54 protein-coding genes and 1 pseudogene (1 of these 55 running past the window's edge) are annotated in these 55,415 nt (G+C 69.0%); 34 read left to right on the plus strand and 21 right to left on the minus strand.

The genetic code is table 11. The annotated features are described in order from the left end of the window. Window positions 1-99: 99 nt before the first annotated feature. The 10 genes from ABZV91_RS10815 to ABZV91_RS10860 form a co-directional block, all read right to left on the minus strand. Complete coding sequence (locus tag ABZV91_RS10815; RefSeq protein WP_355238959.1) at window positions 100-1,017, minus strand: alpha/beta hydrolase family protein; 918 nt, start codon at window positions 1,015-1,017, stop codon at window positions 100-102. Between the two features lie 219 nt (window positions 1,018-1,236). Then, window positions 1,237-2,085 (minus strand): mycofactocin-coupled SDR family oxidoreductase, encoded by an 849-nt coding sequence (locus ABZV91_RS10820; protein ID WP_355238707.1) that lies wholly within the window; start codon window positions 2,083-2,085, stop codon window positions 1,237-1,239. Beyond that, window positions 2,060-3,682 carry a class I adenylate-forming enzyme family protein gene (locus ABZV91_RS10825; protein WP_355238710.1) on the minus strand — a complete coding sequence of 541 codons (1,623 nt, stop codon included), beginning with the start codon at window positions 3,680-3,682 and terminating at the stop codon, window positions 2,060-2,062. Before ABZV91_RS10825 ends, ABZV91_RS10820 begins: the two co-directional genes overlap by 26 nt. After that, window positions 3,682-4,383: an ATP-binding cassette domain-containing protein gene (locus tag ABZV91_RS10830; protein ID WP_355238713.1), complete on the minus strand. Its 702-nt coding sequence runs from the start codon at window positions 4,381-4,383 to the stop codon at window positions 3,682-3,684. Before ABZV91_RS10830 ends, ABZV91_RS10825 begins: the two co-directional genes overlap by 1 nt. Next, entirely contained in the window at window positions 4,380-5,165 is a 786-nt protein-coding gene (locus tag ABZV91_RS10835) for an ATP-binding cassette domain-containing protein (protein ID WP_355238716.1), read from the minus strand. Before ABZV91_RS10835 ends, ABZV91_RS10830 begins: the two co-directional genes overlap by 4 nt. A 5-nt stretch (window positions 5,166-5,170) precedes the next feature. Beyond that, window positions 5,171-6,163, minus strand: coding sequence for a branched-chain amino acid ABC transporter permease (locus ABZV91_RS10840; protein ID WP_355238719.1), 993 nt, complete (start codon window positions 6,161-6,163; stop codon window positions 5,171-5,173). After that, a complete protein-coding gene (locus ABZV91_RS10845) occupies window positions 6,163-7,038 on the minus strand; it encodes a branched-chain amino acid ABC transporter permease (protein ID WP_355238722.1) in 876 nt (291 codons plus the stop codon). The genes ABZV91_RS10840 and ABZV91_RS10845 overlap by 1 nt, the downstream gene beginning before the upstream one ends. Then, complete coding sequence (locus ABZV91_RS10850) at window positions 7,035-8,237, minus strand: ABC transporter substrate-binding protein (RefSeq protein WP_355238725.1); 1,203 nt, start codon at window positions 8,235-8,237, stop codon at window positions 7,035-7,037. The genes ABZV91_RS10845 and ABZV91_RS10850 overlap by 4 nt, the downstream gene beginning before the upstream one ends. Window positions 8,238-8,353: 116 nt before the next feature. Next, window positions 8,354-9,037, minus strand: a complete 684-nt coding sequence (locus tag ABZV91_RS10855) for a helix-turn-helix domain-containing protein (RefSeq protein ID WP_355238728.1) — start codon at window positions 9,035-9,037, stop codon at window positions 8,354-8,356. 130 nt (window positions 9,038-9,167) lie between these two features. Next, window positions 9,168-10,307, minus strand: a complete 1,140-nt coding sequence (locus ABZV91_RS10860; protein WP_355238731.1) for an XdhC/CoxI family protein — start codon at window positions 10,305-10,307, stop codon at window positions 9,168-9,170. A gap of 222 nt (window positions 10,308-10,529) precedes the next feature. Between ABZV91_RS10860 and ABZV91_RS10865 the strand changes: the two genes are divergently transcribed. From ABZV91_RS10865 to ABZV91_RS10960, 20 genes are all read left to right on the plus strand, one after another. After that, a complete protein-coding gene (locus tag ABZV91_RS10865; RefSeq protein WP_355238734.1) occupies window positions 10,530-11,072 on the plus strand; it encodes a MarR family transcriptional regulator in 543 nt (180 codons plus the stop codon). A gap of 306 nt (window positions 11,073-11,378) precedes the next feature. After that, window positions 11,379-12,350: an ABC transporter substrate-binding protein gene (locus tag ABZV91_RS10870; RefSeq protein ID WP_355238736.1), complete on the plus strand. Its 972-nt coding sequence runs from the start codon at window positions 11,379-11,381 to the stop codon at window positions 12,348-12,350. Between the two features lies 1 nt (window position 12,351). Continuing rightward, the gene (locus ABZV91_RS10875; protein ID WP_355238739.1) at window positions 12,352-12,951 is read left to right on the plus strand and encodes a (2Fe-2S)-binding protein; all 600 of its coding nucleotides are present in this window, start codon (window positions 12,352-12,354) and stop codon (window positions 12,949-12,951) included. Continuing rightward, window positions 12,948-15,365 (plus strand): xanthine dehydrogenase family protein molybdopterin-binding subunit, encoded by a 2,418-nt coding sequence (locus tag ABZV91_RS10880; protein WP_355238742.1) that lies wholly within the window; start codon window positions 12,948-12,950, stop codon window positions 15,363-15,365. Before ABZV91_RS10875 ends, ABZV91_RS10880 begins: the two co-directional genes overlap by 4 nt. A 199-nt stretch (window positions 15,366-15,564) precedes the next feature. Further along, complete coding sequence (locus tag ABZV91_RS10885; protein ID WP_355238745.1) at window positions 15,565-16,407, plus strand: aspartate dehydrogenase domain-containing protein; 843 nt, start codon at window positions 15,565-15,567, stop codon at window positions 16,405-16,407. Between the two features lie 180 nt (window positions 16,408-16,587). Next, a complete protein-coding gene (locus ABZV91_RS10890) occupies window positions 16,588-18,186 on the plus strand; it encodes an aldehyde dehydrogenase (protein ID WP_355238749.1) in 1,599 nt (532 codons plus the stop codon). 12 nt (window positions 18,187-18,198) lie between these two features. Further along, on the plus strand, window positions 18,199-18,540 hold the full coding sequence (locus ABZV91_RS10895) for a RidA family protein (protein ID WP_039829140.1): 342 nt from the start codon (window positions 18,199-18,201) through the stop codon (window positions 18,538-18,540). A 44-nt stretch (window positions 18,541-18,584) separates the two neighbouring features. Continuing rightward, window positions 18,585-19,103: a cupin domain-containing protein gene (locus ABZV91_RS10900; protein WP_355238752.1), complete on the plus strand. Its 519-nt coding sequence runs from the start codon at window positions 18,585-18,587 to the stop codon at window positions 19,101-19,103. A gap of 32 nt (window positions 19,104-19,135) precedes the next feature. Then, entirely contained in the window at window positions 19,136-20,089 is a 954-nt protein-coding gene (locus tag ABZV91_RS10905; RefSeq protein WP_355238755.1) for a PDR/VanB family oxidoreductase, read from the plus strand. 28 nt (window positions 20,090-20,117) lie between these two features. Then, a complete protein-coding gene (locus tag ABZV91_RS10910; RefSeq protein ID WP_355238758.1) occupies window positions 20,118-21,080 on the plus strand; it encodes a VOC family protein in 963 nt (320 codons plus the stop codon). Between the two features lie 16 nt (window positions 21,081-21,096). After that, on the plus strand, window positions 21,097-21,924 hold the full coding sequence (locus ABZV91_RS10915; RefSeq protein ID WP_355238761.1) for an alpha/beta hydrolase: 828 nt from the start codon (window positions 21,097-21,099) through the stop codon (window positions 21,922-21,924). After that, entirely contained in the window at window positions 21,921-22,661 is a 741-nt protein-coding gene (locus tag ABZV91_RS10920; protein WP_355238764.1) for an SDR family oxidoreductase, read from the plus strand. The genes ABZV91_RS10915 and ABZV91_RS10920 overlap by 4 nt, the downstream gene beginning before the upstream one ends. A 52-nt stretch (window positions 22,662-22,713) precedes the next feature. Further along, a complete protein-coding gene (locus ABZV91_RS10925) occupies window positions 22,714-23,502 on the plus strand; it encodes an SDR family oxidoreductase (RefSeq protein WP_355238767.1) in 789 nt (262 codons plus the stop codon). A gap of 56 nt (window positions 23,503-23,558) precedes the next feature. After that, complete coding sequence (locus ABZV91_RS10930) at window positions 23,559-25,235, plus strand: thiamine pyrophosphate-binding protein (protein ID WP_355238770.1); 1,677 nt, start codon at window positions 23,559-23,561, stop codon at window positions 25,233-25,235. Window positions 25,236-25,239: 4 nt separating this feature from the next. Then, entirely contained in the window at window positions 25,240-25,830 is a 591-nt protein-coding gene (locus ABZV91_RS10935; RefSeq protein ID WP_355238773.1) for a hypothetical protein, read from the plus strand. Continuing rightward, window positions 25,823-26,050: a recombinase-like helix-turn-helix domain-containing protein gene (locus tag ABZV91_RS10940; protein ID WP_355238776.1), complete on the plus strand. Its 228-nt coding sequence runs from the start codon at window positions 25,823-25,825 to the stop codon at window positions 26,048-26,050. Before ABZV91_RS10935 ends, ABZV91_RS10940 begins: the two co-directional genes overlap by 8 nt. 1 nt (window position 26,051) lies before the next feature. Continuing rightward, the gene (locus ABZV91_RS10945; RefSeq protein WP_355238779.1) at window positions 26,052-27,137 is read left to right on the plus strand and encodes a Rieske 2Fe-2S domain-containing protein; all 1,086 of its coding nucleotides are present in this window, start codon (window positions 26,052-26,054) and stop codon (window positions 27,135-27,137) included. Beyond that, a complete protein-coding gene (locus ABZV91_RS10950; RefSeq protein WP_355238782.1) occupies window positions 27,134-27,475 on the plus strand; it encodes a hypothetical protein in 342 nt (113 codons plus the stop codon). Before ABZV91_RS10945 ends, ABZV91_RS10950 begins: the two co-directional genes overlap by 4 nt. Then, a complete protein-coding gene (locus tag ABZV91_RS10955) occupies window positions 27,472-27,912 on the plus strand; it encodes a RidA family protein (protein ID WP_355238785.1) in 441 nt (146 codons plus the stop codon). Before ABZV91_RS10950 ends, ABZV91_RS10955 begins: the two co-directional genes overlap by 4 nt. A gap of 10 nt (window positions 27,913-27,922) precedes the next feature. Beyond that, complete coding sequence (locus ABZV91_RS10960) at window positions 27,923-29,050, plus strand: FAD-dependent monooxygenase (protein ID WP_355238788.1); 1,128 nt, start codon at window positions 27,923-27,925, stop codon at window positions 29,048-29,050. 102 nt (window positions 29,051-29,152) lie between these two features. Here the strand turns inward: ABZV91_RS10960 and ABZV91_RS10965 are convergent, their stop codons facing one another. After that, window positions 29,153-29,947 (minus strand): helix-turn-helix transcriptional regulator, encoded by a 795-nt coding sequence (locus tag ABZV91_RS10965; protein WP_355238791.1) that lies wholly within the window; start codon window positions 29,945-29,947, stop codon window positions 29,153-29,155. Between the two features lie 83 nt (window positions 29,948-30,030). Between ABZV91_RS10965 and ilvD the strand changes: the two genes are divergently transcribed. Then, window positions 30,031-31,872: a dihydroxy-acid dehydratase gene (ilvD, locus tag ABZV91_RS10970; RefSeq protein WP_355238794.1), complete on the plus strand. Its 1,842-nt coding sequence runs from the start codon at window positions 30,031-30,033 to the stop codon at window positions 31,870-31,872. 61 nt (window positions 31,873-31,933) lie between these two features. Here ilvD and ABZV91_RS10975 read toward each other — a convergent pair whose 3' ends face one another. Continuing rightward, on the minus strand, window positions 31,934-32,581 hold the full coding sequence (locus tag ABZV91_RS10975) for a helix-turn-helix domain-containing protein (RefSeq protein ID WP_355238797.1): 648 nt from the start codon (window positions 32,579-32,581) through the stop codon (window positions 31,934-31,936). 71 nt (window positions 32,582-32,652) lie between these two features. Here ABZV91_RS10975 and ABZV91_RS10980 point away from each other — a divergent pair, with 71 nt between their 5' ends. Together ABZV91_RS10980 and ABZV91_RS10985 are read left to right on the plus strand one after the other, a co-directional pair. Then, window positions 32,653-33,120: a nitroreductase/quinone reductase family protein gene (locus ABZV91_RS10980; RefSeq protein WP_355238800.1), complete on the plus strand. Its 468-nt coding sequence runs from the start codon at window positions 32,653-32,655 to the stop codon at window positions 33,118-33,120. Window positions 33,121-33,378: 258 nt separating this feature from the next. Next, window positions 33,379-34,296, plus strand: coding sequence for a tyrosine-protein phosphatase (locus ABZV91_RS10985; protein ID WP_355238803.1), 918 nt, complete (start codon window positions 33,379-33,381; stop codon window positions 34,294-34,296). Window positions 34,297-34,360: 64 nt separating this feature from the next. Here ABZV91_RS10985 and ABZV91_RS10990 read toward each other — a convergent pair whose 3' ends face one another. Genes ABZV91_RS10990 through ABZV91_RS11000 form a run of 3 tightly spaced genes read right to left on the minus strand, consistent with a single transcriptional unit; the run spans window position 34,361 to window position 37,580 of the window. Continuing rightward, window positions 34,361-35,233, minus strand: coding sequence for a sugar phosphate isomerase/epimerase family protein (locus tag ABZV91_RS10990; RefSeq protein ID WP_355238806.1), 873 nt, complete (start codon window positions 35,231-35,233; stop codon window positions 34,361-34,363). After that, complete coding sequence (locus tag ABZV91_RS10995; protein ID WP_355238808.1) at window positions 35,230-36,420, minus strand: dihydrodipicolinate synthase family protein; 1,191 nt, start codon at window positions 36,418-36,420, stop codon at window positions 35,230-35,232. Before ABZV91_RS10995 ends, ABZV91_RS10990 begins: the two co-directional genes overlap by 4 nt. Continuing rightward, the gene (locus tag ABZV91_RS11000; RefSeq protein ID WP_355238810.1) at window positions 36,417-37,580 is read right to left on the minus strand and encodes a Gfo/Idh/MocA family oxidoreductase; all 1,164 of its coding nucleotides are present in this window, start codon (window positions 37,578-37,580) and stop codon (window positions 36,417-36,419) included. The genes ABZV91_RS10995 and ABZV91_RS11000 overlap by 4 nt, the downstream gene beginning before the upstream one ends. Before the next feature lie 175 nt (window positions 37,581-37,755). Between ABZV91_RS11000 and ABZV91_RS11005 the strand changes: the two genes are divergently transcribed. The 5 genes from ABZV91_RS11005 (at window position 37,756) to ABZV91_RS11025 (ending at window position 42,888) form a co-directional block, all read left to right on the plus strand. Next, window positions 37,756-38,796, plus strand: a complete 1,041-nt coding sequence (locus ABZV91_RS11005) for a LacI family DNA-binding transcriptional regulator (protein ID WP_355238813.1) — start codon at window positions 37,756-37,758, stop codon at window positions 38,794-38,796. A 126-nt stretch (window positions 38,797-38,922) separates the two neighbouring features. Then, a complete protein-coding gene (locus ABZV91_RS11010) occupies window positions 38,923-39,795 on the plus strand; it encodes an ABC transporter permease (RefSeq protein WP_355238816.1) in 873 nt (290 codons plus the stop codon). 43 nt (window positions 39,796-39,838) lie between these two features. After that, window positions 39,839-40,879: an ABC transporter substrate-binding protein gene (locus ABZV91_RS11015; RefSeq protein WP_355238819.1), complete on the plus strand. Its 1,041-nt coding sequence runs from the start codon at window positions 39,839-39,841 to the stop codon at window positions 40,877-40,879. Window positions 40,880-40,896: 17 nt separating this feature from the next. Then, a complete protein-coding gene (locus tag ABZV91_RS11020; protein ID WP_355238822.1) occupies window positions 40,897-41,700 on the plus strand; it encodes an ABC transporter ATP-binding protein in 804 nt (267 codons plus the stop codon). A 39-nt stretch (window positions 41,701-41,739) separates the two neighbouring features. Then, window positions 41,740-42,888, plus strand: a complete 1,149-nt coding sequence (locus tag ABZV91_RS11025; protein ID WP_355238825.1) for a glycerate kinase — start codon at window positions 41,740-41,742, stop codon at window positions 42,886-42,888. A 98-nt stretch (window positions 42,889-42,986) separates the two neighbouring features. On the opposite strand, the gene ABZV91_RS11030 is transcribed toward ABZV91_RS11025, so the two are convergent. Both ABZV91_RS11030 and ABZV91_RS11035 read right to left on the minus strand, forming a co-directional pair. After that, window positions 42,987-44,927, minus strand: coding sequence for a LuxR C-terminal-related transcriptional regulator (locus tag ABZV91_RS11030; RefSeq protein WP_355238828.1), 1,941 nt, complete (start codon window positions 44,925-44,927; stop codon window positions 42,987-42,989). 119 nt (window positions 44,928-45,046) lie between these two features. Continuing rightward, entirely contained in the window at window positions 45,047-45,553 is a 507-nt protein-coding gene (locus tag ABZV91_RS11035; RefSeq protein ID WP_355238830.1) for an AAA family ATPase, read from the minus strand. A 573-nt stretch (window positions 45,554-46,126) separates the two neighbouring features. On the opposite strand from ABZV91_RS11035, the gene ABZV91_RS11040 reads away from it, so the two are divergent. The 4 genes from ABZV91_RS11040 (at window position 46,127) to ABZV91_RS11055 (ending at window position 50,340) form a co-directional block, all read left to right on the plus strand. After that, a complete protein-coding gene (locus ABZV91_RS11040) occupies window positions 46,127-46,438 on the plus strand; it encodes a hypothetical protein (RefSeq protein ID WP_355238833.1) in 312 nt (103 codons plus the stop codon). A gap of 130 nt (window positions 46,439-46,568) precedes the next feature. After that, a complete protein-coding gene (locus tag ABZV91_RS11045; protein WP_355238836.1) occupies window positions 46,569-47,324 on the plus strand; it encodes a histidine phosphatase family protein in 756 nt (251 codons plus the stop codon). A 248-nt stretch (window positions 47,325-47,572) separates the two neighbouring features. Next, entirely contained in the window at window positions 47,573-47,914 is a 342-nt protein-coding gene (locus ABZV91_RS11050) for a hypothetical protein (RefSeq protein WP_355238839.1), read from the plus strand. 497 nt (window positions 47,915-48,411) lie between these two features. Further along, a complete protein-coding gene (locus tag ABZV91_RS11055) occupies window positions 48,412-50,340 on the plus strand; it encodes a prolyl oligopeptidase family serine peptidase (RefSeq protein ID WP_355238842.1) in 1,929 nt (642 codons plus the stop codon). A gap of 57 nt (window positions 50,341-50,397) precedes the next feature. Here ABZV91_RS11055 and ABZV91_RS11060 read toward each other — a convergent pair whose 3' ends face one another. From ABZV91_RS11060 to ABZV91_RS11070, 3 genes are all read right to left on the minus strand, one after another. After that, window positions 50,398-50,889 carry a hypothetical protein gene (locus tag ABZV91_RS11060; protein WP_355238845.1) on the minus strand — a complete coding sequence of 164 codons (492 nt, stop codon included), beginning with the start codon at window positions 50,887-50,889 and terminating at the stop codon, window positions 50,398-50,400. Between the two features lie 13 nt (window positions 50,890-50,902). After that, complete coding sequence (locus ABZV91_RS11065) at window positions 50,903-51,379, minus strand: GreA/GreB family elongation factor (RefSeq protein WP_355238848.1); 477 nt, start codon at window positions 51,377-51,379, stop codon at window positions 50,903-50,905. A 329-nt stretch (window positions 51,380-51,708) separates the two neighbouring features. After that, on the minus strand, window positions 51,709-53,244 hold the full coding sequence (locus ABZV91_RS11070; RefSeq protein WP_355238851.1) for a helix-turn-helix domain-containing protein: 1,536 nt from the start codon (window positions 53,242-53,244) through the stop codon (window positions 51,709-51,711). Window positions 53,245-53,600: 356 nt separating this feature from the next. Between ABZV91_RS11070 and ABZV91_RS11075 the strand changes: the two genes are divergently transcribed. Next, the gene (locus ABZV91_RS11075) at window positions 53,601-53,783 is read left to right on the plus strand and encodes a hypothetical protein (protein ID WP_355238854.1); all 183 of its coding nucleotides are present in this window, start codon (window positions 53,601-53,603) and stop codon (window positions 53,781-53,783) included. 87 nt (window positions 53,784-53,870) lie between these two features. Further along, window positions 53,871-54,739 (plus strand): annotated as a pseudogene (locus tag ABZV91_RS11080) (ferritin-like domain-containing protein); the annotation flags it as partial. Window positions 54,740-54,760: 21 nt separating this feature from the next. On the opposite strand, the gene ABZV91_RS11085 reads toward ABZV91_RS11080, so the two are convergent. Then, window positions 54,761-55,415 carry the 3' portion of an alpha/beta fold hydrolase gene (locus ABZV91_RS11085; RefSeq protein WP_355238856.1) on the minus strand. Its footprint extends 404 nt past the window's final position, so only the last 655 of its 1,059 coding nucleotides appear in the window; the start codon falls outside the window, past its right edge — the gene reads right to left on this strand; it ends in the stop codon at window positions 54,761-54,763.

The following is a 55,415-nucleotide window of genomic DNA, read 5'->3' on the forward strand; positions in this document are numbered from 1 at the left end:
CGCCCCGCCCGGCGCGCCCGGGGGCGAAGTCGCCCCCGGCCCGGTGCGGCCGTCCGCGGCGAATGCGCGACCGTTCTCGGACGCCTGGGTGAGTAGGCCTCAGTGGGCCCCGAGTGCGTCCAGGATCATCGGGCGCGCGGTGGCCAGTGCCCGGCCCCAATAGGGCCAGGTATGGGTGCCGTCGACGATATCGATACGGGCCGGGATACCCAGTGCCGCGATCCGGTCACGGAAGATCTGGGTGCCGACCGCGGCCGTCGCCTCCAGCCCCATGGCGTTCATCGTGTTGCCGACCCCGAACGGTACATCGGGAGCGCCGGGGCTGCCGTTGCCGGCCGAGACGTACATCGGCAGCCCGCGCAGCAGTTCGGCCTGCACGGTCGGGTCGTTGCGGCTCCAGGCGGGGTCACCGATCGGCCCCCACATATCGTCCACATTGAACCGGCCCTCGTCCCACATCGCGGCGCGGACCGCTTCGTTCCACAGGGGGAAGGTCGGATTCAGGAACCCGGAGAACGATCCGGCGAACTTGAACTGGTCGCGGTGGTACGCGGCCAATGTCAGGGCGGCCCCGCCGCCCATGGAGGCGCCGACGATGGCCTTGTTGGTCCGCGACACCCCGTACCCGGCCAGGAAGTCGGGCAATTCACGGGTGAGGAAGGTTTCCCACTTGTACGTCTCGGCCTGGCCGTTGGTCCCGCTGGGCCGGTACCAGTCGGTGTAGAAACTGGACCGGCCGCCGACCGGGAACACCAGGGTGACATTGTCGCCCGCGAACTGGCGCAGGGCGTCGGTATCACTGGTCCACTGACTGTGATCGGCCGGGGCGCGGAGGCCGTCGAGCACGTAGAGCGCCGCACTGCCACCGCGCGCCGCCCACTGCACCTGGACCTTGATCGGTCCCATACCGGACGGCACGAAGAGCTCTTCGTAGCCTCCGCCCGGGGCCCGTAGCACCGGGGTGCCGATCGGGGACGCGCTGACCACTGCCCCGCCCACCCAGGTGGTCAGGACCATCGACGCAACAACCGCGGCGGCTCTGCGCAGCCGCTTCCGCACCACCCACCGACTCTGCGTTCGCACCCGCTACTCCTCATTGGTCTCGGATACCGGACGGGTGAGCACGCTACCGAAGCAACCCGGATTCGCCCGCGCGCCGCACAGGCGTCTGCCGAATTTTTCCGCTTTCGCCGGAACAGTGCCCTTCCGCGCGTGCGCCTCGCGAACCCGCAGGTCTCATGGCATCCGGGCAGTGCCACCCAACCCCACGTCGATCACCGTTCCGGTGACGTAGCGCCCGCTCTCGCCGACGAGATGGCCGACGGCGTCGGCGACCGCTTCCGGCGGGCACCACGGGATCCGCATGGGGCTCATCCGCGCGTAGCGCTCTTCGATGTCCTGGCGGGAGGGATGGTCGAGATCGGGGGCGAACAGGGAATACAGGGCCGGATTGTGGAGCATCGGGGTGTCCACATTGGTGGGGCATACGACATTCGCCGTGATACCGCTTTCCGCGTATTCGAGGGCCACGGATTTGACGAGCCCGATCACGCCCCATTTCGACGCCGAGTAGTGGGCGAGGTTCGGGGTGCCCTGCCGGCCGCTCATCGAGGAGATGGCCACGATCCGGCCCCAGCCGGTGGCCATATGGGGGAGTACCGCCCGGAGGCAGTGGAAGGTGCCGGTCAGGTTGGTGGCGAGCATATCGGCCCATACGGCATCGGAGAGTTCGGTGACCGGCGCGAAGCCGACGATGCCCGCGGAGGTGACGAGGATGTCGATACTTCCGGTCTCCGCGGCGACGGTCGCGGCGAACGCCGTGACCGCGGCGGAGTCGCGGACATCGAGCACACCGGTGTGACAGGCCCCGCCGTCCGCGTCGATCAGCCGCGCGGTTTCGCTCAGGTCGTCCTCGGTGGCCAGCGGATAGGGGGCGGTATCGCTGGGCGCGCAGAGGTCCGCGAGCCATACCGTGGCACCACGCCGGGCCAGTGCCCGGCCGATCGCCCGGCCCTGCCCCCGTGCGGCCCCGGTGACGATCGCTGTGCGCCCGCCGAGGTCACCGCTGGCTGCGTCGTCCGTCATCGTCGTCTCCCGCACTCGTTACGACCAACTGCTCGACCCGCGCTTTGGCGATCTTCCCGCCCGGCGCCAACGGCATGCTCTCCAGTACGCGCAGCCGTTCCGGCAGATACTCCCGGGTGATGCCCTGGGCGCGCAGCCAGGTGTTGAGATCCGCGAGCGACAGCCGATCGGCCCCAGGAGCCAGTGTCACCGCCGCGCACAGCCGCTCCCCGAACAGCGGGTCGGGGACGCCGACCGCGGCGACCATCTCCACCGCGGGATGCTCGCGGATGAAATCCTCCACCTCCAGCGCGGAGATGTTCTTGCCGCCCCGGATGATCAGGTCCGCCAACCGGCCGACCACGCGCAACCGGTCGGAGTCGTCGACTTCGACGATATCGCCGAGCCGGATCCAGCCGTCGTCGGTGAACAGTTCGGCGTTGGCGGCGTCGTCGTTCCAGTAGCCGGGGGACATGAGTGGCCCGCGGACCGCCGGTTGCCCGCGCCGGACACCCGGACCCGCGGTGCCGTCGTCGAGGACGCGGACGTTCATCGCCTCGATGAGCCGGCCACCGGTGCCGAGCCGGGTTTCGTCGTCGTCGTGGACGGTGGTCGCGCTCGCCGCGCCGGTTTCGTTGGAGCCGTAGAACTGGAGGACCAACGCGCCGGTGGCGTCCTCGAAACGCCGGGCCTCCGCGTAGGGCACGGCCTCACCGCCGGTGAACATGACGCGCAACGTGTCGGCCCGGGATATCGCGCGGTCCGGGGTTTGCAGCATCATCCGGAACTGGGTGCTCACACAGGCGAGGAGGGTGGCGCGGTGCTCGGCCATCAGGTCGATGGCGACCGCCGGGTCGAAGCGGTGCATCACCAGCGCGGGCCGACCGAGGAGCGCGGGCAGGAAATGCGAGGTCCACAGCCCGAATCCGAAGGGGGCGGGCACAAACGCGGCGACGGTCTCCCGGGCGCCCATCTCCGCGTTCCGGCAGGCGATCGCCGCGAACGCACTCCACCGTCGCTGGGTCTGCATGACGAGTTTCGGCCGGCCCGTGGTGCCGGACGTGCTGTTGAGCAGACATACATCGTCCACCGAGAAGTCTCGGACCGGTGCCGGGCGGCCCGCGCGCTCCACGGCGCCCTGGACGCCGACCTGTAGCCCGTCGACGATCACCAGGTGCGCCGGAGCCGCATTGCGGGCCCGTAGTGCTTCCGACAGCTCCGATACGGGGACACCTCGGTTCTCGCGGGCGGTCACGAGCACGGTGGACCCGGAAGCCGACATCAGATGCGCGACTTCCGCCGGGCCGGACCGGGCCCCGACGGCGACCGCGAGGATCCCCGCGCGGTAGGTGCCGACGAGCGTGGCGTGGAATTCCACGGTGTCGGGCAGATACACCGCGACCGCGGGGATCTCGCCGAGCGAGAGCAGTGCCGCGCAGACCCGCTCGGCGAGGCGATCGTAGTCGGCCCAGGTGGTGGTCCCGGCCGGGCTGATGTAGGCGGGTTCGTCCGCGCGGGTGCGGGCCCGATGGCGGACGAGATCGCTCACGGCGTAGTCGGTGTATGCCTCCGGGGCCGCTGTGAATCCGGGGAGATCGGCCAAGGGTACGTGTTCCATCACAGAGCTTCCTCGAGCACACCCATGGCGGCTCGGTAGGCGGTGTCGAGTGCACCGGGGTCGTCCTGCGGCGCGGACAGGGAGCCCCGGACCATGACGTACCCGCGGTCGACGATCCGGGCCACCCGGTGCAGCGCCGGTTCGGCGACCAGTACGGTGATCCCCGAATCCGCCAGGCCGCGTACGTGATCGAGCAGTTCCCCGGCGATCTTGGGGGAGAGTCCGGTGGTCATCTCGTCGAGCAGCAGCGCGCGCGGCCGTACCAACAGGGCCCGGGCGAGCAGCAGCATCTGTTGCTCCCCGCCGGAGAGGACACCGGCGAGCTGTTTCGACCGTGTCCGCAGGATCGGGAAGCGGTCGAACGCGGTATCGAGCACGTCGTTGCGAGCGCCCAGCAGCCGGGCCCCGATCTCCAGGTTCTCCCGAACCGTCAAGCGCGGGAACAGTTGCCGCCCCTGCGGCACGAACGCGATCCCGGCGCGCAGCCTCTTGCGGGCGGGCGCGCCGCTGAGGTCGTTGTCGTCGACGAGGACGGTCCCGGTCGTCGGTGTACTGCCGAACAGCGCGGACAGCAGGCTCGACTTTCCGGCGCCGTTCGGCCCGACCACCGCCGTGACCTCCCCGGACCGTGCCTCGAGCGCCGTCTCCCGGACCGCGACGGCCTTTCCGTAGCGGACGCCGATTCCGCGGGCGGTGATCATCGGGCCTCCTGGGTGGTACCGAAGTACACCGAGCGCATCTCGGTGCTGCGCATACAGTCCTGCGGGGTGCCGGTGAACGCCACGGCACCGTCGGCCAGCAGCACCACCGAGTCGGCGAGTTCGGCGATCAGGTCGACATTGTGATCCACCAGGACCACCGAATGGCCGCCGTCACGCACCTGCCGGACCGCGTGCGAGATCGCCGCGATCCCGTCGGTATCGGACCCGGCGAAGGGTTCGTCCAGCAGCAGTACCCGCGGCCGCGCGGCCATGGCGCGGGCGATTTCGACGAGCCGCTGGGAGCCCAGGCCGAGGCTGCCGGTGGGAACACGTTCGGTGGTGACGCCGTATTCCGCGGCCACGGCGGCCGCGGTGTCCAGTACCGAGCGGGGCGTGCCCGCGAGCCCGCGCAGGAACGCGCGCACCGACGCCCCGTAGGAACCGATCGACCGGCCGACGACGCCGGGCACGATGTTCTCGACCGGAGTCAGTTCCAAAGCCAGTTGCGGGTGCTGGAACGTGCGGGCCAGGCCTGCTCGCGCGCGGGCCGCGGGTCCGGAGGGCAGGGTACGGCCGTCCACGTGCACCGTCCCCGCGTCGGCGGATTGAGTGCCCACGATGCAGTCGACCAGGGTGGTCTTCCCGGCGCCGTTGGGGCCGACCAGTCCGAGGACGCTGCCGGCCGGCAGGTCGAAACTCACCTGGTCCACAGCGGTGACGCCGCCGTAGCGCTTGGTCACACCCCGCACCGACAGCAGGGTCGCGGGGTCCGCGGGTGCCATCACTGTCACCTCCTGTCCTGATTCCGGGACGGTACGAACCGTTCGAAGGCCCGATGGGTCCAGCCGATGACACCGCCGGGGGCGAGCAAGAGGATGACCAGTACGACCACCGACAGGAGCAGCTCGCCCGAACCCTGGTAGCCGGGCATGTTCAGGCTGACGCCGACGACGATCAGCGCCCCCAGCGGAGCGCCCCAGGCCGAACCGCGACCACCGATGATCGGCATGAAGATGGCGAGGAACACCAGGTCCAGGCCGAAGGTCTCCGGGGTCACCGCCTGCACCGACGCGGTGAACAGGGCACCTCCGGTGGAGGCGATCGCCGCGCCGGAGGCCAGCGCCACCACGGTCAGGTGGGTGGGGGAGATACCGGTGGACCGCACCGCCGGCGCGTTCTCGCGCGCGGCGGACAAGGCCAGACCCCAGGCCGAGCGGCGCAGGCGGTCGATGAACACCGCCACCACGCAGACGAACCCGATCGCGGCCACCACCTGGACGTAACGCGGAGGTTCCCAGCCGAACAGGGAGGGCACCGGAATACCGGAGATTCCCGACGCCCCGCCGGTGATCGTGGTGGCGTCGCCCAGCCAGTGTTCGAATGCGATGGCGAACAGCAAGGTCACGGCGGCGAGGTAGAACCCCGACAGCTTCCTGGTCGCGACCGCGAGTACGAGAGCGACCACGGCGGCGATCACCATGCCGGCGAGCCAGCCCCACCACGGCGACCACCCCTGTTTCACCGAGAGGTAGGCCACCGCGTACGCGCCGATGGCCGCATAGGCGCTGTACGCCATGGACAGTGAGCCGGCCAGCACGAAGGGCAGGTACATGCCCAGCGCCACCAGCGCGTAGGTGGCGGCGAGGAAGACGAGGTCCTGCCGGTACAGGCTCGGTCCCATCCACAGCAGCACCACGGCGACGACGGCGAGGCATACGCCGAGTTCCGCGAGGACGGTCCGCGCGGCGGGTTTGGTGGTCGCGATCGCGGAAACGGCCATCACACACGCACCTTTCGTTGGAACAGGCCTTCGGGCCGGAACGCGAAGAACACGAGGGCGACGAGGAAAACGCCGATCGAACTGCCGGTGGCGCCGAAATAGAAACTGCCGAAAACCTGTACCCAGCCCAGTGCCAGCCCGCCGATCAACGGCGCCCACGGTTTCCCGGTGCCGCCGACGACCAGTGCGAGGAAACCCGTCAGCGTCCAGGACAATCCACTGGTGAACTGGGCGCCCGATTTCGCCGCGAAGACCACTCCCGCGATTCCGGCGATCGCGCCGGAGAGCCCGAACGCCCACAACCGGACCCGCGTGACGTGCACGCCGATCATCCGGGCCGCGTCGTGATTGTCACCCACCGCGCGCAGCAACTGCCCGGTGGTAGTGCTGTGTAACCAGAGAACAGTGGCCGACAGGACCATCACGGTGACGACGATGATGGTCGCCGTCGTGCCCTGTACCGAGACCGGGCCCAGGTGGAAATCCGGCAGCGGCAACAGGTTCGGCACCGCGACCGGGGTCCGGCCGAAGACCGTGCCCGCCAGTTGCTGAATGGCGAACAGTGTCGCGGTCACCGCGACCAGGGCCGGGAGTTCGGCGCCGCCGGACCGGCGTTGCACCGGCCGGACCACCACCATCTCGGTCACCAGCGATATTCCCACGGCCGCCACGACTCCCAGTACCGCGCCGGCGAAGATCGGCACACCCCACTGAGCCGACACGTATCCCGCCAGCAGGCCCGCGGCCATCGCGTACGGTCCCGCGGCGAAGTTGAAGAACGACGCGCCCACCACCACCAGGTAGATCGACAAGGCGACGAGTGCGAAGAAGCAACCGATCTCGGCGCCGGCCAGCCACAACTGTGGATCGCTCATCGTTCGGATCCCTTCGGTGCGCACTCCGGCTGGTACTCGGCCCAGGGGCCGGCCGGGGTGTTGTCGGCACCGAATTCGATGAGCACCAGCCCGCAGGCCGAATCCGGGGCGATATGGTCGTCCGGCGCGAACGACAGGGTCAGCGGCGCCTGGCCGAAACTCGCCGGAATGCCGCGGACCTGCTGCATGGCCTGGTTGAGGCGCTGCCGATCGGTATGGGTCCCGGCGAGCTCGATCGCCCGCGCGAGCAGCATCACCGCGTCGTAGGCCTGGGCGTCGTAGGCGGTGAGGGAGTAATTCGGTCCCTTCGCGGTGCGCAGCCAGTTCTGCAGTTCGGTGGTCCGCGGATTGTCGTCGCTCAGGCTGCCCATGTAGACCAGGCCGTCGAGCGAACCGGGCGCGGCGAGCTTCCACGACCGCGGCTGGTTTCCGATCGACGCCAGTGAGAACCGTTGCAGTCCGGGCGCCAGCCGATGCACCGTGTTCTGCGCGAGCAGTTCGAAGTTCCCGCCGACGCTTGCGACGAGGACGACGTCGGGATCACTGTCGAGCAGCCGGCTGACCCCCGCGGTGAGATCGGCCGCGTCGACGGCCGCCTTCTGGGTGCCGACGATATCGATGCACCCGCGCAGCTTGGGATAGAGCGTATCGAGGATGCCCGCGATCGCCGGACTCGAATCGGCCAGCACGCCGAGCCGCTTCCGGCCCTGCGCGGCGAAGGCGCCGCAGTAGACATCGGCGTACTGGGCCAGCGGATTGGGCACCATATAGGCGTACTCGTTACCAGGCGGACCGGCGACCGCGTCGGTGAGCGCGGTGGGCGCGATGGTGACTACCTCGGTGGATTGCGAAATCTGTTTGGCCTGGAGTGCCGATCCGCTCCCGGTCGCCAGGATGACGGCGGACGCGCCCTGGTCGACCAGCTTGCGAATGATGGACGGGGTGTTGGTCGGACTGCTCTCGTCGTTCTCCACCACCAGCCGGACCTCTTTGCCGCCGATCCCACCCCCGGCATTGAGCCGATCGACCGTGGCGCGGACGGTGTCACCGGCGATCGTCGAATACGACGCACCCGGCCCGGTCGAATCCTCGTCCATGCCGATGACGATGTAGTCGTCCACCGGTTCACGGACCTGAGCGCATCCGACCGGCAGCAGCGCCGCGGCCAGCACCCAGGAAAGAATCCGGGTACGTCTCATGAGACCACCACCAATCAAGCACACGCTTGGTCATAGCCAAGCGACTGCTTGAGAGTGTGTCCTGCGCCACTGCTGCTGTCAACGGGTTGCCGCGAAAGCGGTCGAGCGAAACCGGGTTACGGTTCGTCGACCAGGCGTTTCGACAGATCCTCCAGTCGGCGCTCGATGCGGTCCAGTCGATCGGTGATCGCCGCGGCGTCGCCCGCCGGGGCACCGGACGCGCGGGCCTCCGGTGCGGCACCGCCGTCGACAAAGGCGGCCACCACGGTGTCGGTCACCTCGTCGCGCCGCTGCGACAGATGTTCCCGGTGGTAGCGGATCGACCACCACACACCCTCGCGCAGCATCCGCGCGAACTCGACCGGGTCGAGTCCGGCGCGCAGTTCCCCGCAGGTACTGGCCCGGGTCGCGGCGTCGATCCAGAACGTGTGCGCTTCCCGGACCGCGTGCGCGATCTCCGCGGGCGCGCCCGGCCCGTGATATGCCTTTTCGTTCTGATAGATCTCGGTCGCGTACGGATGTGCCTCGGCGATCTCGATCGAGGAATAGACCAGTGCGCGCAACTCCTCCCGCATCCCGTTCACGTGGGGGAGCACGGATCGGTAGCGGGCGTTCAGGTCGGTCAGGAAGTCGTCGAGGATCGCGAACGCGATCGCATCCTTGGACGGGAAGTGGTGGTAGAGGCTCCCGGACAACATCCCGACACCCTCGGCGATATCCCGGACGCTGGTCCCCGCTACTCCGCGCTCGACGAAAAGCCCGGCGGCGACACGTTTGATCTGGTCTCGGCGGCTCACCATTCGCCCATGCTTACCGTCGACGGCGACGCCTGTCGAGCGGCCGCGCACCCGCTTCGTCCGCGGTGCCTCGTTCAGCGCTGCCCGGTCGCCGCACCGGCCTCCCGGAGCTGGGCGCACGGCAGGTCGGGACCTACCGTTGCGGCCGGAGAACCCGGGTGTCCCCCGGGTCCGGCTCCGGTGGGTGGATCGGGCCCGCGATACGTCCGAGCGGCGTTCCGCTGCCGCCGCGGCGCAGGGCGATGACCTCCGCGAGAATGGAGACGGCGGTCTCCTCCGGAGTCGCGGCGCCCAGATCGAGACCGATCGGTGAGGACAGCCGACTCAGCTCGGCTTCGGTCACCCCGGCACCGCGGAGACGTTCCATTCGGTCGGTATGGGTCCGCCTGCTGCCCATGGCGCCCACGTAGCCCGCGTCGGAGCGCAGGGCGATCTCGAGGGCCGGAACATCGAAGCGCGGATCGTGGGTGAGTACGCAGATGGCGGTGGACGGCGTGATCGCCGCCTGCTTCAGATAGTCCTGAGGCCACATCACGACCACTTCGTCGGCATCCGGGAACCGTTCGGGAGTCGCGAAAACCGGCCGGGCGTCGCACAGCGTCACCGAGTATCCCAGAAGTTTCGCCGCCCGGACGAGGGCGTGGGCGAAATCGACCGCGCCGAACACCAGCATGGCCGGCGGCCGCGCGATGGACGAGATCAGCACCGACACTGCGTTTTCGGCGCAGTCTCCGGTCTCGCCCAGCTGTACCGTCGTCGTGGTGCCGGCGTCGAGGTGCCGGGTGGCCCGGGCGAGAACTGCCGTATCCAGCAGGGGATCGCCGCAGCTGCCGGCCCAGGAGGTACCCGAGGTGACGATCGGCCTGCCCAGGAGGGCGCCCTCGGAGACGACGGTCGCCGTCGCGACCGGCCGGCCCGCCGCGACGCTGTCCGCGACCAGGGCGAGGCCGGGGATATCCGTCGGGCCCGCGCGTTGGACGAGCACATCCATCGAGCCGCCACACATCAACGCGACCGATCCGGCGCCGGCATCGTCGACCGCGTACCGGCGTACGGTCGCTTTCCCCGTGGTCATCACCTCGGTGGCGAGATGGAAGACATCGCTTTCGACGCAGCCTCCCGACATGCTGCCGACAACGGTCCCGTCTCGCGCGACGGCCATCACGGTGCCGACGGGCCGCGGAATCGAACCCTCGGATCGGATGATTGTGGCCAGGGCGCAGTCGATTCCGGTTGCCTGCCATCGGGCCACGGTGTTCAGCACCTCGCGCATCCGGACTACCCTCTGCCTTGTCGTGCCGGTCCACGTACCGTCGATCGGTACGCGGTTCGCGGCCGGTGGTCGCTGTCGGCGTTCCTGTCGTCTCCGCGACCGAGTTGTGCCGGCGAGACGATCGCCGGAGTCCCACGCTGGTGGGATGATAGAAAAGATCGTACAGTACCTTTGCGCAAAGGTAAGTCAGCGGGCGACGAGAGATGGGTTGTGGCAGGGGCAGTGACGGAAAACTCGGACGGTGTCGGCGAGATCATCCGGCAATGGGCCCAGTCGCGGCCCGAACTCGATGTCTCCGCATTGGAGATCTTCGGCCGCATGCATCGCAGTTTTCTGCTCTATCGCTCGCGGATCAACGGGGTGTTCGAGCAGTTCGGCACCAATGAGGCGGGGTTCGACGTCCTCGCGTGCCTGCGCCGCGCGGAGCCGGACTTCCGGCGCACGGCGGGTGAGCTGGCGAAGCAGACGCTCGTCACGACCGGGGGCCTGACGCTGCGGGTCAACCGGCTGGAAGAGGCCGGGCTGGTGCTGCGGGAACGAGACCCCGAGGACGCCCGGGTGGTCTATGTGACGCTGTCCGACGCGGGGCGCGATCTCGTGGACCGGGTCGCCGACGCGCACTTCGCCGAACTCGCGCGGATGCTGGTGGGCCTGGATGCCGACCAGAAAACTCAGCTGGCGGGGCTGCTCACGGTGCTGGAGGGGTCACTGCGGACGGCCGAGCTGCCGGTGGGGGAGGGCGACGCGGTCGATCGCTCCGCCTGAGCGCCTGCTCTGCGCGCTCCCGGATCTCACGATCTGGGAGCGTTCGTCGTTTTCGGGGACTTCTTCGGGAAAACTCTCCGGCATTTTTTATGGGGGCCGTCACACCGCGATCCGCGGTGTGACCTGCATCTCTCTGCTCGGGGCGGCAGATTCCGGCGGGGTTAACCGCCTGTTAATCATCGAATTCCCGCCCATTCGGCGTTGACCTCTTAGCGGTAAGGAAGTACAAATCTCTTGCAGCCAAGATGTTCGGCTACCGCGGCGGAATCGGCCCGGTCGCCACCCTCGTCCCGACAGGAGACGTTCATGACGACAATCCGCCTCGCGGCCGCGGCCCTGCTGGCCGGCTCCGCCCTGGTTCTGAGCTCGTGCAGCGGTTCCGGCGAGCGCCCCGCCGCGGCCACCGACGGCACCCTCGAGCAGACCGAGGTCTCGGTGGGCGTCCTGCCGCTGGCCGATTACGCGGCGGTGTACTGGGCGGACGAGAAGGGCTATTTCGAGAAGGAGGGGCTCACGGTGACGCTCGAGCCGATCCAGGGTGGCCCCATCGGCATCCAGAAGGTCGCCTCGGGGGAACTCGACTTCAGCATCGCCAACTCGATCTCCGCGGCGATCGCGCAGTCGCGGAAGACGCCGATCACGACCGTCGCGCATACGGCCTCGCTCGGTGACGGTAGTGGGATCCTGTACGTGAAGCCGGATTCACCGATCCGGTCGCTGGCCGATATCGACGGCAAGACCGTCGGCGTGAACACCACCAACAACATCGGCGATGTCACCATCGGCAACCTCGCGGCCGACCAGGGCGTCGATATCGAACCGCGATACGTCGAGGTGCCGTTCCCCGAGATGTTGCCCGGGGTGCAGGCCGGGTCGATCGACGTCGGGTACGCCCCCGAGCCGTTCTCCTCGGCCGCGCGCGGCGCCGGGATGCGGGAGATCGCGGACCTCACGACGGACACCAACAACGCACTGCCGGCGTCGATCTTCGTCGCGGGCGACGATTTCGTGGACGCCAATCCGGACACCACCGCGGCGTTCGCTCGCGCGATCTACGCCGCCGGCGCCGATATCTCCGCCCACGAGGCCGATTTCCGCAGCTGGCTGCCCGGTGTCGCCAAGGTTCCGGCGGAGGTGGCGCAGTCGATGTCGCTGCCGATCTTCGCGTCGAGTATGGATCCGGCGAAGATGCAGTCCGTCGCCGAGATGCTCGCCGCTCAGGGGCGGATCCCCGAGGGCTTCGACGTCACCCCGCACCTCATCACGCTCGAGGACTGAGATGAATCTCCTCCGTGAGCCGCTCGGCCGGAAGCAGCAGATGACCGACCGCATGTGTGATCCCGATGCCGAGACGAGACCGGCCGGCGCGCAAGCTCCGCCGAGTACGCTCGACACCTCGATAGAGTTCAGCCTCAACGGCGAGAAACAGCACCGCAGAATCGATTCGAGCGCGGTCCTGCTCGATGTGTTGCGCGACGACTTCGGCTGCCGGGGTGTGCGGCGTTCGTGTGAGCGCGGTGTCTGCGGGGCCTGCACGGTACTGGTCGACGATGTACCGGTCGCCTCCTGCTCGACATTCGCGTTCGCGGTCGACGGCGCCGCTGTGGAGACCGTCGAGGGGCTGACGGCCGCGGACGGAACGCTCTCGCCGCAGCAGCGGGCGTTCGCCGAATGCGGTGGTTACCAGTGTGGTTTCTGTACTTCCGGGATGCTGATGCTGACCACCGGTCTGCTGCGCCGGGAGCCCCGGCCCGACCGCGGCACCATTCGCGAATGGATCAGTTCGAACACCTGCCGCTGCACCGGCTACGAAATGATCCTGGAATCCGTCGAACGCGCGGCGGAACTGACGGCCGCGCAGGAGGGGGATCGCGAATGACGGCGGTATCGGATCGGTCGGCGGCCTCCGGCCCGGTGGTCCAGGCCCGCACCCACCTGGTCGAGGACGGGGAAACGGCCGGCGGATACCGGATTTACGAATTGCCCACGGCACCAACGGAACACCGGGTGGTCGGCCGGGACGGCCCGCGCGCGGACGCGACGGCGAAGGTGACCGGGCGGGCCGTGTACGGCGCCGATATCGTGCGCCCGGGCATGCTGCACGCGAAGGTGCTGCGCAGTCCGCACGCGCACGCCCGCATCGTCGCCATCGACACCGCGGCCGCCCGGGCGCTGCCGGGTGTCACCGCCATCGTGACCCAGGACGAGATCGACGGCTTGCAGTGCTACGGGACGATGGTCAAGGACCAGCCGGTGGTCGCCACCGGTGTCGTCCGCTACGTCGGCGACGTGGTGGCCGCGGTCGCCGCCGTCGACGAGCGCACCGCGCTCGCGGCGCTGGACCTCATCCGGGTCGAGTACGAGGTGCTGCCGGCGGTGTTCACCGTGGCCGACGCGCTCGCGGAATCGGCGCCGGTCATCCATCCGGACGAGCCGTTCGGGGTGATCCCGAAGTACGGGCAGGGCGCGTCGGCGTCCTTGCGCAGTGAACCGAATGTGAGCTACGAGTTCCGTTACCGCACCGGCTCGCCCGACGTCTGGGAGGCGTGTGACCACATCTTCGAGGACACTTTCGAGTTCTCGCGGATGAACCATATGCATCTCGAACCGTTCGTGACCGTCGCCGAGGCGAGCGCCGACGAGATCGAGGTATGGACCTCGACGCAGGCGCCGTTCAACCTCCGCAAGGAACTCGCGCGTGTCTTCGGGCTGCCGGAGAACCGGATCCGCGTCCATGTGCCGCTGATCGGTGGTGGTTTCGGCGCGAAGAACGGACCCAAGGCCGATCCGGTCGCGATCCGGCTCTCCCAGCTCAGCGGCGGGCGGCCGGTCCGGTTCTGTATGACCACCGAGGAGGTGTTCCTCACGGTCTCGCAGCACGCGGCGACGCTCATCGTGAAATCGGGTGTGCGCGCCGACGGTACGTTCGTCGCCCGGCAGTCGACGGTGCTGCTCAACGGCGGTGCCTATGCCGAGCACAGTCCGGCGGTCGCGGAGAAGGCCGGTTACCGGATACCCGGCGCCTACCGCTGGCAGCACATCGATTCGGTGTGCAAGGTCGTCACCACCAATACCGTGCCGGCCGGGGCCTACCGGGGTTTCGGTGGTACCCAGGCGACATGGGCCAGTGAGCGGCAGGTGGATCTCATCGCCGATCGCCTCGGACTGGACCCCTACGAACTGCGGGTGCGCAATCTCAAAGCACTCGGTGAGGAGTTCGTGCCGGGGGAATCCGGGATCGACTCCGACCTGGCGGCGGGGTTGCGACTGGTGGCCGACGCGATCGGTTACCACGGGCGTGCTCGCACCGGGAACCGGGGGATGGGCGTATCGGTCGGCGTCAAGGACGGCGGCGGTATCAACAAACCGGCGATGGCCAGGGTCAAGGTCACCACGCGGGGCGATGTCCTGCTCAACTGCGCGCTCACCGAGATGGGGCAGGGTGGGCACTCCGCGATGGCGCAATTGGTCGCCGAGGTGCTGCGCTGCGATCCCGCCCGGGTGGCCTACGCGCGCATCGATACCGACAACACCCCGTTCGACCAGGGGACCAACGCCTCCTCGGGAGTCGCGGTGATGGGGCAGGCGGTGCGGACGGCGGCCGAGAAGCTCCGGGATCAGGTACTCGACTGGGCCGGTACGCAGCTCGCCGTCGATCCCGCGGTGCTCGAGCTCGTGAACTGGCATGTGCACACACCCGACGGGACCGTGCACGACCTGTTCCCGATGATCATGGACGTCTTCGGGAACACCGGATTCGAGTTCTCCGCCGACGGTTTCTACAAGGCGCGCAACGATCACCGCGCGCCGCTCGAGGCACCGTGTGTGTTCTGGGAGATCGGCTGGGCGGCCGCCGAAGTGGAGGTCGACCCCGAGACAGGCCGGATCACCGTGCTGCAACTGGCGGTCAGCGGTGACGCCGGCAAGGTCATCAACAAGATCGCGTGCCGTGGTCAGGACGAAGGGGCCGCGGTGTTCGGACTGGGACAGGCATTGTTCGAAGAACTCCGGTACGACCCGGACGGCGAACTGCTCAATGCCGAGGCGCTGCTCTACCGGGTGCCGCTCGCCGAGGATATTCCCGAACGGTTCGTCTCGATCACACAGGAGCAGGGCCACGGCGCGGGACCGTTCGGCAGCAAGGGCATGGGGGAGGGCGGGATGCTCCCCGTCGCCAGTGCCATCGCCCAGGCCGTCGCCGACGCGGTGGGCGTTCAGCTCACCGAGCTCCCGCTGTCACCGCAGCGGGTCTACGAGGCGATCGCCGCGCGCGGAGCGGAGGGGGTGCGATGAGGCGGGCCCCCTCCGGCGCCGCGGCCTCCGCCGTCCGTGTACAACCGTTTCCGAAGGGGCATGATGAGGCGATACCTCCGCGTACACTGCGGTTTCTGCCGACCGCGGCCGATCGACTCCGAGGGGGTGCGATGAGGCGTTACCTCCGCCCACGCCGCAGCCTCCACCGACCAGAGGTAACTCTTTCCAAGGGGGCGCCATGACTTCGGGATACCACGGCGCGCGCCGGGCCGCTGCGGTGCTCGAAGGCCGGGGGCCGGTGCGGGTATGCGTGCTCGGTTACGGGAGTATCGGCGCGGTCGTGGCCGATCGGCTCGTCCGCGGCGATGTGCCCGGTGCCGAGCTGGTCGGGATCGTCAATCGGTCCCCGATCGGCAATCCCCCGGCGCCCGTGCTCTCGCTCGCGGACGCACTCGAGATCGCGGATGTGGTGGTCGAATGCGCCTCGCAGGAGGCGGTCCGGGAAGTCGGCCGGCAAGTGGTCGACGCGGGGTGTGATCTGCTGGTGTCGTCGGTCGGGGCGCTGTCGGACCCCGCTTTCGCGCAACAGGTCGCGGATAGTGGACCGGGCCGGGTCGTGTGTACACACGGCGCGGTCGGCGGTCTCGACCTGCTCGCCGCCGCACGCGACGCCGCGCCGTTCGACCACGTGCTCGTCCGGTCGACGAAATCGCCGGGATCACTGGTACAACCGTGGATGGACGCAGCGGAGCGGCGCCGGATCGGTACCACGACGACGCGGCTGCGGGTATTCGCGGGTAGTTCGGCCGAGGCGGCGCGGTTGTTCCCGAAATCGCTCAATGTCGCGGCCGCGGTGAGTTTCGCGGTGAGCGACTGGGAGACGGTCTCGGTCGAGTTGTACGCCGATCCGGACGCGGACCTGACCTGTCACGAGATCGAGGCCTCGGGGCCGATCGGCAGGTACTCGATCAAGATCGAGAATCTGCCGAGCGCGGACAATCCGCGGACCAGCGCGGTGGTGCCGTACTCGATCCTGCGGACGCTGGCGCACCTGACCGGCTCCCCGAATCTCATCGCCTGACCGGTCCGCTCGACACGACGTCGAGTGCCCGGAAGCGGCCCGGACCGGGCCCGTTACGACAAATTCACGCAGACATCTTGACGCAAAGTATCTTATAGCTCAGACTCTTTTACCGGAGGGATTCGGAGCGGTGACTGCCCCGGACAAGTGCTGCGACAGAGGGAACGGATGAAGACTCCGATGGACTTACAGAGCAGCACGAGCACCCGTTCGCCGCGTGCGGCGAGCGAGATCTCCGCCTTCGGGCCGGAAGTCGTGCCCGCCGGCACCGCGAACCTCGATCGTTCGTGGGCGGCCGGACCGGTCCCCGACACGGCCGACGAGATCTTCGTGGCCGGCCGGTGGGTGCGCGGCTCGGGCAAGGTCATCGAATCGGTCGATCCGGCCACCGGCCGGATCTTCGCCCGCCTGCACGGTGCCGTCGCAGATGATGTCGACCGGGCCGTCGACGGCGGTCTGCGGGCCGTCGCGAGTTCCGGCTGGGCGCACCTGCTGCCGCACGAGCGCGCGGCCGTCCTGTACCGCATCGGCACCGCGATAGAGGCCAACATCGACCGCATCGCCGCCCTGCAAACCGTCGACACCGGAAAGACGCTGGCCGAGACCAGCGCACTCGCGCGCAGTGCCGCCGGCACCTTCCGGTTCATGGCGTCGGCGCTCGAGACCATGGAGGAGGCGATCACGCCCCGGCGGGGCCCGTTCCTCACCTTCGCGACTCACGAGCCGATGGGCGTCGTCGGCGCCATCACGCCGTGGAACTCGCCGATCGCCTCGGACGCGCAGAAGATCGCCCCGGCTCTCGCCGCGGGAAACGCGGTCGTCGCCAAACCGCCGGTGTGGGCGCCGTGGGTGACCCTGTTGCTGGCTCGGCTGGCGGAGGAGGCAGGACTGCCGCCCGGGCTGCTGTCGGTGCTGCCCGGTCCGGGCCGGACCGTCGGCGACGCGCTCGCCCGGCATCCGGGCATCGGCAAGATCTCGTTCACCGGTGGCACCGCGACCGGTCGTGCGCTGGCACATGTCGCCGCGGAGAAGCTGATGCCGATCACGCTGGAACTCGGCGGCAAATCGCCCACCATCGTCTTCGCCGACGCCGACCTCGATCAGGCGCTCGCCGGCGTGCTGTACGGCATCTTCTCCTCGTCGGGCCAGAGCTGTATCGCCGGTTCGCGGGTCTTCGTCCAGCGCGCGGTCTACGACGAGTTCGTCGACCGCCTCGTCGCGGCGACCACGGCACTGCGGGTGGGACCGGGTACCGATCCGCGTACGCAGGTGGCGCCCATGGTCACCCGCGAACACCGGGACGGGGTCGCGGCGATGGTCGACGACGCGGTGCGCGCGGGCGCGACAGTGCTGTGCGGCGGCGCCGCACCCGCGGATCCCGCACTCGCCGACGGCGCCTACTACCTGCCCACCGTGCTCACCGGTGTGCCGAACAGCGCGACGATCTGCCAGGAGGAGATCTTCGGGCCCGTCGCCGTCGTGCTCCCGTTCGAGGACGAGGCCGACGTCGTCGTCCAGGCCGACGACACGGTGTTCGGCCTGGCCTGCGGGATCTGGACCTCGGATTACCGGCGTGCCTGGCGCACGGCCCGCGCCGTCCAGGCCGGAACGGTGTGGATCAACACCTATAAGCAGTTCAGCATCTCGACCCCCTTCAGCGGGCTGAAGGACAGCGGAATCGGGACCGAGAAGGGCCGCGACGGAATCCGGTCCTACATGAACCAGAAGAGCATCTACCTCGACGTGTCCGGGCAGCCGCTGCCCTGGGCAGGTCTGTGAGAAGGGAGCACCATGAGCGCTCATCCCTACAGCCCGGCCTTCGGTATCGCCGGCTTCGGATTCGTCTCCGGCGCACTGTCGGTCGATGAGGACGGGGTCGCGGTCCCCGGCCGCCGGGAGGCTCTCGAAGCCGCGATGGCGCGGCTGAGCGAGCGGCTCTCGACCATCGATATGACGCTCGAGCACGTCGTGAAGACCACCTATTTCGTCACCGACGTCGCCCTGCGGGACGAGGCGAACCGGCACTACGAGGCGGTGTTCGCCGAACCGCGTCCGGCGCGGTCGTTCGTCGAGGTCGCCGCGCTGCCCTACGGCGCGACGGTCGAGATCGAGGCCATCGCCCACCGCGGGTAGCGCACCCGCGTCCCACGGATCACCCACAGAGGAAGGCACACATCATGTCCAGCACCGAAAAGACCGGCGTCGATCTCGAAGCCCTGATCGACTCCTGCATCGCCGCCGCCGACACCCGCTACGAGGACTGGGACACGCTCGGGTTCCAGGCGGCCAAGGGTGGTGACCGTTTCAAGCGGGCGCAGATCCGCTACATCGGCTCGGGTGCCACCGGCAACCACGACACCGACAACAACATCATCAAGGCCGACCACTTCACCTTCTCCAATATGCGCCTGCCCGCGGGCGCGGTCGGCCCCGAGCACACCCATCACGATGTCGAAGAGGTCTTCTACGTGCTGGAGGGAGAGATCGAGGTCGCCGTCCACGATGTCGAGGACGGAACGAAGAAGGCGGTGCGCACCCTCGGCTACCGCGACCTGATCCGCGTCCCCGCCGGGGTGCCGCGCAGCCTCGCGAACGTCTCCGACTCCGACGCGCTGTTCTGCGTCATCATCGGCACCCCCGAGCCGCAGCTGCCCACCTACCCGCCCAGCTCCGAAATGTACGGCGTCACGCGCTGATTCGAGTCCGGAAGAAGTACGAGGAGAGCCCGATGGACGAGCCGACGAGGCGGACGCTGCGCGTCCAGCAGAAGACCTGGGAAGCCGACGGTGTCATCAGCGTGACGTTCGCCGACCCGTCCGGTGCGCAGTTGCCCGCCTGGGAACCCGGCGCGCATCTCGCGCTGCATCTGCCGAACGGGCTCGTCCGGGAGTATTCGCTCTGCTCGGACCCGGCGGACCGGTCGCGCTGGACCGTGGCGGTGCTGCGCACCCCGGATTCGCGGGGCGGCAGCTCCCATATCCACGACCTGCTGCCGGTCGGCGGGCTGCTCGAGGTCGAGGGGCCCCGCCAGAACTTCGCGCTCGACACCGCGGCCCGCCACATCCTGGTCGCGGGCGGGATCGGGATCACCCCGATCCTGTCGATGGTGCGCACCCTGCACCGCGACGGCGCGGACTGGACGCTGCTCTACACCGGACGATCCCGGTCGACGATGGCGTTTCTCGAGGAGATCGGCTCACTGCCCGCCGACCGCGTGACGATCCACGCGGACGACGCGGCAGCGGGTCGATTCCCCGACCTCGCCGGGCTGCTCGGGGATATCGACGCCGATACCGTCGCCTATTGTTGCGGTCCCGAGGCGTTGATGTCGGCCTGCCGGGACGCGCTCCCGGACCCCGGACAATTGCGTATCGAGCGATTCAAGGCACCCGAACCGGTGGCCACCGGGGAGGACACGGCATTCGACGTGATCCTCGCCGGCAGCGGGCGCCGGATCCCGGTGGGCCCGGATGTCTCGGTCCTGAGCGCACTACAGAACGCCGGTGTGCCGGTGGAGAGCTCGTGCACCGAAGGTATCTGCGGAACCTGCGAGGTCGGCGTCGTCAAGGGCGATGTCGAGCACCGCGACTTCCTGCTCTCGCCCGAGGAACAGCAGACCGGCGGCACCATGTTCGTCTGCGTTTCCCGGTGCCGCTCCGCCGAACTCGTCCTCGACCTGTAACCGGTCACCCTCGACAGAAAGGTCGATCATGCGATTCTCCGGAACACCGGTCTGTACTCTGCGGGCGTTACGGTCGGTATCGGTCACGGTGCCCGATCCGGCCCGCTCGCGCGACTTCTATCACGAGGCCTGGGGGCTGAGCACCGTCGACGAAGACGGTGACACCTTCTGGTTGCGCGCCACGGGCAGCGAGCACCATGTGCTGCAACTGCGCGCCGGCGCCGGCAACGCGCTGGACCGGATCTCGTTCGCGCTCGGCACTCCGCGGGAGGTCGACGAGGCGGCCCGCGCACTCCAGAAGCTGGGCATCCCGCTTTTGCGCGAACCCGGTCCGCTCGACGACGCGGGCGGCGGTTACGGTCTGCAACTCGTCGATCCGGAGGGCCGCTGCCTGGAGCTGTCCGCCGATACGTTCGCCGTCTCGGCGCAGGAACCGGCCGGGCGCCGGGCGATCCCGCGCAAGCTCGCGCATGTCGTGCTCAACACCAGCGATATCGATCGCACCGCCGATTTCTATACCCAGGTGCTCGGTATGCGGATCTCGGACTGGTCCGAACACCAGATGACCTTCCTGCGCTGCAATTCCGACCACCACGTCATCGCCCTGAACCAGGCCGATTTCCCGTCGATCAACCACGTGGCCTACGAGATGGAGAGTCTCGACCATTTCATGCGGGGGCTCGGCAGCCTCAAACGCAGCGGCATCGTCCCGCAGTGGGGTCCCGGCCGGCACGGTCCGGGCGACAACACCTTCTCGTACTTCACCGATCCGGCCGGGCTGGTGTGCGAGTACACCTCCGAGGTGGCCCAGATCGACGAGGACCGCTGGCTGTGCCGGACCTGGAAGCGGACCCCCGAACTCTCCGACCAGTGGGGGACGGCCGGCCCGCCGACGACCACGGTCCGCGCGGCGATGGCCGGCGTACCCGATCTCGGGCATCGCGACCTGGTCACCGCGGGTATCGACGACTACTTCTACGGGGGACAGTGATGCGGCGGGTGCAGCCGTGACCGGGACGGCCGCGCCGGCCCGGAGCACCCGGTGGGTTTCGGCGCGGGGGATCTCGCTCGAAGTCCGCGGCGTGGGCGATCCGGTGCTGCTCCTGCACGGTATCGGCGGAAGTGCGGCAGCCTGCGGTGCGCTGGCCGAGGTGCTGAGCGCGCACGGCTACCGCACGTACTGCTGGGACGCACCGGGTTACGGGCGGTCCGCCGACCCCGCCCCGAGCGCGGACGGATCCACCACGGGCTACGACCACGCGCTGGTGGTCGCGGAACTGATCGCCGAACTCGGTGGCGGGCCCATACATCTGCTCGGCACGTCCTGGGGCGGGGTGATCGCGACCGCGGTCGCCGCCGCGCATCCGGCGTCGGTCCGTTCGCTCGTCCTGGCCGACAGCACCCGCGGCTCGGGGGTACACCCGGAGCGGGCACGGGCGATGCGGGCACGAATCGGTGAGCTGCGTGAACTCGGCGGACCGGCGTTCGCGGCGGCCCGCGCGCCGCGCCTGGTCTCGCCCGGCTGCGCCGAAGAGATCGCGCGCGCTGTGGAATCCGATATGGCACGGGTCCGGCTGCCCGGTTACACGGCCGCCGCCGAGTACATGGCCCGGACCGATACCGGGCCGAGCCTGGCCACCGTGATGGCACCCACGCTGGTGCTGGTCGGCGCGGACGACATAGTCACCGGCGTCGACGAGTCCCGGCTGCTGGCCGACGCGATTCCCGGGGCGCGTTTCGGGCTGATCCTGGGCGCCGGACATGCGGCTGTGCAGGAGAAGCCGGTCGAGACGGCCGCGCACATCCTGCGGTTCTGGAAGGAACTGGACGAATGAGCAGACTTGTCGTGGTCACCGGGGCCGGCCGTGGGCTGGGTTTCGCGATCGCCGAACGGCTGGCCGCCGCGGGGGACCGGGTGGTCATCGCGGAGATGCGCGCCGAACTGGCCGAAGGCGCCGAGAAGACACTGCGGGACAAGGGGTATGACGTCACCGCGGTGGTCACCGATATCGCCGACCGCGATTCGGTGGTGGCCCTCGCGAACCGGGTGGACGCCCTGGGTGGCGCGGAGGCGCTGGTCAACAATGCCGCACTCGCGGACGGTGTGGGTGGTGACGCGTTCTGGGAACTCGATGAGGGGTTCTTCCAGAAGGTGATGACCGTCAACGCGTTCGGGACCTGGCTGGTCAGTAAGCATCTCTTCGCCCAGCTGGCGCGGAGCGGCCACGGCGCCATCGTGAACATCGCCTCCGACGCCGCCCTGTACGGCTCACCCCGCCTGGTGCACTATGTCGGCTCCAAGGGCGCGGTCATGGCGATGACCCGCACGATGGCGCGGGACGGGGGCCCGCACGGGTTGCGGGTCAACGCCGTCGCTCCCGGCCTGACCAGGGTCGAGGCCACGGCCACGGTGCCGGCATCGCGGTATCGGCTCTATGCCGACAACCAGGTCCTGGACCGCGAACAGACCCCCGACGATGTCGCGGGCACGGTGCAGTTCCTGCTCTCGGACGCGGCGAGCTACCTGACCGGCCAGACGCTGGTGGTCGACGGCGGATTCGTCATGAACTGACCACCACACCCGGCTATCCGAAACCTTCCTCGCACAAGGAGATCGACCCTCGATGGATCTGCAACTCACCGACCGCACCGTGGTCGTCACCGGCGCGAGCTCCGGGGTGGGACTGGCGACGACCCGGATGCTGCTCGCCGAGGGCGCCCGGATCGCCGCCTGTGCCCGCGATCTGGACCGCTTGCGCGCCGCGATCGATTCGATCGACGGTGCCGATCCCGCCCGGGTCCACCTCGCGGCCTGCGATGTCACCGACCGGGACGACGTCGAAGCCTTCATCGGCTCCGCCGCCGAGCGTTTCGGCGGTATCGACGGGCTGGTGTGCAATGCCGGGCGCTCCCTGATGGCGCCGCTGGCGGAAACCACCGACGAGCAGATCCGCGCGGAATTCGACCTGAAGATCTTCGGTTCCTGGAACCTGGTGCGTGCGGCCCGCAGTCGGCTGGCCGCCGCGGACCGCGGTGCCGTCGTCAATGTCAACGCCATCCTGTCCCGGCAGCCGGAACCCCGGCTCGCCGTCACCTCGGCCGCGCGGGCCGCGCTGCTCAATCTCACCCACTCCATGGCCGAGGACCTCGCCGCGGACGGGACCCGGGTGAATTCGGTGCTGCTCGGGCTCGTCGACACCGGCCAGTGGCGCCGCCGGTTCGAGGCCTCGGGGACCGCCCTCGACTACGACGCGTGGAGTGCCGAGATCGCCGCCGACCGCGGGATCGCGCTGGGCCGGTTCGGCACCGCCGAGGAGGTCGCGTTCCCTATCGTCACCCTGCTCTCGCCGCTGAGCGGCTACACCACCGGCGCCAGTATCGACGTCGGCGGTGGCGTCGGCCGCTACATCTGACCATCAGCCCGGCCCGGCGGATCCGCCGTTCCCAGATCTCTCCGGAGGACATATCCATGACGACCACCGACAGCCCCGGCGCGAAGGAGCCCACCGGCGGCGATGTGCTCGTCGCCGTAATGCGCAGGCACGGCATCGACACCGCCTTCGGCGTGATCAGCATCCACAATCTGCCGCTCGTCGAAGCGGTGGCGCGGGAGCTGAACTTCGTGGAGGTGCGGCACGAGGCGGCCGCGGTCAATGCCGCCGACGGGTACGCGCGCGCGACCGGCAGGATCGGTGTCGCGATCACCAGCACCGGGACCGGCGCCGGCAATGCCGCGGGTTCCATGCTCGAAGCGCTGACCGCGGGCAGCCGGGTCCTGCACGTGACCGGCCAGATCGAGAGCGAATACCTCGGTTCCGGCGGGTCGCCCCGGGGTGTCATCCACGAGGTGCCCAAACAGCTGCAGATGCTCGATGCCGTCTCCCGTTACGCGGCCACCATCGAAGCAGCGGAGGACGTCGAAGCGGATCTGGAAACCGCCATCGCCCATATCCTGGCCGCGCCGCAGGGCCCGGCCAGCGTGGAATGGCCCTCGGATCTGCAATATCTGGCGCGTCCGGCCGATCAGCGCGACTACCGGCCGCCGGCCTTCGATGTGCCGGTACCGGAGCGCGACGCGATCGCCGAGGCCGTCGCCTTGCTGGCGGCGGCCGAGCGCCCCCTGATCTGGGTCGGCGGGGGAGCGGCCGGCGCGAAATCCGAGCTGGCCACCCTGCTGCACACTCTCGGAGCGGGGCTGCTGACCAGCAACTCGGGGCGCGCGATCGTGCCCGAGGACGACCCGCTGGTGATCGGGAACTTCGCCACGGCGCCGGAGGTCGCGCCATTGCTCGCGGACGCCGATCTGCTGCTGTCGATCGGTACCCACTTCCGCTCCAACGAGACCAAGAGCTACCACCTGCGGTTACCGGTAACCCAGATCCAGATCGATGTGGATCCGGCGGCCATCGGCCGTATCTATCCGGCGAAGGTCGGCCTCGTGGGTGATGCCGCGGCAACCCTTTCCGCGATCAACGCCGGCCTGACGCGCACCTCGGTGGAACCGGGGTGGTCCGGCCGGGTCACCGACACCAGGGTGTCGGTCCGCGCGGCGCTCACGGCCTATATCGGCGGGTACGCGGAGATCTGCGAAGGAATGCGGTCGGTACTGCCGCGCGAATCCGTGGTCGCGCGCGATGTGACCATTCCCTCCAGCCAGTGGGGCAACCGATTGCTGCCCTTCTACGAACGCGAGACCAATATCTTCCCCCTCGGTGGGGGGATCGGACAGGGGCTGGCCATGGGGATCGGCGCCGCGCTCGGCCGGCCCGAGGTACCGACCGCGGTGATCGCCGGCGACGGCGGGCTCGCCGTACATCTCGGCGAACTCGCCTCGCTCGCCGGCAGCGGCGCCTGGTGCGTCGTGGTGATCTTCAACGACGGCGGTTACGGCGTCCTGCGCAACATGCAGGCGGCCAATGGTTTCGACCGGTCCGGTGTCGACCTGTTCACGCCCCGGTTCGATCTGCTGGCGGCCGCACTCGATATGCCCTACACCCTGGTCCAGGGCCCGGGGCGTTTCGAGAAAGCGTTCGCGGACGCGGTGGCGACCCGCGGTCCGGCGATCGTCGAGGTCGATGTGGCCGCGGTCGAACCACCGCCCGGCCCGTTCACCCCACCCGTGCACATCCCGGTGCGGGAGGACTGATCCGATGACCGGCAACGAATGGGACGACGACACCCCGGCGCACGCGCTGGTGTGCCTGCACGCCGGACCGGATCCGGCCCGCTGGTTCGCCGACCAGGTCGAAACGCTCGGCGCGATCGCGCACCGGTCCGCCGCGCCGCCCCCGGCCGACCCGCAGTCCGTCGACGCCTGGGCGAACGAGGTCGCCGCCGGCGTCACGGCCCTCGGCCACGACCGCGTCCACCTTCTCGCCACGGGTGCCACGGCCTACGGTGCCATCGCCCTCGCCGCCCGGTATCCCGCGCTCGTCACCAGCCTCGTACTCGGCGACCCGGAGGTCGACCCGGACGCTCCCGGATACGGCGAACTCCTGGCACAGGTGGTCGCCCCGACCCTGGTGATCGCCTCGGTCCCCGACGAACGCGCGGATATCGCGCACGCCCAGAGCATCGCCGGTGGCATCGACAACGGAGTGTTCGTCGTCATCGACGGCGGCACGATCCCGGCCCACCGCGAACGCGCCGCCTCGTTCAACGAATGGGTCACCGCGTTCACCGTCATCGCCGAAGGTCTCGATGCCATGGCATCGCAGCAACAGGAGAAAACCCATGCCTGACACCACCGAGCACTACCTCGAGCCCCATCAGACCCACCCCGAGCCGATCAGCCCTTACGAGACCAAGCTGTCCGGTTCGATCATGGAGGTTTTCGGCCGGGGCACCCACGATCTGCCCGGGCTGATCGCGGGACTGAACGAGCTGGGCCTGCACGCGCCCGACGGGCAGGCCTGGACCGAGGACAATTTCCGCGCCGAGATGCGACGACTGGGAGACTGAGATGACCACCGTGACCACATCCGTCCCGACCGCGACCGGCGGTCCGAAGAAGCGCGCGGTCGGCGTCCGCAAGGAGATGACCGCCGCGGATATCGCCGCCACCGGGCTGCGCGACCGGTGGTATCCGATCCTGCCCTCGCGCATGGTGAAACCCGGCGAATCCAAGAAGGTCACCCGGCTGTCCGTCGACTGGGTGCTGTTCCGGGATCCGCGGGGAACCGTCCATATGCTCGAGGACCGCTGCCCGCATCGCAGCGCGCCGCTGTCGGTGGGCCAGCACCTCGGCGACCGGCTCGCCTGCAAGTACCACGGTGTCCAGGTGGACGGCACCGGCACCGTCGTCTCCGTGCCCGGGATGCCCGGCTGCGCGCTCGAGGGTAAGCGGGCGACGGTGTCGTTGCGGGTCGTCGAGGCCGCCGACACCATCTTCGCGTTCGTCCCGCTGACCCAGGACTCCGAACCCACGCCGTTCGTCCTGCCCGACCGGCTCACCGACGAGGCCGTGTCCTGGTTCCCGAACTTCGCGGAATGGGCCGGGCCCTGGCGTTTCTACATGGACAATGTCCTCGACCCGATGCACGGTGCGTTCCTGCACCGCGATTCGCATTCGATGTTCGGCGGCGACACCTCGGCGCGCTTCCGGATCCGGGAAACCGACCGCGGCTTCTTCTTCGAGAAAACCGATCAGGTCGGCGTGAACTTCGACTGGGTCGAGTACGTGCGCGGTTCCATGGACTACGTCGACCTGGAGATCCCGTACGCGCCGAACGCCGGCCCCGGCGGCGTCTTCGGCATCGTCGGTATGGCCACCCCGATCGACGCGGACAACGCCGCGATCTTCCACTGGCGCACCCGTCGGGTCGAGGGCTGGGAGCGCGAGGTGTGGCGGTTCCTCTACCGCACCCGGCTCGAGGCCCGGCACTGGGAGGTGCTCGAACAGGACCGCGAGGTGCTCGAGGCCCTGGCCGCCGACGCCGACCACGAAGAGCATTTGTACCAGCACGACCTCGGGGTTTCGCGGATCCGCCGCATCTACCGGGCGGACGCGAAGAAACAGGCGGCGATCCTGGCGGGCGAAACGGTATGAGCGCGCCGCGGGCGGATGCCGCCGACACCATGATGCTGACGGTGTTCCTGCGGCACGACCAGTCGCAGAACCTGGAGCAGATCCAGAGCAGGCTCGACGACGCCGGCTGGTGGCAGCACTTTCCGCCCGCGGGCTGCGAAGTCGTGTCCTGGGTGGTCGCGATGGGTGTGGGACAGATCGTGACCCTGCGGCTACCGGTGGCACGGCTCGCCGCCGTCAATGTGGAGCTGGAACGGCGGGCATGGGGTGTCTTCCAGACCGATTTCTACCCGACCTACGACTTCGTGCCGGTGCGCGAACGGCTGACCCGCGAATCCGACGAGCGGCGCGGCGTATGACCCGGGTCGCGGCGGAGACGGTCGCGGAAGCGCCGCGGCCGGGCATGTTCAGCAATGCCCGGGTGCACGGCGATCAGTTCTTCCTGTCGGGGATGCATGCGGGCGGGCCCGGCGGGATCGTCGGCGGGGCCGACGCCTATCTGCAGGCACAGGAGGCGTTCCGGCGGGTCCGGGCGCTCACCGAGGCCTGCGGGGCCGTCGTGGACGACATCCTCGTCCTACGTGTCTATCTGACCGATATCGCCGACCGGGCCGCGGTCGGCAGGGCACGCGCCGAGGTGTTCTCCGGTGACTTCCCGTGCTCGACGCTCGTCGAGGTATCGGCGCTCGTCGAACCCGGCCTGAAAGTGGAGATCGAGGCCCAGGGCGCCATCGGGTCACACAGCGGCACCCGATCCGCCGGCGGTTCGGATCGCACGCACACTCTCGAAAGTTGAGGACAGAATCATGAGCAAGGCACCGAGTGTGGCCGTCTGCGGGGCGGGTATCGGCGGTCTCACCGCGGCTCTCGCGCTCCGGAAGCTCGGCATCGACGCGCAGGTCTTCGAGCGGACGAGCCGATTCGCCCGGGTCGGCGCGGATATCAATCTCACGCCGAATGCCGTCCGGGCGCTCGACGGCCTCGGGCTGGGTGCGGCGCTGCGGGATTCGGCGGCCCGGCCGCAGTTCCGGATCAGCCGGACCTGGGATACGGGCGCGGAGACCTCGCGGCTCGAGATGGGCTCGTCGGCGGAGGCACGCTACGGATCACCGCAGCTCACCCTGCACCGTGGTGATCTCATGTCGGCCCTCGAGTCGGCGCTGCCGGAGGGCAATATCGCGCTGGGCCGGCAGGTCGTCGATATCCGTGACGGTGCCGTCCATTTCGCCGACGGCGGTGTGCACCGAGCCGATGTGATCATCGGTGCGGACGGTATCCATTCCGCGGTCCGCACCGCGCTGTTCGGCCCGGAACACCCCACGTTCACCGGTGTCGTGGCGTTCCGCGCGGTAGTCCCGGCGGCGGCGGTCGCCGCGGTGCCGAATCTGGACAGCTTCACCAAATGGTGGGGACCGGACGCCGCGACGCAGATCGTGACGTTCCCGCTGAGCCAGGGCAAGGACATCTTCATCTTCGCCACCTGTGCGCAGGACGAGTGGACCGAGGAGTCGTGGACGACCCCCGGCAGCGCCGCCGAACTGCGTGATCTGTACCGGGACTTCCACCCGGAGGCGCGCGCCCTGCTCGACGCCTGTGACGACGTCCTGAAATCCGCGCTGTACGTGCGTGATCCGCTGCCCGCGTGGACCCAGGGCACGGTCACCCTGCTCGGCGACGCGTGCCATCCGATGATGCCGTTCATGGCGCAGGGGGCGGGGCAGGCGATCGAGGACGCGGTGGTGCTGGCGCGCTGCCTCGGGTCGGACGGCTATACCGGTGTGGCCGGCGCCCTGGCCGGATACGAGAACACCCGGATGGACCGGACCGCCCGGATCCAGCGCGGCTCCCGGTCCAACGAGTGGCTGAAAACAGCCGGCAACGGTGACTGGGTGTACGAGTACGACGCCTGGAATGTGCCACTGGCAGGCATATAGGATCGATGGCCGACGCGCTCGCGGAGCGGTCCGTCCGGCCGGATCGGTGCGCGCGGCACCCATGGACGCGACGGTCGGCGCCGGCGAATTCCGTCACCGGGGTCACCCCACCGGGATGTAGACGACCACATGCAGATCCGGATGGTCGGCGGGCGCCAGGCGATGGTGCTCGTAGCGCAGCAGCCCTCGTGCCGGATGGCGGAATACCCTTGTGCGCGAGGCGAAGCCCTCGATGTGGTGACTGCGCCAGCCCTCACGGAAGTGCGGGCTGGATTGCAGCAGCTCCTGGATGATCGGCGAACGGGCCATATCCCCGAGGCGGGGCCCGGCCTCGGCGCGGAACTCGGCGAGGAATCGACGGCTGGTGTCCTCCCAGTCGGGCAGCAGGTCTCGAACGTACGGGTCGGTGAACACCAGTCGCAGCAGATTGCGTTCGGCGGCCGCGACCGCGGTGACATTGGGGTACAGGTCGGCGTATGCCGCGTTCCAACCGGTAATGGTCCAGTCCGGGGCGACGGCGTAGGCGGGGAACCCGGTGAGGGCGTCGAGCAGTCGCTGCACATGGGCCGGTGCCGCCGGCGCGACCGGTTCGGCGTCGGCGGGGAGCGGCGCGTAACCCGCCAGTGAGAGGACATAGGTGGTTTCGGTCGCGGTCAGCCGCAGTGTGCGGGCCAGCGCGGACAGGACCTGCCGGGACGGCTGGATCTCACGGCCCTGCTCCAGCCAGGTGTACCAGGTGGCGCTCACCCCGGAGAGGGTGGCGACCTCCTCCCGGCGTAGCCCGCCTCGGCGCCGGGGCCCCGCCGGCGGCAGGCCGACCTCGGTGGGATCCAGTCGGGCACGCCGCGCGCGCAGGAATCCGCCCAGCTCCGCGCGTCGTTGTGCCGCCGTATCCATCCGTTCAGGATAGTGCTGGTAGTGGAAGTACTAGTACTACCGCCGTCTTCGCCGGGGGGCGATTCCCGGTGAGTATCGACCGCATGCCACAACTGAGATCTCGTACGGTCACCCACGGGCGGAACATGGCCGGAGCCCGCGCATTGATGCGGGCCTCCGGGGTCCCGTCGGCGGATATCGGCACCAAACCCGTCGTAGCCGTCGCCAACAGTTTCACCGAGTTCGTGCCGGGGCACACTCACCTGCAGCCGGTGGGACGCGTTGTGAGCGCGGCGATCCGGCAGGCGGGCGGAATAGCCCGGGAGTTCAACACGATCGCCATCGACGACGGCATCGCGATGGGGCACGGCGGGATGCTGTACTCGCTGCCCTCCCGGGACCTGATCGCCGACTCGATCGAGTACATGGTGCAGGCCCATTGCGCCGACGCCCTGGTCTGCATCTCCAATTGCGACAAGATCACCCCGGGAATGCTGATGGCGGCCCTACGTCTCGACATCCCGACAGTATTCGTCTCCGGCGGCCCGATGGAGGGCGGCCGGACCGTCCTCGGTGACGGCACTGTCCGCGCCCGCCTCGATCTCGTGACCGCCATGGCCGACGCGGTGGATCCGAATGTGTCCGACGCCGATATCGCCCGCATCGAGGAGGCGGCCTGCCCGACGTGCGGCTCCTGCGCCGGTATGTTCACCGCCAACTCGATGAACTGTCTGCTGGAAGCCCTCGGCCTGGCCCTGCCGGGCAACGGCACCACACTTGCCACACACACCGCCCGCCGATCCCTCTACGAGGCCGCCGGCCGTACGGTGATGGATCTGGCCGAGCGCTACTACCGCCACGACGATCCCTCCGTGCTGCCCCGCGCGATCGCCTCCCGGGCGGCGTTCGACAATGCCATGACCCTGGATCTGGCGATGGGTGGCTCCACCAACACCGTCCTGCATCTGCTCGCCGCCGCCCACGAGGCCCGGCTCGACTACACCCTCGCCGATATCGAGGCCCGCTCCCGTGAGGTCCCCTGTCTGTGCAAGGTAGCCCCGAGCAGCGCTTATCTCATGGAGGACGTCCACCGAGCCGGTGGCATCCCGGCGATCCTGGGCGAGCTGAACCGAGCCGGGTTGTTACACACCGATGTTCACGCGGTGCACGCCGAGTCGCTGAAGGAGTGGCTCGACGGGTGGGACGTGCGGGGCGCATCGCCCGCCGGACAGGCACTCGAGCTCTTCCACGCCGCCCCCGGAGGTGCCCGCTCCGCGTCGGCCTTCTCCCAGTCGGCGCGGTGGCAGTCGCTGGACCTCGATGCGGCGCGTGGCTGTATCCGCGATCCGGCGCACGCCTACTCCACCGACGGTGGCCTGGCGGTTCTACGCGGCAACATCGCCCCCGCCGGTGCGGTGGTCAAATCGGCCGGCGTGCCGGACGATATGGCGGTCTTCACCGGCACGGCAGTGGTGACGCACTCGCAGGAGCAGGCGAGCGAGGCGATCCTCTCCGGCCGTGTGGTCCCGGGCTCGGTCCTGGTGATCCGTTACGAGGGCCCCCGCGGCGGCCCCGGTATGCAGGAGATGCTGTATCCGACCGCGTATCTGAAGGGCCGTGGGCTCGATGGTTCCGTCGCGATCGTCACCGACGGCCGCTTTTCCGGCGGCAGTTCCGGCCTGGCGGTCGGCCATGTCTCTCCGGAAGCCGCCGCGGGGGGACCGCTGGCACTGGTCGAGGACGGCGACACCGTCCACATCGATATCCCGGGCCGCGTGCTCCGCCTCGAGGTGGCGCACGCCGAACTCGCCGCTCGCCGTATCCGGCTGGAGAACGGCACCGGCTACTGTCCCCACGACCGCGCACGCCCGGTCTCCACCGCCCTGCGCGCCTATGCCGCCCTGGCCCAGTCCGCCGACCGGGGCGCCGTGCGAAGGCTCGACTAGCGACCGGGTACGACTGTGCCGCTGCCGGTAACGGGCGCGGGACCGGCCGGGACCTGCCCGATCAATCCGGCAGCAGGCTGTCGATCAATCCACGGGCGAACTCGTCCGCGGATTGATCATCGAGATGTTCGCCCTCGAACTCGATCAGGAAGGCGCGCTGGAAACAGGCGCCGAGCAGGAGCGCGGCGAATGCGTCTGGTAGCGCTCGCTCGGTGAGCCGGCCCAGCCGCTGCTCGGCGCGCAGGTAGTCGGCGAGTGCCGAGAGCGCCAGGTGCGGGCCCAGACCGGTGGCGCTCAGGACGCCCTGGTGCCGGGCCAGGAGGTCCGGCTGGGCGAATGCCGCGCCCAGCATCGGCGTGAGCTCCCGGTAGAAGGGCAGCGCGCGGGCGGCGACCTCCTGTAAGAGGGCCCGGACAGTGCTGGTTCCCGCGCGGTCGGCCAGTCCGGCGAGATGTCCGACGAAATCGGTGGGCAGCCGTTCGCGCATGACAGTGAGGAACAGGTCCTCTTTGTCCTGGAAGTGCTTGTACAGCGTGGCCTCGGAAAATCCCGCGGCGCGGGCGATTTCCTTGGTGGTGGCATTGGCCAGACCGCGTTCGCTCATCACCGCCGCGGCGGCGTCGAGGATCCGGAGACGGGTCGACTGTGCCCGGGGCGATACCGCCGCCGTCGCTGGGCTCATCCGGGTCCGCCTCTTCGCGCTGGTCATGTCTTGACAGGCTAGCAAGCACTCACTCATCCTGGGTGAGTAAGCACTTACTCACCCGGAGAGGGTCGTTCATGTCGAACCAGCAACGCAAGCGACGCGTGGTCAATGCGGTGAACTTCGTGATCATCGCGCTGCAACGAGTCGGTATAGCGTTCGGACCCATGCAGTTGCTGACCGTCGCCGGAAGGCGGACCGGCCGATTGCGCACATTCGCGATCGCGGTCGTGGTGGTGGCGGGTCAGCGTTATATCGTGCAGGCGTTTCCGAAGGCGGCCTGGGTGGCGAATGCGCGGGCGGCCGAGCAGGTCACCCTGACCCGCGGTCGTCGCTCGACGCAGGCGCGACTGGTGGAGCTACCGGTCGAGAGCCGCCGCCCGGTGCTGCGTCAGTTGGTCGAGCAGAGCCCGGCCGGGGTCGGGAAGCGTTATGCCGACAACGGATTGTCGCCGAGTCCGGCACCCGACGATGTGGCCGCCAGCGCGGAACGCATCGCGGTGTTCCGAGTCGTCGAGCGGGGCGATGATCTGAACGTCGGGTGACCGAGCGCGCGAACCGGGCCCGGACCGGCCTGTGGCGGAAGGGCCGGAGCGTCCGGGCACCGGTTCGCGTCGAACCTGCCCATTGATCGGGAAGACCGGGATCGTGGTCCGCCGGGTGTCCCTACGGTGTGAGGCGCACCACCGTCCCGGCCGTGACCGGGCGTGTCGCGTTCGTTCCGGCGGACCGGACGGTGTGCTGCGCCCGTTCGTTGCCGGAACCCTTCGGGCCGGCTCGGCTCACGCTCGAAAGGAATACCCGTGACGTTCTCCTCCACCGCGCGCGGCGTTTTGGCAGCCTCCGCGGCTGTTCTCGTCGGTGTTCTGCCTCTCACGACCGCCCCGGCTCTGGCCGGCCCGGCGGTTCCCGTGCGGGAGGCCCCTGCGAATGCGGATCGGGCGCTGGGTTTGCCGCATGCGCCCAATGCCCGCGATATCGGCGGCTATCCGATACGGGGCGGAAACAAGGTGCGGTTCGGCGTTGTGTACCGTGCCGACGCCCTCGCGAAATTGGATTCCGGTGAACAGCAGAAGCTGGTGGATCTGGGTATCACCCGGGTGATCGACTTCCGTAGCCCGACCGAGGTATCCCAGGGGCCGGACCGTCTTCCGGCGGGGATACAGCGCACCGAGTATCCGGTGTTCGACGCGCAGAACGATCTCTACGTGATGATGAACCAGTTGATCGCCGGCGGCCCCGAGGCACAGCGTGCAGCGCTCGGCGACGGTAAGGGCGCCGAGTACATGCGGAACTACTACCGCTGGCTTGTCACCGACCCGACCTCCCGCACCCGGTTCGCGGCGGCGTTGCGCGATATCGCCACCGAACCGGGCGCGGTGCTCTATCACTGCACCGCCGGCAAGGACCGTACCGGGTGGATGACCGCCATACTGATGTCCGCACTCGGCGTACCCGACGGGCAGATCTATCAGGACTATCTGCACTCGAACGACACTCTGGCCGCCGGGAACAAAGCACTGATGGACACGCTGGTGCAGCAGGGCCTGGTCGAGGACCCGGCGCTGTGGGAGCCCGTGCTCGGTGTCCAGCGCGAATTCCTCGATGCCGCGTTCGATCAGGTACGGCAGTCGTTCGGCTCGATGGACGACTTCGTCAGAAGCGGGCTCGGCGCCGACGACGCCACCCTCGCGGCGCTGCGAACGAAACTGGCGGGCTGAACCGGGCGCACCGCGGTGAGCTCCGGCCCAGGGCTGTGGTCCTGGGCCGGCTGCCCCGTCTCCTTCAATCCACGAGGGACGGTAGGACCAGATCCCGGTAGCGCTGCTTCATCGTTTCGATCACTTCGCGGCCGTCGGCGGCCCACACTGCGGCATTGAAGATTTCGACCTCGACGTCGCCGCGGTAACCGGCGGCGCGAACCCACTGCCCGATGGTCGCGAAATCGATGACGCCGTCGCCCATCATGCCGCGCGACAGCAGCGGATCGGCGGTCATCGGGTTCAGCCAGTCACACACCTGATAGGAGCTGATCCGTCCGGCGGCACCGGCCTGTGCGATCTGCTCTGCCACGGCCGGATCCCACCAGATGTGGAAGGTGTCGACCACGACGCCCACGGTCTCCGCCGGATAAGGCCGCGCTATCGACAATGCCTGCGCCAGGGTGGAGATCACCGCGCGGTCGGCACAGAACATCGGGTGCAGCGGTTCCAGGGCCAGGCGGACACCGCGCTCGGCCGCATACGGGACCAGCCGGGCGAGCCGCTCGTCCACCCGCGCCCGGGCGGCGACGAGGTCCCGGTCCGGTATGCCGCCGGCCACCATCACCAGTTCCCGCGTGGCCAGTGTCGCCGCGTCATCGATGGCGCGGCGGTTGTCGTCGAGTGCCGCCTGCCCGTCACCCGCGTCGGTCAGGAAGCCGCCGCGGCACAGACTGGAGACACGCAGCCCCGCATCGGCGACGATCTTCGCCGCGGCGGCGGCACCGATTTCGTCGACCCGATCCCGCCACAGCCCGATCGCGCCGAGCCCCGCCCGGGCAGCGCCGTCCACCGCCTCGGCGAGGGTCCACCGTTTCGTCGTCGCCGTATTCAGCGACAGCGACCGGTACGGGTCCGCAAGATCGAAGGGTTCCTGCCGTGCCGCCACCGAAGTCATGAAATCGATCCGTTCAGTTCGAGGTAGACCCGCATCCGGTGCGCGGCCAGTTCCGGGTCCGACAGCAGACCGGCCTTGTCGGCGAGCCGGAACAATTCGGCCAGATGAGGTACGGATCGGCCCGTGGACAGTCCCGCCACCATCGAGAAACCCGGTTGCCTGCCGTTGAGCCACGACAAGAACGCGATACCCGTCTTGTAGTAGTACGTCGGTGCGGCGAAGATGTGCCGTCCGAGTGCCCGGGTGGCGCCGAGAATTTCCGACGCACGTGTCACATTGCCGTTGTCGAGTTCCTGTAGCGCGGTGGACGCGGCGGGGTAGATCGCCGCGAAGATACCCAGCAGTGCCTCCGAATGCCCCTGCGCGTCGCCGATGATCAGCTCGGGATAGTTGAAATCGTCGCCCGTGTACAGCCGTACCCCGTCGGGGAGCGCGCGTCGCAGTGCGACCTCGTGTGCCGCGTCGAGCAGCGAGACCTTGACCCCGTCGATCTTCGATCGATTGTTCTCGATGAGCGTACGAAAGGTCTCGGTGGCGGTATCGATATCGGCGCTGCCCCAATAGCGGTCCAGCGCGGGATCGAACATGGTGCCGAGCCAGTGCAGGATCACCGGCCGATCCACCCCGGCCAGCAGTTTCTCGTAGACGGAGAGGTAGTCGGCGGCGGATCCCGCGACCTGTGCGAGTGCCCGCGAGGCCATCACGATCACCTGGGCTCCGGCGTCGGTCACCACGTCGATCTGCGCGCGATAGGCATCGACGATCCGGACGAGTCCGGCCGAGCCGGAGGGGAGATCGGCGAGGTCGAGCTGATCGGTCCCGGCGCCGCAGGCGAGCCTGCCGCCGACCGCGGCCGCCTCGGCGCCGGATCGCCGGATCAGTTCCGCGGTCGCCGGCCAGTCGAGGCCCATTCCGCGCTGCGCGGTGTCCATGGCATCGGCGACACCGAGCCCGTAGGACCATAACTCGTGCCGATAGGCCAGCGTCGCGTCCCAGTCGAGGGCCGCGGGCGCGCCCGGTGTGTTGTCCCCGGTCACCCGCGGAATCACATGCGCGGCAGCGAAGGCCACGCGAGAGGTGATCGGCCGCGCCGGACGCGTCCACTCACCCGGCGCGCCGAGAACGTACGGCTCGAGCCGGCCGTCCGTGGGCAGTGCGACCGACACACCGGTGGATGTCGCGGTCACAGCGTCACCTCCGGGATCTCGATCCGCCGGCCCTCGGCGGAGCTGCGCAGCCCCAGTTCGGCCAGCTGCACGCCGCGGGCGGCGGAGAGCAGCCCGTAGCGGTGCGGTCGTCGGTTCACCACGTCGGTGAGGAACTCCTCCCACTGCAACTTGAAACCGTTGTCCAGATCCGCGTTCGCGGGCACTTCCAGCCATTGCTCACGGAACGGCTCGGTGACCGGGAGGTCCGGATTCCAGACCGGTTTGGGTGTGTGCGAGCGATGCTGCGCGACGCATTTGCGCAGGCCGGCGACGGCTGAGCCGTGCGTTCCGTCGATCTGGAACTCGACGAGCTCATCGCGGTACACGCGCACCGCCCACGAGGAGTTGATCTGTGCGACGACGCCGTTCTCCATCTCGAAGATCCCGTAGGCGGCGTCGTCGGCGGTGGCCGGATACGGCTTCCCCTGTTCGTCCCATCGGGTGGGGATATGGGTCGTCGCCTTCGCGGTGACCGCCTCGACCTTGCCGAGCAGCCCCTCGAGCACGTAGTTCCAGTGACAGAACATATCGACGACGATGCCGCCGCCGTCCTCGGACCGGTAGTTCCAGCTGGGTCGCTGGGCGGGTTGGCCGTCGCCCTCGAAGACCCAGTAGCCGAATTCGCCGCGTAGCGAGAGGATCCGGCCGAAAAAGCCTTCGTCGACGAGTCTGCGCAACTTCACCAGGCCGGGCAGGTACAGCTTGTCGTGTACGACTCCCGCGGTGATGCCGGCGTCCGCGGCCACCCTGGCGAGTTCGACCGCCTCGGTCAGCGTCTCGGCGGTCGGCTTCTCGGTGAAGACGTGTTTGCCCGCCTTCATCGCTGCCGCGAGCGCCTCGGCGCGACGCGAGGTGACCTGCGCGTCGAAGTAGATGTCGATGGACGGATCGGCGATGACGGCGGCGGCGTCGGTGCTCCACTCGGCGATACCGTGCTGTTCGGCGAGTTCGGCGAGTTTGGCGGGATCGCGGCCGACGAGGACCGGCTCCACCAGGACCCGAGTGCCGTCCGGGAGCAGCAACCCGCCGCCGTCGCGGATCGGCAGGATCGATCGCACCAGGTGCTGCCGGTAACCCATGCGACCGGTGACGCCGTTCATGGCGATGCGGAGCGTGCGTGGGGGAGTGGGATCGGGCATTGTCTGTGCCTCTTCTGATTTGCGGGGCCGACGACCGCAGAATGGGTCGTGGACGGTGCGGAGGAGCCGCACACATCGAGTGGACGAGTCAGCGCCGGAATGCGCTTTCCAAGCTATGCTAGTCCCGAAGTCCGGTCAACCCCCCACGTGTACCGAGAGAACGAGGAACGAAGCCATGGCGGCTGTGAGATTGCAAGACGTCGCGACCCGGGCGGGCGTCTCCCAGGCGACCGCGTCCCGCGTGCTCAACGGCTCGTCACGGGTTCCCGGCGAAGGTGTCGCAGACCGGGTGCGCGCCGCCGCCGCCGAGCTGGGATACGTGCCGAATGCCCAGGCCCAAGCCCTCGCGCGGTCCTCGACCGGGCTCATCGGGCTCGTGGTGCACGATATCGCCGATCCCTACTTCTCCTCGATCGTGCAGGGTGTCCAGACGGCGGCGCGCCGGGCGGGCAAACTCGTCCTGCTGGCCAGTACGCAACGCGATTTCGATATCGAACGCGAATCCGTGAGCACCTTCATCTCGCACCGGGCCGACGCGATCATCCTGGCGGGTTCGCGTCAGAGCGGAGATCTCGACCGTGACCTCGAGAAGGAGTGCGCGCGATATCTGGACAACAGCGGCAAGGTCGTCGTGATCGGGCAACCGCTGTCCTTCGGTGCCGCCGTGGAGCCCGAAAACCGCAGTGCCTCGGCACAATTGGCGTACTCGCTGCTCGAGCAGGGGCATCGGGATTTCGCTGTCATCGGCGGGCCGGGACATATCAGAACCGCGGTCGACCGGCGCAACGGCTTCGTCGAAGCGCTCGCGACGCGAGGCGTGACGCCGCTGGTGGAGATCGCGGGGGACTTCTCCCGTGACGGTGGCTTCAGTGCCGCTCGTCGCCTCGCCGCCGCGTTGGACCTGCGGTCCGGGCAGTCCGGCGCTGTCCGGCCCTGCGTTTTCGCCGTGAGCGACGTGATGGCGATCGGGGCGATCGCGGCGTGGCGTGAACTCGGCCTCGCGGTGCCCGACGATGTCTGTGTCGCCGGGTTCGACGATATCCCGACCCTGCGGGATCACGTACCCGGTCTGTCGACGGTCGCGCTGTCGCTGGTCGATATCGGCGAGCGGGCCGTGGCGCTCGCGCTCGACGACTCCGCCACCGCGGCGCGCACCCACGAATTCGTGCCCGGCCGGGTGATCCTGCGCGACAGCAGCGTTTTGCGAGCGGTCTGACCTGGGTCGATCCGAAACCCTTGACACTGTGGGTCCGGTCACACTAGCCTCGGTGGCAGCTTCGGAAAGCGCATTCCCAGCGGGTGTAGTGCGAACCCCGCTCCACTACTAGCTTTAGGACTCCAGATGGCGGTAGTCACGTCCGTCGAGGTCGATTCCGCCGCGCCGAAGGGGACGCGACCCGTCCGCACCCGGCGCCGGAAGTTTCCCTCTCCATCCATTGTGTGGTCGTCGGTGTGGCGGCCGTTCGCCCTGGTGGCGGTACTCGTCGTCGCCTGGTGGGCCGTCACCGCGTTCGGGCTCGTCGAGCCCTACATTCTGCCGTCGCCGGCGGATACCTGGCGCACCGCCGCCGACAACTCGACCTACCTCCTCCAGAACACCTGGGTCACGACCTACGAGACGGTGGTCGGCTTCGTGATCGCCGCGCTGATCGGCGAAACCGTCGCCCTGGTGATGATCTACTCGCGTGGCGTCGAGCGGACGATGTACCCGCTCATCCTCTTCGCCCAGGTCATCCCCAAAATCGCGATCGCTCCGCTGTTCATCGTATGGCTCGGGTTCGGCACCGGCCCCAAAATCCTCGTCGCCGTACTGATGGCATTCTTCCCGATCGTCATCTCCGGGATGGCCGGGCTGCGCTCGGTGGATCCCGAGATCCTCGAGCTCACCTCCACCATGGGGGCGAGCAATTGGAAAACGTTCGTGAAGGTGCGTTTCCCGGCCTCGCTGCCGCAGTTGATGTCCGGTCTCAAAATCGCCGCCACCCTCGCGGTCACCGGCGCCGTCGTCGGCGAATTCGTGGGCGCGAACGAGGGCCTGGGCTACGTGATCCTGCAGGCCAACGGAAATATCGATACGGCAATGCTGTTCGCCGCCCTGATCATCATGTCCCTGCTGGGCATCATCCTTTTCGCGATCATCGAAATCGCCGAGCAGTTCCTCATCCCCTGGCACGCCTCCCGCCGATCCACGGCCTCGGTCGTCGGCGCGGCATGAGCATGCCGAACCACCGCATTCGCGCCACAGCTGGAGAAATCGCATGAAAATCGGAATTCGCAGACTCACGACGATCGGCGCCGCCGCGGTGGCATCGATCCTGATATTGGCAGGCTGCGGGGGCGGCGGCACCGACGCGAAGGACCCCGGCACCGACGGGAAGACCACGGCGGTATCGCTGATGCTCAACTGGTACCCCTACGGCGAGCACGCTCCGTTCTATTACGGGGTGCAGGAAGGCATATTCGCCAAGCACGGTATCGATCTGAAGATCTCGGCGGGTCAGGGCTCGACCAAAACCGCGCAGGCCACCGGTTCCGGACAGACCGACTTCGGTTGGGCCGATACCCCGGCGGTGCTCGGCAATATCGACAAGGGCGTCAAGATAAAGAGCGTCGGCGTCTATCTCCAGACCACCCCCTCGGCCGTGCAGGTATTCGCCGATTCGGATATCCGGACACCGGCCGACCTGGCGGGTAAGACCATTGCCGTCTCGGCGGGCGACGCACCGACCACCACCTTCCCGGTGTATCTCGACAAGGCGGGCGTGCCGGCGGATCAGGTGACCCAGCAGAGCCTCGACTCGGCGGGCAAGATGTCGGCGATGCTCTCGGGACGCGTCGACGGGCTCATCGGGTTCGCCCACGACCAGGGCCCCACCATCGCGAACAAGAGCGGTAAAGAGGTCCGTTATCTGCGCTATTCGGACCAGGGGCTGAACTTCTTCAGTAACGGGCTGATCGTGAACCAGGGCACCATCGAATCCTCACCCGAATTGGTACAGGCCATGGTCGACGCGACGAGCGAGGCTTTCGCGGCCGCCGTCGCGAAGCCGGAGGCGGCGGTCGCCGCGATGCAGGGCAAGGATCCGCAGCTGCCGCCGCAGCAGGTACTGCTCCAGCAGTGGGAGCAGACCATTCCGCTGCTCAGCACACCGGACACCGCGGGTAAGGCGCCGGGCACCAATTCCGAAGCCAATTGGCGCGCCACCGTCGAGGTACTCAGCAGTGCGAAGCTCCTCGACAAGGCCGAGGACCCGGCCAAGTACTGGGACTCCGCGTTCACACCCGCCGGCCGGCCGTGACCGGAGCAGGTGACGATATGAGCACATCCACCGATACCCTCGCCCGCACCGAGACCGCCGTCGCGGTGGACGACCTGACCGTACGGTTCTCGTCCACGCGCGGGGAGGTTACCGCACTGAACGATGTCGGCCTGCACGTCCGTCGCGGCGAATTCGTGTCGATCGTCGGCCCGTCCGGCTGCGGCAAATCGACACTGCTGAAAGTCGTCGCAGGCCTCACCGATCCGAGCGGGGGCCGCGTCGAACTCGGCGGCGCCCCCGTGCGTGGGCCACAGCGCAATATCGGCTACGTATTCCAGCGCGCCGCACTGCTGGAATGGCGGACCGTCCGCAGGAACATCCTGCTCCAAGCGGAGATGCGCGGTATGAACAAACAGGCGGCCGCGGCCGAATGCGAGCGTCTCATAGAGATGACCGGACTCGGCGGATTCGAGAACGCGTTGCCACACGAACTGTCGGGAGGAATGCAACAGCGGGTTTCCCTGTGCCGGGCCCTGCTGCATCGCCCGGAAGTGTTGCTGATGGACGAACCGTTCGGTGCACTCGACGCGCTCACCAGAGAACGGATGAATGTCGAACTGCATCGGATCTGGCGGGAAACGGGGACCACCGTATTACTGGTCACCCATTCGGTGGCAGAGGCCGTATACCTGGCCAACCGGGTGGTCGTGATGAGCCCGAGGCCGGGCAGGATCATCGAACTGCTCGATGTCGACCTGCCTCCGCACCGCGAGTACGCCGCAACGATGGAGGCGCCCGAATTCATCACGGTCGCCAATCGGGTCCGCGATCTGCTCGGCTCGGTGGCGCACGCGGACTGAGATCCATTCCCGCCGATTCGATGACAGGAGGTCGACCGCGTGCGCGTTCTGGTTGCTCCCGACAAGTTCAAAGGAAGTCTCCCCGCTTCCGAGGTGGCCGATCGGCTGGCCGAGGGCTTGGCGGCGGCGGGGGTGGACAGCCACGGAATGCCGCTGGCCGACGGCGGTGACGGCAGCGTCGACGCCGCGGTCGCGGCCGGTTTCACGCCGCACCCGGTGACGGTGGCGGGTGCGGCGGGAACCCCGGGACAGGGGCGCATCGCCGTCGGCGGCCGCACCGCTGTGGTCGAGGTCGCGAATACCTGTGGCCTCACCACCCTGCCGAACGGTCGCACGCGCCCACTGGACGCGAGCAGTTTCGGTATGGGGCAGGCTGTTTCGCAGGTATTGCGATATCGTCCGGACCGGCTGGTCCTCGCTCTCGGTGGTAGTGCCAGCACCGATGGTGGGATGGGACTGCTCGCGGCGCTCGGCTTCACCTTTGCCGACGCGCGGGGAGCGCCGCTGCGACCATGCGGACGAAGCGCGGGCCGAGTCCACACCGTCGACTCGTCGCGGGCGGCATGGCCGACCGGCATCGACATAGTGGTCGCCGGTGACGTCACCAATCCCCTGCTCGGGCCGGACGGTGCGGCGGCGGTGTACGGGCCGCAGAAGGGGGCCACCGACGCCGAGGTGCGGTTTCTCGACGCCGGCCTGCGCAACCTCGTCGCCGCGTTCGCCCGCAGCGGCTATCCGGACGCGCCGGTCGTCGCGACCGCGGCCGGCGCGGGCAGCGCGGGCGGGATCGGTTTCGCCGCGCTACTGCTCGGCGGTGAGATCGTGTCCGGTGCCGAGTATTTCCTCGACCTCCTGGAGTTCGATCGGCACCTGCCCGGTGCGGACCTGGTGGTCACCGGGGAAGGGCGTATCGATGAGCAGACCGCGAACGGCAAACTGCCGACGGTGGTGGCCCGCCGTTCCCGCCCCGTTCCGGTCGTCGCCGTCGCCGGTCGGAGCACGCTGCCCCGTGCGCAGTGGGACCCGGCGGGGTTCACGGCGATCCACTCCCTCGCGGAGTACACGGACCGGGATACCGCCGACGATCCCGAACTGACCCGGGAGCTGCTGACCCGGATCGGCCACCGGATCGGCCGCACCATGGCAGGGACGCGCCGAACTCGCCCACCGGTCGAGGGAAGCCGGTGAATCACCGCGCCGCCCAGCGATATATGTGACAGGCCCGGTGGCGACCGCGCCGGTTCGGCCGTCGCCGGCTCGGCCCCGCCCGCGCCGCGTCGGTCCGGCTAGCGGCGGCGCGGGGCCGGCCGATTCCGGGCCGGTTTGCGCGTGGCTTCGGCGGTGACCTCGTCCTGCCGGTCCGGTGGTACGAGCGCGCGGATACCGTCCCGGGAACCGATCATCAGCTTGTGCAATACGGAGGCCATCTGCGCGTCGACGGTCTTGTACGAGCTGCCCCGGCGAGCGGCGATCGCCGTATTGGTCCAGCCCGCCGCGGCGAGGATGGCCACTTCCTGTTCGGCCGTCGACAGCTCCTGCCATGGTGAGGGCCGTTCACGCCGCACCGGGTGCTCCACGGGCAGCCGGTCCATCGAGAAGTTGCCCAGCGCCAACTGCACCACCTCGCCGAGCTCCGGCCGCAACAGCGCGCCTTCCCGCTCCGCCTGTTCGAACGCGGTCCGCCCCAGCACCGACCGGGCGGTTTCGGCGGCGCGGTCGGTATCGTCGGCGAACGGTCCGAGATTGGCGATGTCGACACCGAGCCCGCGGCGCAGCGTGGCGCTGCCGCCGAGCAGCCGCGCGATATCGCGTGCCCGCGCCTTCGCGGTATCGGAGTGTCGGTCTTCGGCGGCGTCGAGGATACGCGCCGAGACCCAGGCCTGGATGTGCACCGCCCATACCGCGCCCCAGCGGTCGCGCATGGCCAGCTGTTTCGCCAGTGTCGTCCGCCCCAGGACGAGCGCTTCGTTCGGGTCACCGTGCTTGCCCAGGGTGATCGTCTGGGCCAATCCCGCCCAGGATGTCGCCCACTGCGCCCCGGAGCGCTCAGCGTTGTCCAGATGACGGCGGCAGGTTTCCAGCGCCTGTTCGCGCGTGCCGTAGAAAGCCGTGGTCAGAGCTTCGAACAGTTCACTCATCGCCGCCCCGCCCGCTTCCCCCTCAGCGGTGAATCGCCGCTGCGCCCGGACCAGCACCGGAACGGCACGGAGATCGCGGTGTCGCAGCATCAGCTCGGCGCCTCTGGCGAACTCCACCTCGCCGGGCAGATCGAGATCTCGGTCGGCCTGCTCGCGCCAACCGGCCCGGGCCTCGGGGTCGGGCACGCAGAGCGCGACGCAGTCGTCGAGGATCCGTGCGGCGTCCTCGTGCAGCCCCTGGCACATACTGACCCAGGCGATCAGCGACATCGCCCGGACCTGCAACGGCACCGGCCGGGGGTCGAGGGTCCAGGTGGCGGCGAGTGTGCGCTCCGCCCACCGGCGCGATTCGCGCAGCGAACCGCTGAAGAAGGGTATACGCAGCGCTATCAGGCCCGCAGCGATCTCCAGCCCGACCACGGCTTCCCCCGGGGCGGCGATACTGCTCTCCACGGCACACAGCAGGTTGCCCCAGGCCGCCCGCGCCCAATCCAGCAGTTCCTGCTCACCGGGGCCGAACCATCCGGCCCGGGCGGCGGCGACCTTGTCCCGGTAGTAGCGGCGGTGCCGGCCGGCCAGCCGGTCGGCTTCCTCGCCGTACTCGGCCATCCGCTGCTGGGCGAAGACCCGGATGGTCTCCGGCAGCGAATAGCGCACGGTGGACGTGGTCAAGTGGACCGAAACCAAGGATTGGTCGACCAGTCGGTCGAGCAGGCCTTCGATCTCGGCCCGGGACAACCCGTGCGCGCTTTCCGGGTCGTCGTCGGCGCAGACCGCCTCGATGGCCTCCAGTTCGGCGCCCGCGTCCTGTCCGGGTGCGTCGGCGTTCTCGGGGTCGGCGTCGTAGCCGGCCGCGAAGACCGACAGGCGGTCGAACAGGAGCCGTTCCTTATCGCGGCAGAGATCGTAGGACCAGGCGATGACGTCACGAATGCTCTGGTGCCGGATATCCGCGCCGACCCTGGGACCGTGCTGCCAGCCCAGCCGTCGGTCTCCGGCTTCACCACTGAGGTCGCGCAGGATCATCGGCAGTGGCCGGCGCGACAGCCGCGCGGCCGCCAGCCGGATATAGAGGGGGTGATTGTTCACATGCCGGCAGATCGCCGCCGCCTGGTCGGTCTCGCTGTCGGTGAGGGTGTATCCGACCAGCCCCGCGCGGGCCCGGAACAGCGTCAGCGCTTGTTTCTGCGACAGTGCCGGAACCGGGATCAGTTGCTCGTCGACCCACCCGATCGCCTCCGGCTGGTGGCCAGCACAGTGAGTCCGGGCGCGGCATCCAGCAGGTCGGCGATCACTCGGCCCGCACCGTCGAGCACGTGCTCGCAATTGTCCATCACCAGGATCGTCTGCCGATTCCGTCCGGGTGCGTCGCGGCGACCCAGCGCGTCCAGCACCGCGTCCCACGCCGACCTCCCGGAGAAGTCGGCCTCGATCACCGAGCCCGCGATCTGTTCCTCGACCGCCGCCGCATCGGCGCCGCGGGGCAGCACCGCCAACCGGACCCAGTGCACCGGGACCCGCCGCGCCTTGTGGAACCGGTGGACGGCCTCGGTCGCCAGTCGGGTCTTCCCGATGCCGCCGGCACCGATCAATGTCACCAGGCGGGTCCCGCCCAGCAATGCCATGCCGATTTTCTCCAGCTTCTTTTCCCTGCCCACGAAGTCGCTGGCAGCCGCGAGTGGCGGCCCCGGAGCAGCAGCACGTCCTGGCGACATAGCACTGCAGAATAGTCGAAGTGGAAGGTGCGGAAACCGTCACTGTGCCGGACCTGCTGTCCTCGGGACAACGGCCGCTGCCGAGCCTCGATACGCGGGTCGGGGACCTGCGGACCCGGCGCGGATGCGGCGGTGCCGGCCCCGCATCGGCGGCCGGTCCCGCCCCGGTCGGCCCGCGACGATCGTTACGTCCCGGGAGGCCCTCCGCGCCGGTGGTAGCGCTGCTCCGGATGCCGCCCCACCGGCCCGGTATCGGGTACAGCGACGAGAAAAACGCTACCTACCCGATGCGAGATGTCTACCTACGCGACGACCGTTGAGTGACCGGTGCGATGCGGAAGCCGATACGGATCTCCGCGGCGTGTGGTGCCGGTGGGAGACGACGACGGCCTTCCCGGTCCGCGGCGAACGCGGACGCGGGCCGGGTGATGATGCCCGGCGGGTCGGGGTCGTCGACCGGATATGCGGTGTACGAGAGCCGAGTTCCACTGTGCGGGTGAGGCTGCGACGAAATATGCAACCGGCCGAGGGAGTCGAGTGTCTCCGGGGCCGTCGATCCGGAACGGGTGTGATATGACTGCACTACCGCCTCTCGCCTACGGGTATCTGCGCGATGACCTGGTCGGCGGCAGCGACGGTGCCACGGCGGAAACGACATTGCGTGCTGCCGCGACAGCGCTGGGCTACGAACTCGGCACGGTTTTCCACGAGCCCCCGTCCCCGAACGGTGTCCTGCCGCCGGTCTTCATCGACCTCGTCCAGGAATGCCGGCGAGCCGCAGCGCACTCGGTGATCACCTTGCCCGGCCATCTGTCCGGCGGTTCGGTGTGCAGCAGGGTGCTGCGGGCGCGTGCCGAGGTGGTCGTCCACGAAGTCGGGTATTGAGACCGGCGCCGGCGCGTACTGCTGTCGTGTCGTACGACTGCGATGAACACGCGCTCGGTCGGCGGCCGGAATCTCGTCGCCGGGCGAGCGATCGCCCCGGCGGCCGGTGCGTACAGGAATGGTGTCTGCGATGAGGGAAGTACTGCCGATCACAGAATCGACAGCGCAGGTCGATCTCGGATCGAGCGCGGGCCTCCGTGACGACCACTTGCCCGCCGGAATCGGTGCCTGCGGCGATATCCCCCTGCCCACCGGCCGGCGCCCGGTCGATGCGGCACCGTGGCGCGAGGTGATCGGCCGCGACGAGAGCCGGGGTGTGCGGATGATCATGATCTGCCACGGGGCGACCGGTGATCACGCGCGTGACGATATCGAAGGCCCTTACGGCGGGCCGGGGCTCTCACCCCGTGGTTACCGTCAGGCCCTGGGCGTGGCCAACAGACTCGTGATCGGTGAGGAAGCGATCAGCGCGGTGTATTCGACGCCCCTCACCTGCGCGGTGCAGACCGCACAACTCATCGCCCGAGCGCTGGGCCTGCCACTTTCGTGTGAACTGCCCGCCTCCGACAGCGCCCGCGAACGACACGCGAGTAGTACCTGTCGCCGGTCGGCTCCGATTCGGCAGATGGGTGCGTGCCTGGAGCGCATCGCCGAGCGGCATGCTGGCGGGATCGTCATCCTGGTCTGCCACAGCGCCTCCATCATGGCAGCGGAACAGTATTTCCAGCGCGCGCCGCGCGCATCTGTGACGGTCGCGGTGGAGGATGCCAGCATCACCGAGTGGGAGCGCATCACCGGAGCGGATCCGGGCTCCGGGGCGCGGCGATGGCAGCGGCTCCGGTACAACGACATCGCCCACCAGATGTTCGAGGCGCTGGTGGAATGACCCAGATGTTCGAGGCGCTGGTGGAATGACCCCGGGCGCGACAGCCGGGTATGGCGTACATGCTCGGCCACCCGTCCGAGTCGCCGGCACGGACCCCGTGACGGCAGATCGAGGCCCCGCGTCCGGGCGGTCGTTGTTCGCTCCCGTTCATCGGCGGGTTCGACATTGCGGATGCTCGGTAGAATCACTGCTGGGGCGACCGGAGGGGTGGGAAAATGTATTCGTCGGCGGTGGCAATCGTCTTCTGTGTGCTTCTGGTCGGCTGCGTAGATGCGGGTTTGCTCTTCGTTTTCGAGGATGGTGAAGCGGGCTTCCTCTTTTTTCTCTGGATCATCGGGTCGCTGGTGGTCAGCGCGAAGGTGTCGATGGTCCTGCTCCGGTGGGCTGAACGGTTGGACGAAGTGCGGGACCGGCGCGAGCTGCCGGAGATCGAGAGTTCCCGCCGTGCCGGCTGGCAGGCGGGCAACCAGGGCGGCAACGGTGGTCGGGATATCGACTCGTCCGGTGGTGTCTCCGATTGTTCCGGCAGCACCTCCTGCGGCGGTGGCGGTGGCGGTGGCGGATGCGGTGGCGGTGGGGGCGGCAGCTGATCGGCCGCGATAGCTGAAAGCCGATGCGGTGCGCAGTAGAACAGGGCGGTGACGTCGTCGATAGGTTGCGCGATCACCGGCAGCGCCGCGCGGATCACATCAGCGTGATGTGCTTCCGATCCCGCGGGTGGGTCCAGGGTCGACGCCGACGGCGAGACGGTGGTCGACATGTACTCCTCAGCGAGCTGACCCAGGCTCGGTTGCCGCAACAACGCGCAGCGATAGTGAGTGCTGAGCGTTGTCCACCAGGGTGTTGTCGAACTCCCGCACGCCGTGTGGAATATGTAGCGCGTGTCATCGTGGATTGTTGTCGTGTGGTGGACGCTCATCTCTGTGCCGGTATCGGTTCCGGGCGTCGGCTGTACTCTCGTTCCGCCGGCGGCTGCTCAGTTTCGTCCGTCTCACCGCACCGGCGAAGAGTCTCCGAATTCAGGTTTGAGTGTGCCGTAGCGGCACAGTGTCTGATTGCTGTTGTCACCAACGAGTAGGAGCAGTCCATGACAGTGTCCGAACGCTCGACCGACCGGCAGCCGGCGCTGATCGACGTGGAGACGTTCTTCGCCGATCCGCAATTCGCGAATCCGTCGATCTCCCCCGACGGCACCCGGATCGCCTACCTCGCCCCGCATCGTGGGCGACTCAACGTCTGGATCCGCGATATCGACCGGGCCCACGACGACGCCGTACCGGTCACCGGTGACACCCGCCGCGGAATCACCACCTACTACTGGACCGACAACCCCCGCTGGCTGCTCTATCTGCAGGACACCGACGGCAACGAGGACTGGCACCTCTACCGCGTCGACCTCGACGATCCGCAGGCACCGGCCGTCGACCTCACCCCGCTGGAACCCGGGTCGCGGGTGCTGGGGGCGGAGCCGCTCGATTCGGTCCCGGGCAGCGTGTTGGTCACCATGAACCGTCGTCCCCTGTTCTTCGACGTGTTCCGGATCGACGTCGCCACCGGGGAGACCGTCCTGCACCTGGAGCAGGACGACCCGACGGCCGCGGTCCTGTTCGACCGTCGTGGCGAGCCGGCCTTCCGCACCGCGATCGCCGCGGACGGTCTCCTCGAGATCTCCGCCGTCGACGCCGACGGGCACACCCGGCTGCTGCGTCGCCTCGGCGGCGCCGAGCATCCCATGGGGCTGCAACCTCAACTGGTCACCGCCGACGGGAAGGGTCTGCTCGTCGGATCCTTCCAGGACGGTGACGACCTGCGGCTGGTCCGGATCGACCACGAAACCGGCGCGGAGACCGTCGTCGCCTCGGTCGCGGGCCACGATCTCGACATCAGCGGGATGATACTGCCCGGCGTGCTCCCGCCGCCGGTCCACACCGATCGAGCCACCGGTGCGGTCCTCGCCGCCAGGTTCGTCGGCGACCGTCCCCACGTCGAGGTCGTAGACCCCCACTTCGCCGAGGTCTACGCGGCGCTGCGAGAACTCTCCGACGGCGTGCCGGGCACCCTCTCCTCCGATTTGTCCGGGACGCGCTGGATCGTCACATTCGTCCACGACCGCGATCCGGGTGTCACCTGGTTCTACGACCATGCCACCGGCGCGGCCCGGTTGCTGTTCCGCTCGTTCCCGGACCGGGACCCGGCCGCGGCGGCTCCCATGGAGCCCGTCGGTTTCCCCGCCCGCGACGGTCTGCCGCTACGCGCCTATCTGACGCTTCCGGTCGGGCTCGAGCCGCGGAACCTGCCCCTGGTGCTGGTGGTGCACGGCGGGCCGTGGGCGCAGGACGCCTGGGGGTACAGCAGTGACGCGCAGTTCTTGGCCGACCGGGGTTACGCCGTGCTGCAGGTCAACTTCCGCGGGTCGCTCGGCTACGGACGCCGGCATGTGACGGCCGCGATCGGCGAGTTCGCCGGGGCGATGCACGACGATCTCCTCGATGCCGTCGACTGGGCCGTCGCTCGGGGCTACGCCGACCCCGACCGGATCGGTATCTACGGCGGCTCCTACGGTGGGTACGCCGCACTCGTCGGGGTCACCGTCACGCCGGACCGATTCGCCGCCGCCGTCGACTATGTCGGTATCTCCGACCTCGCGAATTTCTTGCGTACCCTGCCGCCGTTCACCCGGGCGTACAACGTGAACAACTGGTACCGCTACGTCGGCGATCCCGATATCGCCGAGCAGGAGGCCGATATGCTGGCCCGGTCGCCGATCACCATGGCCGACCGGATCACCACCCCACTGCTGGTCGCCCAGGGGGCCAACGATGTCCGCGTCAGGCAGGCCGAATCCGACAATATCGTGGCCTCGCTGCGCGCTCGCGGGGTCCCGGTCGAGTATCTCGTCGCCGATGACGAAGGGCACGGTTTCGCCAACTCCGAGAACCGGATCCGGCTCTATCACGCCATCGAACGGCACTTCGCCGAGCATCTCGGCGGCCGTCGGAGCGCCGCCCGGGGGTGACCGACGGCGGCCGGGCCGGTCGCGCTTCCTCGTCGCCGGGCGGGCGGGTGAGGATGGTTACCGGCCTTCGCCGCGTCGTGCCGTCGTGAACGCCGCGGGGTGGGCATCGGGCACCAGGATCGTCGTGTGCCACCGGTCGTCCTCCCACATCTGCTCCGGGAGTACGGAGCTCGCTCGGCGTTCGGCAGGAATGGCCACTGCGATCACCAGGGTGGTCCGTTCGATGAGGCGGCGCCGTGCCCGGTTCATCGGGCCGGAGATCTCCAGCACTCCCGGGCCGGGGCCTATCGTGATGGGCACATCCACCCGCAGCGGCGCCGGTTTCCACGTCGTGGGATCGTCACCGCGCCGGGCGAGGTAGGTGCGCGGGGCGTCCACGGTGCCGTACGAGATCCCGGCCAGGGCCCGATCGGCGCGGGGGAGGCCGAAGAGATCCCAGAACCCCGCCGACAGCCAGGAATGGATCGGTAGCGCGATCGTCCGGGCGTCTCGGACGATCGCCGGGGAATCGATATGGACAAGAGTGATCCCACTGGTGCGCTCGCACATCGCCGAGCTCGCCTCATACCGGGCGCGACGCGCTCGCCACCGTGTGTCCGTAGGGGACGGCCTCGAGGAGGGTGACCCGGACTTCGGTGCCGTTGGGTACGCGGTAGGTGCGCTGTTCGCCACGGCGAGCACCGGTGAGCGCGGCGCCGAGGGGTGAGTCGGGCGAGTAGACCTCCAGTTCGGTGTGGTCACCGGCGCGGCTGCCGAGCAGGAATGTCTCGGTGTCGGCGGTGTCGTCGTAGCGGACCGTGAGCACCATGCCGGGTTCGGCGATCCCGTCGTCCGGTGGGTCCTGCCCGAATACGGCGCTGTTCAGCAGGTCCCGGATATGCGCGATCCGCGCCAGCCGCTGCTGCCGAGCGGTGAGCCGGTCTTCCGGGTCGGTGTTCTCGGCCTGCCCCGCGGCTTCGGCGGCGAGCAGTTCGGCCAGCTCGGCCCGGAGTTGTTCGTGTGCGTGCGGTGTCAGCCATACAGGCGAGCTATTGGTCATATCCGTCCTACGGAGGGTTCGATCGGAAAGGAGTTCTGCCGTCGGGGCCGGGGAGGAGAGCCGCCCCGACGGCAGAACTCCGTGGAGCCGGGTACCGACGACACCGGCTCCACGGAGGGGGAAGATGGCCGAGGATTCAGCGAGGTACCGGATCGTCCACCCGATACCGTGCCACTCGATCGCGGGCGAGCCGACTCGTTGCGCGCGCCATGCTCACCTCCACGTCGAACGATGCGCTGTCACAGCCATGATGGCTCGGGTGGCGGCGGGGCGCATGTCCGCACAGAACAGTTTCGCCCCATCGGGTTGTTAGATTTCTACAATCGCGCTCAATCGTCCTCGAAAGCCGCCAGATCGATCGTCATGGCCAGCCGGGTTCGTGGGTCTTCCAGCTCGAGCACGGCCACCTCGCGCATCTTCCGCAACCGGTTGCGGACGGTGTTCGGATGAACGCCGAGGGCCGTGGCGGCGAGCACGGGGTCGCCCTGAGCATCGAGCCATGCCCGCAGGGTCGCGACATAGTCCGTGGCGTGCGCGCTGTCGTAGCGACGCAACTCCGCGACCGGCCCGCGCGCCGGGATCCGGCCGGTCCGTGCCGCCGCCCGCAATCGCTGGAGCAGGATATCGCCCCACGATTCGTCGTAGGCCGGGTACGGGATATCCGCCGAGCCCTGTTCGTGCAGCGCCAGGCATTCGTCCGCCTCCTGGCGGGAGGCCGGCAGATCGGCGGCTGTGGCCGGACCGCCGATTCCGGCCGACAGCGTCACCCGGCCGGGGAGCGCTGTGCGCAGCGCTGCTACCCAGTCCCGGGCCGTCCGCACGCGGTCGCCGGGCAGGATCGTGTAGACGGTGTTGTCCGACAGCGTGCTGCGGCCCGGCCGTGACCAGCCGAATCCGAACGTGGCCTGCTCGAAGGCCAGCAGCAGTCCGGCATGCCGCTCCGTCGCGATCTGGGCGCGGACCGCCACGACCCGTAAGGGGGCCGGCGCCAATCCGAGCCGGCCGGCCACCGTGGTGGCGTCCGGGCTGCCCTCCAGTAGCCGGATCACCAGCTCGGATTCCACCTGACGTTCCAGATCCGCGCTGGCCCGCGACCGCAGCAGATGCAGCGCCACCGTACGGGCCCCCTCGGCCAAGGCGGCCCGCCGGGCGCTCGACAACGGTTCGGCGCAGGTCACCCATACCGAACCCAGCAGTTCGCGGCCCACCCGCACCGCGACCACCGTCCGCCCGTCGAAGCCGTACCGGGGGTCCGGTTCGACGAACACGGGTTCGTCCGAATCCGCCAGATGCGCGTGAATACGGCGTGATTCGAACAGTTCGCGCAGAGCGGCGGGCTGCCGACGCTGCAGCACCGTCTCCCGCAGAGCTCGGTCGGTCACCCGCCCCAGCGTGGCGTGGGCCATCACGCGCGACAGCGGATCCTCGATCGTCACCGCGCCGTCCACCGCGGTGGCCAGGCTGTCGGCCAGCGCGAACAGATCCGTGGGACCACGCCCGGACGCGGTTTCCCGCCCCTCCAACACCAGCCCGTACACGACCCCGGCGAGCTGGCTCCACGACACCGCGGGATCGACCACCAGTACCGCGACCCCACCGCCGGTCCCGATCGCGGCTGCTTCCCGGTCGGTGTCGGCGCCCCCGCGCACCAGGACCGCGACCGCTCGGGCCGCCCGCGCCCCGGCTACCGCCGCGCGCACGGAACCGGCGCCCACGGCGAGGAGGATATCGCCGGTCGCTTCCTCGGCACCGGTCGCGTCGAACATCGCGACACTGCGGATCACGGTCGCCCGCGACACCGGACAGCAGCGCAACCGCACGCCGTACCCGCCCAGCACGTTCACGAGCTGGTCCAATCGCACCATGCACGACTCCTGTCCACCCTGGTCCGATCACCGTAGCCGCGCGGGTACCGGCGCTTCGCCATGGTCTCGCGCAGCCGGTCCATGCCCTTGCCGGAGCCGGCGGGCGCATCGAGGGGCCGCGGTAGCACCGGAGCCGGGACGCGACCTGTACAGCACCGGCCTTTCCGGCCGAGGTGCCGGGGATCGCTCAGCCGCGACCGATCGACGCGAACCAGCTCTCGGTGAGGACGCCGAGCATCTCCTCGTATCCGAGTGCCACCGTCCGCTGGTTCACTTCGGTGCGACGTGGTCCAGTTCGGTGATCGCAAGGACACTCCAGAACCGCCGCGTCCCGGCGGGGAAGCGGGATTTCGTCCGTGCGGTTGACCGGGTACGGATATCGCCGACTCGCCGGTGCACGGCCGCGCGCGCCGCCGCGCAACCCGGATGGATATGCCGACGTCCTCACGCTGCTGGAAGTCGGGGCCGACTCCGCGGCGGTCGACGGACAGGCGGTGATGTTCCAGCGATACCTGTTCACGACCTGTCTCTTTTCGTGACAGCGGGCCGGCGGAATCTTCACAGCGACGCTGATTATCGAGTGGAAGAGCGGGTAGGCGCCCGGGAGGTGCCGAACGGCATCGCCGGAGGCCCGGACCGAGGCAGTGCGCCGTGAATTGACCGAGAACGCCGAGAACGCCCGGGCTCGTGCCGAGGCCGTCGGCGCCGCCATTCGCGAACTGGGTGGCGTACCCGAGGTGATCGGCCCCTTCCTCGGCCGGGCCACCGCTGTGGTGAAGGCGCTCATCGAACAGACGCAGCCGTTCGACGAGGCCCTACTCGGCGATCTCACCCTGGAACACCAGCTTCTCGATCGCGCCAGGTATGTCAAGGCCCTGGCGACGAGTGCGGGGCGCCGCGATATCGCGGCGCTGGCGCAGCGACTGATCACGGCGCATTCCGCGACCGTGGACTGGCTGACCACCGTCCTGGCCGAGGAGGCGCTCGGTGGTCCGGCCGCGCTGCGCCGCACACCATTGCAGGCGGCGGCCGGTGCCGCCGTGAAGCTGGTCAACCTGCCCGTCACCTGGTCCGCCCGCGGGGTGGACCGCGCGCGCTGGACACCGTCCGGGCCACCCCGCCCGCGCTCGGGGAACTGCTGGCCCGGGGTGCGCACGCCGGCGATATCGCCGCACGGGCCCTGACCGCCTCCGGTGACGCCGCGCTCGAGAGCGCGGAGCAGGTGGCCCGCCGGGAAGGCGCGGGCACCGCCGCGGGTTCGTTGCGTTCGGTCCGCGCGGCCACCGGTGTGCTCGAACCGGAGGAACTGCCCATCGGCGATTACGACGGGCTCAATGTGAGCCGTGCGGTCGCCGCGGTCAAGGAACTGACCGATCCGGCCGATATCCGGGCGATCGTGGCCTACGAGGAAGCGCACAAGAAGCGGCACGGTGTCGTGTCCGCGGCGCAGACCCGGCTGGCGGTCATCGCCGAGGAAGTGGCCGGGCTGAACTGACCGCGGTGTCCGCCGCGGCACTCAGCCGGCGATCGAGTCCATCCACTCCCGCACCGCCGCCTGATACTCGGCGGTGTTGCGGGCCAGATTCACCGAATGCCCGCTGCCGGGTAGCACGAAAGTGCGCAACCGCGCGGCCGGGGAGAAATGCGGTGCCTCGGCGGCCCGCAGGGTCGCCGTATCGGCACAGACCCGGGCGCACAGCACATCGTCGCTACCGTTGACCACGAGTACGGGGGCGGTGATCTCCGTGGACATCGGCGGCAGAGTGGAGGTCAGCCCGTCCGGGTACTCGGTCGCGGCGAACACATCCTTGGTCGCTTCGTCCACGGCGACGACCGCGGGGTCGGCGGTCGCGGGGGAATGGAACGACTTCTCGCGCGTGCCCGGACGGGTGGTGAGATAACCGCTGTCGTAACCACGGCCGGTGAAGGCGGCATCCTGCTCGGCGGGCCGATAGGTCCCGACGATCCCCAGCGCGCCCGCGACGTTCAGGCCGTGCGAATAACCGGTGAGCAGCACTCCGTCGACATCGTGATGGTTTGTCGCCTCCAGTACCGCCACCCCGGAACTGAGCGAATGCCCGCCGGTGACGACCTTGCGGAAGGGCCGGGCGCCGCCGAAACCGGTGCGCAGCGCTCCGATGATCTCGTGCAGGGCCTGCGCGTCCCCGGTG

The sequence above is a fragment of the Nocardia sp. NPDC004568 genome, from assembly GCF_040609955.1.
GTDB lineage: Bacteria > Actinomycetota > Actinomycetes > Mycobacteriales > Mycobacteriaceae > Nocardia.

What these genes read in the sequence shown, in the direction of transcription:
- ABZV91_RS10870 (WP_355238736.1), top strand. Translation starts at nt 11,379, where the DNA reads ATGACGACAATCCGCCTCGCGGCCGCGGCCCTGCTGGCCGGCTCCGCC.
- ABZV91_RS10975 (WP_355238797.1), bottom strand. Translation starts at nt 32,581, where the DNA reads ATGACCAGCGCGAAGAGGCGGACCCGGATGAGCCCAGCGACGGCGGCG.
- ABZV91_RS11010 (WP_355238816.1), top strand. Translation starts at nt 38,923, where the DNA reads ATGGCGGTAGTCACGTCCGTCGAGGTCGATTCCGCCGCGCCGAAGGGG.
- ABZV91_RS10955 (WP_355238785.1), top strand. Translation starts at nt 27,472, where the DNA reads ATGACCCGGGTCGCGGCGGAGACGGTCGCGGAAGCGCCGCGGCCGGGC.
- ABZV91_RS10920 (WP_355238764.1), top strand. Translation starts at nt 21,921, where the DNA reads ATGAGCAGACTTGTCGTGGTCACCGGGGCCGGCCGTGGGCTGGGTTTC.
- ABZV91_RS10945 (WP_355238779.1), top strand. Translation starts at nt 26,052, where the DNA reads ATGACCACCGTGACCACATCCGTCCCGACCGCGACCGGCGGTCCGAAG.
- ABZV91_RS10885 (WP_355238745.1), top strand. Translation starts at nt 15,565, where the DNA reads ATGACTTCGGGATACCACGGCGCGCGCCGGGCCGCTGCGGTGCTCGAA.
- ABZV91_RS10980 (WP_355238800.1), top strand. Translation starts at nt 32,653, where the DNA reads ATGTCGAACCAGCAACGCAAGCGACGCGTGGTCAATGCGGTGAACTTC.
- ABZV91_RS10890 (WP_355238749.1), top strand. Translation starts at nt 16,588, where the DNA reads ATGGACTTACAGAGCAGCACGAGCACCCGTTCGCCGCGTGCGGCGAGC.
- ABZV91_RS10820 (WP_355238707.1), bottom strand. Translation starts at nt 2,085, where the DNA reads ATGACGGACGACGCAGCCAGCGGTGACCTCGGCGGGCGCACAGCGATC.
- ABZV91_RS10960 (WP_355238788.1), top strand. Translation starts at nt 27,923, where the DNA reads ATGAGCAAGGCACCGAGTGTGGCCGTCTGCGGGGCGGGTATCGGCGGT.
- ABZV91_RS11020 (WP_355238822.1), top strand. Translation starts at nt 40,897, where the DNA reads ATGAGCACATCCACCGATACCCTCGCCCGCACCGAGACCGCCGTCGCG.
- ilvD (WP_355238794.1), top strand. Translation starts at nt 30,031, where the DNA reads ATGCCACAACTGAGATCTCGTACGGTCACCCACGGGCGGAACATGGCC.
- ABZV91_RS11060 (WP_355238845.1), bottom strand. Translation starts at nt 50,889, where the DNA reads ATGTGCGAGCGCACCAGTGGGATCACTCTTGTCCATATCGATTCCCCG.
- ABZV91_RS10860 (WP_355238731.1), bottom strand. Translation starts at nt 10,307, where the DNA reads ATGCGCGAGGTGCTGAACACCGTGGCCCGATGGCAGGCAACCGGAATC.
- ABZV91_RS11065 (WP_355238848.1), bottom strand. Translation starts at nt 51,379, where the DNA reads ATGACCAATAGCTCGCCTGTATGGCTGACACCGCACGCACACGAACAA.
- ABZV91_RS11045 (WP_355238836.1), top strand. Translation starts at nt 46,569, where the DNA reads ATGAGGGAAGTACTGCCGATCACAGAATCGACAGCGCAGGTCGATCTC.
- ABZV91_RS10840 (WP_355238719.1), bottom strand. Translation starts at nt 6,163, where the DNA reads ATGGCCGTTTCCGCGATCGCGACCACCAAACCCGCCGCGCGGACCGTC.
- ABZV91_RS10940 (WP_355238776.1), top strand. Translation starts at nt 25,823, where the DNA reads ATGCCTGACACCACCGAGCACTACCTCGAGCCCCATCAGACCCACCCC.
- ABZV91_RS10845 (WP_355238722.1), bottom strand. Translation starts at nt 7,038, where the DNA reads ATGAGCGATCCACAGTTGTGGCTGGCCGGCGCCGAGATCGGTTGCTTC.
- ABZV91_RS11040 (WP_355238833.1), top strand. Translation starts at nt 46,127, where the DNA reads ATGACTGCACTACCGCCTCTCGCCTACGGGTATCTGCGCGATGACCTG.
- ABZV91_RS10950 (WP_355238782.1), top strand. Translation starts at nt 27,134, where the DNA reads ATGAGCGCGCCGCGGGCGGATGCCGCCGACACCATGATGCTGACGGTG.
- ABZV91_RS10910 (WP_355238758.1), top strand. Translation starts at nt 20,118, where the DNA reads ATGCGATTCTCCGGAACACCGGTCTGTACTCTGCGGGCGTTACGGTCG.
- ABZV91_RS10835 (WP_355238716.1), bottom strand. Translation starts at nt 5,165, where the DNA reads ATGGCACCCGCGGACCCCGCGACCCTGCTGTCGGTGCGGGGTGTGACC.
- ABZV91_RS11035 (WP_355238830.1), bottom strand. Translation starts at nt 45,553, where the DNA reads ATGTCGCCAGGACGTGCTGCTGCTCCGGGGCCGCCACTCGCGGCTGCC.
- ABZV91_RS10990 (WP_355238806.1), bottom strand. Translation starts at nt 35,233, where the DNA reads ATGACTTCGGTGGCGGCACGGCAGGAACCCTTCGATCTTGCGGACCCG.
- ABZV91_RS10855 (WP_355238728.1), bottom strand. Translation starts at nt 9,037, where the DNA reads ATGGTGAGCCGCCGAGACCAGATCAAACGTGTCGCCGCCGGGCTTTTC.
- ABZV91_RS11000 (WP_355238810.1), bottom strand. Translation starts at nt 37,580, where the DNA reads ATGCCCGATCCCACTCCCCCACGCACGCTCCGCATCGCCATGAACGGC.
- ABZV91_RS10925 (WP_355238767.1), top strand. Translation starts at nt 22,714, where the DNA reads ATGGATCTGCAACTCACCGACCGCACCGTGGTCGTCACCGGCGCGAGC.
- ABZV91_RS10850 (WP_355238725.1), bottom strand. Translation starts at nt 8,237, where the DNA reads ATGAGACGTACCCGGATTCTTTCCTGGGTGCTGGCCGCGGCGCTGCTG.
- ABZV91_RS10815 (WP_355238959.1), bottom strand. Translation starts at nt 1,017, where the DNA reads ATGGTCCTGACCACCTGGGTGGGCGGGGCAGTGGTCAGCGCGTCCCCG.
- ABZV91_RS10875 (WP_355238739.1), top strand. Translation starts at nt 12,352, where the DNA reads ATGAATCTCCTCCGTGAGCCGCTCGGCCGGAAGCAGCAGATGACCGAC.
- ABZV91_RS11015 (WP_355238819.1), top strand. Translation starts at nt 39,839, where the DNA reads ATGAAAATCGGAATTCGCAGACTCACGACGATCGGCGCCGCCGCGGTG.
- ABZV91_RS10900 (WP_355238752.1), top strand. Translation starts at nt 18,585, where the DNA reads ATGTCCAGCACCGAAAAGACCGGCGTCGATCTCGAAGCCCTGATCGAC.
- ABZV91_RS10965 (WP_355238791.1), bottom strand. Translation starts at nt 29,947, where the DNA reads ATGGATACGGCGGCACAACGACGCGCGGAGCTGGGCGGATTCCTGCGC.
- ABZV91_RS10830 (WP_355238713.1), bottom strand. Translation starts at nt 4,383, where the DNA reads ATGATCACCGCCCGCGGAATCGGCGTCCGCTACGGAAAGGCCGTCGCG.
- ABZV91_RS10930 (WP_355238770.1), top strand. Translation starts at nt 23,559, where the DNA reads ATGACGACCACCGACAGCCCCGGCGCGAAGGAGCCCACCGGCGGCGAT.
- ABZV91_RS11070 (WP_355238851.1), bottom strand. Translation starts at nt 53,244, where the DNA reads ATGGTGCGATTGGACCAGCTCGTGAACGTGCTGGGCGGGTACGGCGTG.
- ABZV91_RS11005 (WP_355238813.1), top strand. Translation starts at nt 37,756, where the DNA reads ATGGCGGCTGTGAGATTGCAAGACGTCGCGACCCGGGCGGGCGTCTCC.
- ABZV91_RS10895 (WP_039829140.1), top strand. Translation starts at nt 18,199, where the DNA reads ATGAGCGCTCATCCCTACAGCCCGGCCTTCGGTATCGCCGGCTTCGGA.
- ABZV91_RS10880 (WP_355238742.1), top strand. Translation starts at nt 12,948, where the DNA reads ATGACGGCGGTATCGGATCGGTCGGCGGCCTCCGGCCCGGTGGTCCAG.
- ABZV91_RS10905 (WP_355238755.1), top strand. Translation starts at nt 19,136, where the DNA reads ATGGACGAGCCGACGAGGCGGACGCTGCGCGTCCAGCAGAAGACCTGG.
- ABZV91_RS10825 (WP_355238710.1), bottom strand. Translation starts at nt 3,682, where the DNA reads ATGGAACACGTACCCTTGGCCGATCTCCCCGGATTCACAGCGGCCCCG.
- ABZV91_RS10935 (WP_355238773.1), top strand. Translation starts at nt 25,240, where the DNA reads ATGACCGGCAACGAATGGGACGACGACACCCCGGCGCACGCGCTGGTG.
- ABZV91_RS11055 (WP_355238842.1), top strand. Translation starts at nt 48,412, where the DNA reads ATGACAGTGTCCGAACGCTCGACCGACCGGCAGCCGGCGCTGATCGAC.